The 48504-nt window shown below is 67.4% G+C and carries 43 protein-coding genes; 19 read left to right on the top strand and 24 right to left on the bottom strand.

Annotated elements, in window-relative coordinates; genetic code table 11:
- Both KEG38_RS49160 and KEG38_RS49165 read left to right on the top strand, forming a co-directional pair.
- A partial coding sequence (locus KEG38_RS49160) for a sensor histidine kinase (RefSeq protein ID WP_272419735.1) occupies positions 1-803 on the top strand: 803 nt, incomplete at its 5' end.
- Positions 804-1607: 804 nt separating this feature from the next.
- Positions 1608-2966 carry a DUF1254 domain-containing protein gene (locus tag KEG38_RS49165; RefSeq protein ID WP_272419734.1) on the top strand — a complete coding sequence of 453 codons (1359 nt, stop codon included), beginning with the start codon at positions 1608-1610 and terminating at the stop codon, positions 2964-2966.
- Between the two features lie 333 nt (positions 2967-3299).
- On the opposite strand, the gene KEG38_RS49170 is transcribed toward KEG38_RS49165, so the two are convergent.
- The 3 genes from KEG38_RS49170 to KEG38_RS49180 all read right to left on the bottom strand — a co-directional run bounded on the left by KEG38_RS49170 (position 3300) and on the right by KEG38_RS49180 (position 5360).
- Positions 3300-4661, bottom strand: a complete 1362-nt coding sequence (locus tag KEG38_RS49170) for a hypothetical protein (RefSeq protein ID WP_272419733.1) — start codon at positions 4659-4661, stop codon at positions 3300-3302.
- Positions 4658-4873: a hypothetical protein gene (locus tag KEG38_RS49175; RefSeq protein WP_272419732.1), complete on the bottom strand. Its 216-nt coding sequence runs from the start codon at positions 4871-4873 to the stop codon at positions 4658-4660. Before KEG38_RS49175 ends, KEG38_RS49170 begins: the two co-directional genes overlap by 4 nt.
- A gap of 121 nt (positions 4874-4994) precedes the next feature.
- The gene (locus KEG38_RS49180) at positions 4995-5360 is read right to left on the bottom strand and encodes an NADH-quinone oxidoreductase subunit B (RefSeq protein ID WP_504970457.1); all 366 of its coding nucleotides are present in this window, start codon (positions 5358-5360) and stop codon (positions 4995-4997) included.
- Between the two features lie 116 nt (positions 5361-5476).
- Between KEG38_RS49180 and KEG38_RS49185 the strand changes: the two genes are divergently transcribed.
- The gene (locus KEG38_RS49185) at positions 5477-6505 is read left to right on the top strand and encodes a LysR family transcriptional regulator (protein WP_272419731.1); all 1029 of its coding nucleotides are present in this window, start codon (positions 5477-5479) and stop codon (positions 6503-6505) included.
- A gap of 11 nt (positions 6506-6516) precedes the next feature.
- Here the strand turns inward: KEG38_RS49185 and KEG38_RS49190 are convergent, their stop codons facing one another.
- The 9 genes from KEG38_RS49190 to KEG38_RS49230 form a co-directional block, all read right to left on the bottom strand.
- The gene (locus KEG38_RS49190; RefSeq protein ID WP_272419730.1) at positions 6517-7491 is read right to left on the bottom strand and encodes an alpha/beta fold hydrolase; all 975 of its coding nucleotides are present in this window, start codon (positions 7489-7491) and stop codon (positions 6517-6519) included.
- Positions 7492-7534: 43 nt separating this feature from the next.
- Complete coding sequence (locus KEG38_RS49195; RefSeq protein ID WP_272419729.1) at positions 7535-8188, bottom strand: glutathione S-transferase family protein; 654 nt, start codon at positions 8186-8188, stop codon at positions 7535-7537.
- Positions 8189-8313: 125 nt separating this feature from the next.
- Positions 8314-8994, bottom strand: coding sequence for a GyrI-like domain-containing protein (locus KEG38_RS49200; RefSeq protein ID WP_272427905.1), 681 nt, complete (start codon positions 8992-8994; stop codon positions 8314-8316).
- A 66-nt stretch (positions 8995-9060) separates the two neighbouring features.
- Positions 9061-9672, bottom strand: a complete 612-nt coding sequence (locus tag KEG38_RS49205) for a hypothetical protein (protein ID WP_272419727.1) — start codon at positions 9670-9672, stop codon at positions 9061-9063.
- A 125-nt stretch (positions 9673-9797) separates the two neighbouring features.
- Positions 9798-10913 (bottom strand): hypothetical protein, encoded by a 1116-nt coding sequence (locus KEG38_RS49210; RefSeq protein ID WP_272419726.1) that lies wholly within the window; start codon positions 10911-10913, stop codon positions 9798-9800.
- 192 nt (positions 10914-11105) lie between these two features.
- Positions 11106-11402: a hypothetical protein gene (locus tag KEG38_RS49215; RefSeq protein ID WP_272419725.1), complete on the bottom strand. Its 297-nt coding sequence runs from the start codon at positions 11400-11402 to the stop codon at positions 11106-11108.
- A 177-nt stretch (positions 11403-11579) separates the two neighbouring features.
- The gene (locus KEG38_RS49220; RefSeq protein ID WP_272419724.1) at positions 11580-11957 is read right to left on the bottom strand and encodes a VOC family protein; all 378 of its coding nucleotides are present in this window, start codon (positions 11955-11957) and stop codon (positions 11580-11582) included.
- Between the two features lie 93 nt (positions 11958-12050).
- The gene (locus KEG38_RS49225; RefSeq protein WP_272419723.1) at positions 12051-12656 is read right to left on the bottom strand and encodes a GyrI-like domain-containing protein; all 606 of its coding nucleotides are present in this window, start codon (positions 12654-12656) and stop codon (positions 12051-12053) included.
- Between the two features lie 628 nt (positions 12657-13284).
- The gene (locus KEG38_RS49230) at positions 13285-13890 is read right to left on the bottom strand and encodes a hypothetical protein (RefSeq protein WP_272419722.1); all 606 of its coding nucleotides are present in this window, start codon (positions 13888-13890) and stop codon (positions 13285-13287) included.
- A 591-nt stretch (positions 13891-14481) separates the two neighbouring features.
- On the opposite strand from KEG38_RS49230, the gene KEG38_RS49235 reads away from it, so the two are divergent.
- From KEG38_RS49235 to KEG38_RS49265, 7 genes are all read left to right on the top strand, one after another.
- A complete protein-coding gene (locus tag KEG38_RS49235; protein ID WP_272419721.1) occupies positions 14482-16608 on the top strand; it encodes a protein kinase domain-containing protein in 2127 nt (708 codons plus the stop codon).
- 51 nt (positions 16609-16659) lie between these two features.
- The gene (locus KEG38_RS49240; protein ID WP_272419720.1) at positions 16660-17334 is read left to right on the top strand and encodes a DUF2490 domain-containing protein; all 675 of its coding nucleotides are present in this window, start codon (positions 16660-16662) and stop codon (positions 17332-17334) included.
- Between the two features lie 101 nt (positions 17335-17435).
- Positions 17436-18587: a zinc-dependent alcohol dehydrogenase gene (locus KEG38_RS49245; RefSeq protein ID WP_272419719.1), complete on the top strand. Its 1152-nt coding sequence runs from the start codon at positions 17436-17438 to the stop codon at positions 18585-18587.
- A gap of 21 nt (positions 18588-18608) precedes the next feature.
- Positions 18609-18959: a hypothetical protein gene (locus tag KEG38_RS49250; protein ID WP_272419718.1), complete on the top strand. Its 351-nt coding sequence runs from the start codon at positions 18609-18611 to the stop codon at positions 18957-18959.
- A gap of 63 nt (positions 18960-19022) precedes the next feature.
- Positions 19023-22097, top strand: a complete 3075-nt coding sequence (locus tag KEG38_RS49255) for a serine/threonine-protein kinase (protein ID WP_272419717.1) — start codon at positions 19023-19025, stop codon at positions 22095-22097.
- A gap of 13 nt (positions 22098-22110) precedes the next feature.
- The gene (locus tag KEG38_RS49260; protein ID WP_272419716.1) at positions 22111-22689 is read left to right on the top strand and encodes a hypothetical protein; all 579 of its coding nucleotides are present in this window, start codon (positions 22111-22113) and stop codon (positions 22687-22689) included.
- A 130-nt stretch (positions 22690-22819) separates the two neighbouring features.
- Positions 22820-23407, top strand: a complete 588-nt coding sequence (locus KEG38_RS49265; RefSeq protein ID WP_272419715.1) for a hypothetical protein — start codon at positions 22820-22822, stop codon at positions 23405-23407.
- A 16-nt stretch (positions 23408-23423) separates the two neighbouring features.
- Here the strand turns inward: KEG38_RS49265 and KEG38_RS49270 are convergent, their stop codons facing one another.
- Together KEG38_RS49270 and KEG38_RS49275 are read right to left on the bottom strand one after the other, a co-directional pair.
- Positions 23424-24392 (bottom strand): alpha/beta fold hydrolase, encoded by a 969-nt coding sequence (locus tag KEG38_RS49270; RefSeq protein ID WP_272419738.1) that lies wholly within the window; start codon positions 24390-24392, stop codon positions 23424-23426.
- A 5-nt stretch (positions 24393-24397) separates the two neighbouring features.
- Complete coding sequence (locus tag KEG38_RS49275; protein ID WP_272419714.1) at positions 24398-25519, bottom strand: Type 1 glutamine amidotransferase-like domain-containing protein; 1122 nt, start codon at positions 25517-25519, stop codon at positions 24398-24400.
- Positions 25520-25682: 163 nt separating this feature from the next.
- Here KEG38_RS49275 and KEG38_RS49280 point away from each other — a divergent pair, with 163 nt between their 5' ends.
- Positions 25683-26852 carry a glycoside hydrolase family 88 protein gene (locus tag KEG38_RS49280; protein ID WP_272419713.1) on the top strand — a complete coding sequence of 390 codons (1170 nt, stop codon included), beginning with the start codon at positions 25683-25685 and terminating at the stop codon, positions 26850-26852.
- A 34-nt stretch (positions 26853-26886) separates the two neighbouring features.
- Here the strand turns inward: KEG38_RS49280 and KEG38_RS49285 are convergent, their stop codons facing one another.
- Together KEG38_RS49285 and KEG38_RS49290 are read right to left on the bottom strand one after the other, a co-directional pair.
- The gene (locus KEG38_RS49285) at positions 26887-28209 is read right to left on the bottom strand and encodes an amidohydrolase family protein (protein WP_272419712.1); all 1323 of its coding nucleotides are present in this window, start codon (positions 28207-28209) and stop codon (positions 26887-26889) included.
- A gap of 91 nt (positions 28210-28300) precedes the next feature.
- On the bottom strand, positions 28301-29605 hold the full coding sequence (locus KEG38_RS49290; RefSeq protein ID WP_272419711.1) for a ferritin-like domain-containing protein: 1305 nt from the start codon (positions 29603-29605) through the stop codon (positions 28301-28303).
- A gap of 323 nt (positions 29606-29928) precedes the next feature.
- On the opposite strand from KEG38_RS49290, the gene KEG38_RS49295 reads away from it, so the two are divergent.
- The gene (locus KEG38_RS49295; RefSeq protein WP_272419710.1) at positions 29929-31407 is read left to right on the top strand and encodes an STAS domain-containing protein; all 1479 of its coding nucleotides are present in this window, start codon (positions 29929-29931) and stop codon (positions 31405-31407) included.
- 7 nt (positions 31408-31414) lie between these two features.
- On the opposite strand, the gene KEG38_RS49300 is transcribed toward KEG38_RS49295, so the two are convergent.
- The 7 genes from KEG38_RS49300 to glgC all read right to left on the bottom strand — a co-directional run bounded on the left by KEG38_RS49300 (position 31415) and on the right by glgC (position 38587).
- Positions 31415-32338: a response regulator gene (locus KEG38_RS49300; protein WP_272419737.1), complete on the bottom strand. Its 924-nt coding sequence runs from the start codon at positions 32336-32338 to the stop codon at positions 31415-31417.
- 5 nt (positions 32339-32343) lie between these two features.
- Positions 32344-33891: a sensor histidine kinase gene (locus KEG38_RS55900; protein WP_272419709.1), complete on the bottom strand. Its 1548-nt coding sequence runs from the start codon at positions 33889-33891 to the stop codon at positions 32344-32346.
- A 98-nt stretch (positions 33892-33989) separates the two neighbouring features.
- The gene (locus KEG38_RS49310) at positions 33990-34718 is read right to left on the bottom strand and encodes an RsmE family RNA methyltransferase (RefSeq protein ID WP_272419708.1); all 729 of its coding nucleotides are present in this window, start codon (positions 34716-34718) and stop codon (positions 33990-33992) included.
- A complete protein-coding gene (locus tag KEG38_RS49315; RefSeq protein WP_272419707.1) occupies positions 34715-35611 on the bottom strand; it encodes a 50S ribosomal protein L11 methyltransferase in 897 nt (298 codons plus the stop codon). Before KEG38_RS49315 ends, KEG38_RS49310 begins: the two co-directional genes overlap by 4 nt.
- Before the next feature lie 52 nt (positions 35612-35663).
- Positions 35664-36566 carry a hypothetical protein gene (locus tag KEG38_RS49320; RefSeq protein ID WP_272419706.1) on the bottom strand — a complete coding sequence of 301 codons (903 nt, stop codon included), beginning with the start codon at positions 36564-36566 and terminating at the stop codon, positions 35664-35666.
- Positions 36567-36622: 56 nt separating this feature from the next.
- A complete protein-coding gene (locus tag KEG38_RS49325; protein WP_272419705.1) occupies positions 36623-37312 on the bottom strand; it encodes a metallophosphoesterase in 690 nt (229 codons plus the stop codon).
- A gap of 9 nt (positions 37313-37321) precedes the next feature.
- Positions 37322-38587, bottom strand: coding sequence for a glucose-1-phosphate adenylyltransferase (gene glgC / locus KEG38_RS49330; RefSeq protein ID WP_272419704.1), 1266 nt, complete (start codon positions 38585-38587; stop codon positions 37322-37324).
- 245 nt (positions 38588-38832) lie between these two features.
- Here glgC and KEG38_RS49335 point away from each other — a divergent pair, with 245 nt between their 5' ends.
- The 7 genes from KEG38_RS49335 to KEG38_RS49365 all read left to right on the top strand — a co-directional run bounded on the left by KEG38_RS49335 (position 38833) and on the right by KEG38_RS49365 (position 47485).
- Positions 38833-39540, top strand: coding sequence for a hypothetical protein (locus KEG38_RS49335; protein ID WP_272419703.1), 708 nt, complete (start codon positions 38833-38835; stop codon positions 39538-39540).
- Between the two features lie 113 nt (positions 39541-39653).
- Positions 39654-40292: a hypothetical protein gene (locus KEG38_RS49340; RefSeq protein WP_272419702.1), complete on the top strand. Its 639-nt coding sequence runs from the start codon at positions 39654-39656 to the stop codon at positions 40290-40292.
- Between the two features lie 8 nt (positions 40293-40300).
- Positions 40301-42049, top strand: coding sequence for a serine/threonine protein kinase (locus KEG38_RS55905; RefSeq protein ID WP_272419701.1), 1749 nt, complete (start codon positions 40301-40303; stop codon positions 42047-42049).
- 207 nt (positions 42050-42256) lie between these two features.
- The gene (locus KEG38_RS49350) at positions 42257-43084 is read left to right on the top strand and encodes an SIMPL domain-containing protein (protein ID WP_272419700.1); all 828 of its coding nucleotides are present in this window, start codon (positions 42257-42259) and stop codon (positions 43082-43084) included.
- A gap of 118 nt (positions 43085-43202) precedes the next feature.
- Entirely contained in the window at positions 43203-43967 is a 765-nt protein-coding gene (lpxA, locus tag KEG38_RS49355; protein WP_272419699.1) for an acyl-ACP--UDP-N-acetylglucosamine O-acyltransferase, read from the top strand.
- Positions 43968-44510: 543 nt separating this feature from the next.
- Complete coding sequence (locus tag KEG38_RS49360; protein ID WP_272419698.1) at positions 44511-45701, top strand: M20/M25/M40 family metallo-hydrolase; 1191 nt, start codon at positions 44511-44513, stop codon at positions 45699-45701.
- 131 nt (positions 45702-45832) lie between these two features.
- The gene (locus KEG38_RS49365) at positions 45833-47485 is read left to right on the top strand and encodes a serine/threonine protein kinase (protein ID WP_272419697.1); all 1653 of its coding nucleotides are present in this window, start codon (positions 45833-45835) and stop codon (positions 47483-47485) included.
- A gap of 49 nt (positions 47486-47534) precedes the next feature.
- Here KEG38_RS49365 and KEG38_RS49370 read toward each other — a convergent pair.
- Positions 47535-48504 (bottom strand): class I SAM-dependent rRNA methyltransferase (locus tag KEG38_RS49370; RefSeq protein WP_272427906.1); only part of this gene is annotated, 970 nt, incomplete at its 5' end.

The raw sequence follows: 48504 nt of genomic DNA on the forward strand, positions 1-48504 counted from the left end.
GGAGCTTCCGCGACATCACCGCGCGCGTGCGCGCCGAAGAGCAGCGCGATCAGCTCCTCCTCGACGAGCGGCGCGCGCGCACGGCAGCGGAGGAGGCCGTGCACCTGCGGGACGATTTCCTTTCGATTGCCTCGCACGAGCTCCGCACCCCGCTCACCAGCCTACAGCTCGCCATTCAATCGCTGGGGCAAAGGCTCGCGCGGGGCATGGACGTCGAGCGCGTGCGCTCCGCGGTCGCCCTCTCGGGCCGTCAGGTCAAGCGCCTCGGCGACCTCGTCGATATGCTCCTCGACGTCTCCCGGATCCAGGCGGGGAGGCTCGAGCTGCACACAACGCCCGTCGAGCTGCGCGCGCTCGTCGACGAGGTTGTCGCCCACCTCGGCGATCAGATCGCGCAATCAGGCTGCGCGCTCGCCGTGCGCGCGGAGCAGGCGGTCATCGGCCGGTGGGACCCGCACCGCCTGGAGCAGGTCGTGACCAACCTCCTCACCAACGCGATCAAGTTCGGGGAACGCCAGCCGATCGACATCGCCATCACCCGGGAAGATCGGGTGGCGCGGCTGTCGGTGACGGACCGCGGGATCGGGATCCCGGCCGAAGTGCAGGCGCAGCTCTTCGAACGATTTCGCCGCGGCGTGTCGTCGAAGCATTACGGGGGGCTCGGGCTCGGCCTCTACATCACCCGCACCATCGTCGAGGCGCACGGGGGCCGAATTCGCTTGTCGAGCGAGGTCGGCCGGGGGTCGACCTTCTGCGTCGAGCTGCCGCTCTCGACCGAGTGCCCGGGGGATTTGTCGTCGTAGCGGTTGCCTCGAGCGGTCTCGACATGCTCGCCGCGCTCGTCGGCAACGAGGAGGGGCTTTGTCGACGTGCTTGCCGCGCTCGTCGGCAACGGCTGGGGGCTCCGTCGACATGCTCGCCGCGCTTGTCGGCAACGAGGAGGGGCTTTGTCGACGTGCTCGCCGGGCTCGTCGGCAACGAGGAGGGGCTTTGTCGACGTGCTCGCCGGGCTCGTCGGCAACGAGGAGGGGCTTCGTCGACATGCTCGCTTGCGGTTGTCAGCAACGGCCGGGGGCTTCGTCGACATGCTCGCTGCGCTCGTCGGCAACGGTCGGGGGCTTCGTCGACATGCTCGCCGCGCTCGTCGGCAACGGCCGGGGGCTTCGTCGACATGCTCGCCGCGCTCGTCGGCAACGGTCGGGGGCTTCGTCGACATGCTCGCCGGGCTCGTCGGCAACGGCCGGGGGCTTCGTCGACATGCTCGCTGCGCTTGTCGGCAACGGCCGGGGGCTCCGTCGACACGGAGCCGTGACCATTCGCCTGTACAGAAACGGCAGCGGACTGTCCATGAAACGCAAGATAAGCAGGCGGATGCATTCTTCGCGGTTGCATCCTCGCCTGAAGCGATGGAGGATGACGACGGATTGACGCTCCGTGAGCGATCTCGGCAGAATCGCCGCGATCGCTCACGGGGGTGAGTCGCGCCCTTCGCGATTGAGGCATTCAGCAGCAGCGAAGCGCGGAGCGCGACGGAACCTGGTCCCAGGAGAGCGGTTTCCTACCCGCGAATGGAACGTCGAGCGCTGCGCGCTCGATGAAAGGAGCCTATGGCGACGAACGCTGATTTGGACTTCGAGACGGCATACGAGATCGGCTGCGAGGGATATACATATCTCTATCCCCTCGTGTTGATGGACGTGACGCGCCGGCAGATGACGAACGTCAAGGAGATCGACCTCGCCGCCTGGCGAGCCCCGGCCAACGTGTTCATGAATAACCCGCGCTTCCCGGGGGCGGCAGACCGCACCGTGGTGCGACCCAACTTCGACACGCTCTATTCGAGCGCATGGCTCGATCTCGTGCGCGAGCCCATGGTCATCAAGGTCCCTGCGTCCGGTGGACGCTACTACCTCTTGCCCATGCTCGACATGTGGACGGATGTCTTCGCCTGCCCCGGCCCCCGCACGACGGGGACAGCGGCCCAGCAGCTCGTCATCGTCGGCCCGGGGTGGAAGGGGACGATCAACCCGGCCCTGAACCTGCAACGGATCGACGCGTCGACGCCGTATGTCTGGATCATCGGACGAACGCAGTGCAATGGTGAATCCGACTATGCCAGCGTGCACGAGTTCCAGAATGGCCTCCAGATCATCCCTCTCTCCGCCTACGAAGCCGGGCAGCCGCCGCCGCCGCCCGAGGGGTCAGACGGCGATGACATCAGCCTCGACGAGCCGATGGACATCGTGGAGGAGATGACGCCCGCGGCGTTCTTCGCCTATGGCGCGGACCTGATGCGCCGGATTCCGGCGCACTTCAACGACTACCCCATCCTCGCGCGCTTGGCGCGGGCAGGCTTCGTGGCGGGCCAGCCGTTCGACCTCAACGCAGCCCCGGCGGCGGTGCAAGACGCCTTCAAGAAAGCGGCCCCCGACGCCCTCGCCCAGATGAAGGCGAAGCAGGTCTCCATCACGCCGATGACGGATGGCTGGACCTACGCGAACGAGTTGATGGGGACCTACGGGACGAGCTACCTCCGCCGCGCAATCATTGCCCTGATCGGTCTGGGCGCCAATCTCCCGGAGGACGCGATCTATCCGGTCGGCTACGAGGATTCCACGAGCACCGCGCTGGACAGCGCCATGCATTACACGCTGCGCTTCGAGGCCGACAAACTGCCACCGGTGAACGCCTTCTGGTCCGTGACGATGTACGACGAGCAGGGATACCAGGTCCCGAACGCCATCGACCGCTTCTCGCTGGGCACGCGAAACAACCTGGCCAAGGGCCCCGATGGCTCCGTGACGCTGTACGTCCAGCGCTCCATGGACGAGGCCGATCCGAGGCGGTCGAACTGGCTGCCGGCACCACAGCAAGGCGCGTTCAACCTCACCATGCGGCTGTACTGGCCGAAGCTGCCGGCGGTCAATGCAGATTGGCACCCACCCGCGATCTCGCGAGCGACCTGAATCTCGACAGGCGGGCGCGGGAGTGGAGGCGGAGTCGAATTCCGCTCCGGTAGCTCTGCGTCCGTCAAATCCTCGGAACCACGGCCTTTGTAGACGGAAGGGCGCCTCGGGTCGCGCTCCCCTGGTGCCTTTTCTTCGGCGTAGCCCGCCAACTCGGGGATCACCTCGACCATGGCGGCACCTCGGGGGCCGGCGGATGCGGTGGAGCAGCAGGAGGACCTTAACCGAAGGACCGGCGGGAGCTTGGATTGCGCTTCCTTGGGTCGCCTGCACCGACGGGTGCTACCTCGGCGCGTGGCCACCGTCATCGCGTCGAGGAGCTTCCCTACCGCGCTACCCGCCAACCGCCGTCTGATACGACACGACCACAAGATCCCTCGTTTCCCCAACCTTCGGCGCCACGAACGGCACGAATCGGGTTTTCTCCCAGACAACCCACACGATCGACGGATCGTCCAGCGACCGATCGAAATGGAAATCGACTCGCGAAGGCAACTTGCCATCCTCGGTCACGGACACGATCTCCGCCACCATCGCCCCGACCGGGACGCGGTCTCCCATGCGCAGCGGGGCCTTCTGCATGTCCCGGAACACGGTCGCCATCGGATCACGGAAAAAGCCGTCCGAGAGGGTCACCGACAGTGTGCGATCGTCCGCGCGGCCGACCTTCAGCGTCCCGCCGACCGCCGTCGAGAGCACGCGGAGCGCCGAAGGCAACGGCGCAGTCTCGTTGACCCACGCCGCCATCACCGTATTCACGATCATGCTATCGGGCGCGCTCACCACCACGAGCGTCCGTCCTTCGGCGCCATCGATCCCCGCGAAGAGCAAGAGCCGATCGCTCGGCCAAACCGCGCAAGCTGGCAGCAGAGAGAGCACCATCCCCAGCGCGAAGAACGCGGCATTGCGATCACGGCGCAGCACGGCGAAGATCCCGCCCCCCACGACGAGCAAGACGAGCAGGCAAATCGACACGAGGCTGCGTGTCTCATTCGGCGGCCAGAGTATCCACACGTCGGCGCGCGGCGCCGCCATCTGCCCGGCGAGGAGCACCGGCAGACGCACACCCACCGCGCGGATGAACGCCCCCGTTTGTCGCAGCGGATCGATGTAGAACGCGCCGCCGGCGGCGCCATAGCGGCCAAGCTTGTATGCCGCGAACCAGACCAGAGCAACCCCGACGTGCGGGAGGAGCGCGACCGCGCGGGAGCGCAGGGGTGCGCGATCGAGGAAGAGGGCGTAGGCGAAGAGATACGCGAGGGCGCTGAGCCCGCTCTCTCCAGAGAACACAGCCCCGAGGAGCGCGAGCGGCGCGAGGAAGACGCCCGGCTTCCAGCCGTCCCGGCGGGCACGATCGTGCGCGACGAGCGCGAGCACGCCGAACAGCGTCGAGAGGACCGCGTGCCTGTTCGCAACCCAGCCGATGTCCGTCGAATGGGCGTCGTCGACCGCGAAGATCAGCGCGGCGATCCCTGCGGCGACCGTGGCGCCGAGCAGCCTTCGATAAAGGAGGGCCGCGAAGAAGGCCGTCGCTGCGAAGACAAGAATGCTCTCGGCGTGCATGAACCAGTGCGCGTTCGGCCAGACGCGGTAATCAAGCGCGTGCCACAGCGAATCGAGGGGGCGGAAGAGCGCGAGCTTGAATCCGTCGACGGTCCACCACGGCCATAGCCCCTGATCGCGGAGGGACTTCAACGCGCCAGGATCGTCTCCAAGGAAGCGGAAAAGATCCCAGTCGCCGCGGGGCCCCCGGGCTGCGTGAACGTCGGATGATACGCCATCCGGTGCACGTGATCGTCCATGAACGCCCCCGCCCCGAGCGTAGGCAGAAGCAGGAGAATCGCGAGAAGCGCGACGAGCAGCGGGACACGCCTGTCTGTAAGCCATCCCTTGACACGGGTCAGCATGGCCACCCTGTAAGAATCCCCCGGCAAAGCCGGGGGGCTGTCGCTCCGCCTGTCCTGATTTCGGCGCGAATCACGTCTCATGTGGACTCTTCGCTCTTCTTGCGAAGCTGAACCAAGTCCTTCAGCGGATCCGTGCGCGGCTTGACCACGCCGGGGCGGGGTAGAAGCCGCCCGAGCTGGCGCAAGTGCCAAACGCGAGGACGTACTTCGGCTCCGGCATTTGCTCGTAGATCCGACGGAGCGCCGGCGCCTGACGCTGGCTGATGGTTCCGACAACCCAAAGGAGGTCCGCCTGACGCGGCGAGAAGCGCGGTATTTCCGCGCCGAAGCGTGCATGATCGAAGCGCGGGCTGGAAAGCGCCATGAACTCCATGCCGCAGCACGCAGTCACGAACGGATAGCAGAAGAGCGAGTACTTGCGCGCCCACCCAAGCATCGCTTCGAGGCGCGTGGTGGCGAAGCCACCGTCGCCGTCGTGGAAGGTCACAGTGCGATTCGTGTTTACCATTGGAGGGGTCCCACGTGTCCAGCAAGCGCACGGGCCGAGCATTCCCCGCATTGAAGGGTCGTTCCACGACGGCTGGCGCGCCGTTCGTTGGGCACATGGTCCACCTCGAGCAGGGCCGCTTCGATGTGTCGAAGAACGTACGACCTCGCGTTCGATACGACCATGACATTGATCGCAACGGTTCCAGACCCTATAGGTCTGAATCATGGGAGCTACGTCATCTGCGGTACTTTGTCGCTGTCGCTGAAACGGAGCACTTCGGAAGGGCCGCCGAGCGGCTTCACATTTCGCAGTCGCCGTTGAGCCGGCAGATCGCCCAGCTCGAGGAGGAGATCGGCGCCAAGCTTTTCATCGCCAAAGGACGCGGGGTAAAGCTGTCCCCCGCCGGCCGTAGCTTCCTGGAAGGTGCGCGCGCCACGCTGGCACGCGCCACGCGCGCGGTCGAGGACGCCCTCGAGGCGGCGCAGGGCCGCATCGGAACGGTCGTGGTCGGATTCGAGGGCGGCATGGCCTACAGCGGCCTGCTGCCCAGGGTCGTGCAGATGTTCCGCGCACGTCATCCGCGCGTCGAGGTGCGCCTCGTGCCGCTACCGAGTGAGGAGCAGGTCGCCGCTCTGCGCGATGGCAAAATCTCGCTAGGGTACGGCTATCATCCGCCGGTAGAAAACCCGCTCGTCCACTTCCGCGTGCTGTTTCGCGATCGTCTCAGCGTGGGAATGTCGAAGAGCCATCGACTCGCCACACGACGCACACTGCGGATCGCCGACCTGAAGAACGAGCGCTTCCTATGGATCCCGCGCAAGCGGAGTCCGCGGCTCTATGATGACGTCATCGCCGCGTTCCGAGCGCATGGCCAAACGCTCGAGATCGCCCACGAGGAGGCGGACAACGAAGCCCTCGTCACGCTCGTCGCGAGCGGCGAGGGCCTCAGCTTCTTTACGGAGAGCGCCGCACCCTTCATCCGAGTTGGAGCGGTCCTCAAGCGGGTTCGTGGCCTGGACGTCGTCATCCTTGGTCGCTCCGTATGGCGCGCCGCTGACGAAGAGGATCCGCTCGTACGCTCATTCCTCGAGATCACGAATTCTGAGCACAGTGCCCGGGAGGTCTCGGATGATCGCCAATAAATGCTCCCCAGCTACAGCAAGACATCATCCCCCGTGGATGTCGCGCTGAACGTCGAGTTTTCTTGCACCAGCTCACGCAAGAACGACAGGACTACCTCTCCCAGGCGCTCGGGTTGTTCAAACGGAAGGCCGTGGCCGGCGTCCTGTACCTGTTCGATTCGTACACGTGGGTTGAGACTCCGCAGTTCCGTTGCCATCTCGAGCGTGACGACGGGGCTACAGTCACCCATGACGAGCAGGCTCGGGACGTCAATCGCGCTCACCACGTCGCGATACGCGGGGTTGGGCGGCGTGAGTACGTCGAACGCGCCCATGCAAGTCTTCAATCTCGCCTCGGCTTGAAGCTCGACGATCTCGGGCGAGCGACGCGGGTGTCGGGCTCGGGCCTGCGCAACGAGGTCCGACTTCTGTAAGCCGAGGGCCTGGCGGTGTTGATCGGCGACGTCGCTGTCGCGCACCTCGCGTTGGCGCTCGGGGCTCAAGAACGTCGGGTCGACCAGGATGAGGCCGCGGATGATCCCCGCCCCTCGACTCGCCACCACCGCGGCGGTCATGCCGCCCATCGAGTGGCCAAGCAGAACCGGACGAGAGAGCGAAAGGCCGCGGATGAGGCCTACGACGTCGCTCGCGTGATCGTCGTACCGGTATCCGTGGTGCGGCGCGCTCGAACCGCCGTGCCCTCTGGCGTCGGGCATGACGACGTCGAATTCACCTTCGAGCGCCCGCGCCAGGGGAGTCCAGCAGGCGCCGCTCCCCATCAATCCATGGAGCAGAACGACGGGATCCTTGGCGCCTCCAGTTCGGAGGTAGTGGATGTTGATGCCGTTCGTTTCGCAGACTTCACGGATCCAGGTCGTCATGGAACTGTCCCTGCCTGCCGCAGCTTCGCAAGTGTGATGAAGTGGTTCAGGTCTAAGTACGCGAAAAATACCGGCATCAATGCTCCCCGCAGTCCGCTCGGCGCGTTGAGTGAACAAACTGGCCATCGTAGATGACGGATGACGACTTCGAGCCCAGGCCGGATCTCAATCAGCCGGTCGGTGGCTTGCCGGTGTTGATCGCCGCTTGAGCATCGAAAGCCCGCTTGTAGGCGGGCCGCGCTTCGCCGCGGGCGACATAGGCGGCCAGGTTCGGAAATTCGTTCAGAATGCCCGATGATTTCAGCCTGAGTAGCACCGACACCATCATCAGGTCGCCCGCGCTGAATGCACCGTCGAGCCATTCGGCATCGCCCAGGCGAGCGGAAAGTTGTTTCAGCCGGTTGCGGACGCGATCCTCGACGAGAGGCAGGCGCTCGTTACTCCAGGGCTTATCGCTCTCCAGGATCCTGGCGTTTCCGAGTTCAAGGATCGGCGGCTCCACCGTGTTGAGCGCGGCAAACATCCACGTGATCGCACGCGCCCGGGCATTGGCATCCTCTGGCAGCAGGCCCGCATGGCGCTCGGCGATATGGAACACGATCGCTCCTGTCTCGAACAGGCCGAGATCGCCTTCCTCATAGGTCGGAATCTGGCCAAAAGGATGAAGCGCCAGATGCGCGGGTTCCTTCATCGCACGGAACGAAACAAGCCGAACCTCGTAAGGCTGGCCCACTTCTTCAAGCGCCCAGCGAACGCGCGTATCACGCGCCAGTCCCTTGCCGCCATCGGGCGATCGTTCAAAGGCGGTAATGGTGATGGTCATTTCGAAGCTCCTCTTGGCGAAAATCATTGGCTGCGGGGCTGGCACGCTGTACATGCCAAAGTCTGCCTAACGTCTGAATGAAGCCGCGCCGCGAAGCGGCGTCGGCCTGAATGAATCGTTAGCCGTCATTCCATTGGCTGACGGATGATTGTCTTCCATTTTTCAGGTGCCGCCTTTCGAATGTCGCTCAGATAGATCTCATGGTGCTTGCCCCTAAGGGCAGAACGGCTTGATATGTAGTCATGCACCCGCTGGATTGTCGGACCTTCCGCCGAGAAGGGGCCTACATGCAATGTTTGCGCACACCGACCTTCTCTAAATGTTTCAAAGCGAATGCCTTCAAGGCCGGGCAGTCCCTTCTTGTCTTGAACGCTGGCAATCGCCGACTGGACGATCTGCTTTGCAGCTTCCGGCGGCAGCATGATCATCATTGTCCATTTCCAGCTTTCCTTTTCATCGCGGTTGAAGCTAGTCAAGTCGTCCGCCCACCACAGGCCTTCAAGTGGCATGACCACGTAGTCGAGTCCCTTCTCCTTCTTCAGTGCAAACTTTATGGTGTATGAAACGGAATAGAGAGCCTCTACTGCCTCTTTGTAACTCTTGGATGTGTTGGGATTCCCTTCGCCATCGACCATCAGAAAGTTGAACGCAGGAACGTCAATTTCGACCACCTCCTTTGCGGAAGGCTTGTACAGGTCTTTCAACTCGCTCTTGAGATCAATCTTGCCCACGAGCCCTCCAATGACGGCGAACGGCCTGCGGGTGAGCCGCGAAACCCGCCGAGGTCGAGGTTGCAGCGTGCCCATGACATTCCTGTTATTCGCAAGACTTCAGTCCTCCACGCGGCGGGCGTCGTTGGATCCAGCTGCTCGTTATGCCGGACATCGGTAGTTGAACCCGACATATACGACTGCCTGACGTAGAGGTGACGCAAGCTCATCAAGCCACACGATGCATCCTTCTGGATTTACCTGTACGCCCGCGTCTGCAAGCGGGATGAACGCATCGGGCACCCACGACAGCAGAATCGAGCGAGAAGACGCCTCAGCGTCGTTGTCCTCGAAATAGGCGACCCAGCTTCCATACGGAGGCGCGTTGTTTACATCGAAGAAGCCGTTTGAAGCGACCTCCGCTGCACCGTCTGCGAGGTCCAGATCCGGGAAGTACACGAGCAGTCTTCCTTCGTGCGCTGAAGGAAGCGCAATTCGGCGCCCTTCGAGCGCGCGGCGCCGATTGTAGGCGATATCTCTAACGCAGTCCCAGCGGTCACGGGGTAAAACTCGCGGGCGGACAGTTTCCTGGCGGAAGCAGTCCTTCGGCGACAAGTGGTCGATGCGCATGGCGCACCAAGTTGCAGCTTCCTTGAGCAGGAGTTGCAGATATTCAAGCCATGATGATGTGTGCGAGAGCTTGAACCCGAACTCGGCTCCGGCTTGTGTCGCGCGAAGGAACCGCTCAGCGTCTGCCTGCGAGGTTATTCGCATCACTCATCCTCTCGGCATAACGCACTGTTCAGCCGCGGGATACACTGCCGAGCGGAGCGAGGCGGCGTGCTCCGTCGGTCTGCAACACGTCGTTGGGCGGTTCTGCCTTCCGATGCGGGTGGAGCTCACCGCTCTCGCAGCGATTTGAGCGCGCGCACCACCGCTGGGAAGCGCGCGGCGAGGGTGCGCTCGATCCATCGATTCCCCCAGATGATCGCGAGCATCAGAGGACCCAGGAGGCAAACGGCTTCGATCGACGTGCGTGCGGCTGGGTAGAGAGCGTAGGCGAGGGCGAGGGCGAGCACGCCGGCGAGCAGCACCACGCCGGCGTGCCACAGCGACCAGCGTGGCCTCGTCGACAGATGCGGCACATAGGGCGTGACCTCGAGGAGTCCGCGCTCCACCGCGGACTTGCAGGCCAGAGGCGGCAGCGCCACGAATAGGTGGTCGTCTCCGTGGGTTTCGACGGAGAACAGGCGCAGCTCGCACCCCAGCGCATGGGCGCGGGCGTTGCAGAGGTCGACGAAATCGAACACATCCATGGTCTCTTCGCTCTCCCTCCAGGCTTGGAGCTCGGCGTCGAAGTCCTCGTCCTCTGGCACGCCGATCATCTTCGGCAGCTCTTCCCAGGCGTCCCCGTCCCGGTGGTCGAAGGTGTGAACCCAGCGCTTCCCCTTGTGAGTGGCGAGGTCGTCTTCGCAGCCGATGGCGGAGAGCAGCCACCGCACCTCCGCGGAGCCGCTCTCGTGGAACTGCCATCGGCCCTCTATCTTGTCGTACTCGGCCCAGGGATCCAGGCCCTCGCCGACCGCGTCCACGAAATCGTCAGGGGAGACTTTGCGGAGCCGTCCCGTCACCGCCGCGAAGTCGGTGAGCCAGGTGGAAAGCCGGTACTGCCGCGCCGCCGGGCGCGCCCCGAAGACCTCGAGCAAGGGGCCGAGGTGGGGGGCCCGGGCCACGAGCGCCTGCTCCACGCCGGCCCGTAGCGAAGCGAGCCTTGCAACCTCGACGACGTTGAGCGCCACGCTCGGGTTGCGCCGGGTGAGCGAGGGGATGGCTTCGCCTGCAAGCGACGTCAGCCCGTGGAGGAGCGCGCTCACCTCGCCGTCCGGCAGGACGCGCCCGTCCACCATCCCGGCGATCCGGAGCTGCCGGAAGCGCTCCGATAGCTCGAAGGCGAAGGCCTCGGGCGCACGCGTGTAAAGGGTGAGGCGCAGTTGAAGCAGGATCCGGTGAACCACGGCGGGCAAACCTAGCAGGTCTCTGCACCCTTTTGCGACTGGCGAGACGCGAGCGCGACGCTTCTGCCGATGGCCCTCTCGCGGCCCCTCGGCTCAGCCCGAGCCGGAACGAAGCTGCCGTCTAGAGGGTGGCTGCCCGCCCAACGCTTCGCGAGAACCCGTCGGGGCAGCCGGTCGGTGTTCATCGCGTGGTCACTTGAGATTTCGAGGACGGTATTTGAGTTGGTCTTCTTCGACCAGTGTTGCGAGATGAGTATCCTTGGCGACACGAAAGAAGTCCAGACATCCGGGTTCAAGGTTGCTTGCCGCCACAACGAAGTAGTCATTTTCGTCGGCAACAATGGAAAACGACACGGGTGGATTCATGCGTTCGGGGAATGATTCGCGATAGCAACGGGCCACCGCGACCTGCACGGCAGGCTCGACCTGAGGCAACTCTGCCCGTGAAGAGAAGGCTTTTCGCCAAGCATTTCGCAACCACTCCAACATGTGCCTGATCACTCCGTTTTTCTTGCGAGGTCAACGCCTCTGTTGATTACGTTCCACCGACGAAGCCTGCCTGGCATGGCCTTATGCTCCGGTTGGTCGGTTTCCGCCAAACGTTTGAGTTCACCCGCGGGCAGAAGCAGGCGAAGCCTGCTTTAGCACGTCGGGTGCAACGAAGGGTCAGGCCTCGGGTTCGTGGCAAACCACTTCGATGTTGTGCCCGTCCGGACCAATGACGAAAGCTGCATAGTAGTTCGCGTGGTATTGCGGGCGCAGACCAGGCGCACCGTTGTCTTTGCCACCCGCCTCCAGAGCCGCGCGATAGAAAGCTTCGACTTGCTGGCGATTCTCGGCCGTGAACGCCAAGTGAAGATGCGCCGGCTTCTCCTCGGTTTGGTACAGGCACAATGAAGCCTTACCACCCTTTGGGCTAAGTTCGACACCGTACGTCGGCGGCCCCTCCGAGACAACAGCTACGCCGAGCGGTTCGAGTGCCTTGAGGAAGAACGCTTTGCTCGCTGCATAGTCGCTGACTCCGAATTTGACGTGGTCAAACATGAGTTCTCCTGAAGTGTGTGGGCCTGCGCGAGGCCTACCGTCTGAATTAAGCCACGCCACAAAGTGGCGTCGACTCAATTGAATCATTAGCCGTCATTCCATTGGCTGACGGATGATTGTCTTCCATTTTTCAGGTGCCGCTTTTCGAATGTCGCTCAGATAGATCTCATGGTGCTTGCCCCTAAGGGCAGAACGGCTTGATATGTAGTCATGCACCCGCTGGATTGTCGGACCTTCCGCCGAGAACGGGCCTACATGCAATGTTTGCGCACACCGACCTTCTCTAAATTTTTCAAAACGAATGCCTTGAAGCCCGGGCAGTCCCTTCTTGTCTTGAACGCTTGCAATCGCCGACTCGACTATCTGCTTTGCAGCTTCCGGCGGCTGCATGATCATCATTGTCCATTTCCAACTTTCCTTTTCACCGTGGTTGAAGCTAGTCAAGTCGTCCGCCCACCACAGACCTTCAAGTGGCATTACCACGTAGTCGAGTCCCTTCTCCCTCTTTAGTGCAAACTTTATGGTGTATGAAACGGAATAGAGAGCCTCTACCGCCTCTTTGTAACTCTTGGATGTGTTGGGATTCCCTTCGCCATCGACCATCAGAAAGTTGAACGCAGGAACGTCAATTTCGACCACCTCCTTTGCGGAAGGCTTGTACAGGTCTTTCAACTCGCTCTTGAGATCAATCTTGCCCACGAGCCCTCCAATGACGGCTAACGCGCGGGTGTGCTGCGGTGCGCCGTGCCGAGCAAAGCGAAGCTCGGCGCACCGTCAGCACCAGCCGCTTGTTAGCCGGCCCTTTCGGTCCCTCCGGAAGTGGTTCGGGCATCGTGACTGCACTCCACCGCATCTCGCCGATGGTAGCAGAAGCCGCGCCCGGGGATCTCCCGAACCACGAAGCCACGCCTTTCGAGAATGGGGCGCACTCTTGGATTCGGGCGCGCGCAACTCGTCGCGAAGACGAGCCACTCGATCTCAGCAGCGCCTCGGCGCTGGGCCAGCCGCACGAAAGCCGGAATCAAAGCCGGCAGCACACCCTCACCCCCGCCGTCAACATGGGCGAGCTCCGTCCGAAGGACACTGCCCTCGGTGGCGAGCGAGAGGAGCACGTCGGCTGTCCCGACTCGTACCACGAGCGGGCGACCGCTCACGGCCTCTGCTTCGAGCTCTGGACCAAGCGCTTCAGGAAGCTCACCGGGATGGAACCCCTCGATCAGAAGTTGTCCGGAACCCGTCATCGTGCGTCGTCCTTTGCGCGGCTAACGGCCTGGCGCTGAGCCGCGGGCGCGAAGCGCTCGTCAGATCCAGCGCCTTGTTAGCCGGGTTATGTACGAACGAGCGCAACAAATTCCGCAACCGACAAAATTTTCGCCTCGCGGAGAACCTGATTGGCAGCCCGCGGCTGGAACTGGAGCAACGCCTCGCGCAATGGCTCATCCTCGGAGACGAAGCAGTTGAGCGTTGGATGGAAGTCGAGCGCCGCGGTATCGCATCCAAAAATCCACGAAACCAGGTGCCGCGCGTCTCCTTTGGAGATGCCTTTGATCTGTTCGAGCTCGCCTTCGAGCGTGTTTGCCTCGTTCCACTCGAACCCAGCGCATCGAAAAGAGATGTCGAGCAGGGTGTACTCGTCGTTCGTCTTTGCACACGGATACGCGAGCCAGCGCACGCCCATGTCGGTAGCGATCGTAATTTTGCGTGCGTCGTTCGCTTCCGCGCGCGTGCGCTTCTCCGGCGTCAGCCGCGGGTTCTGCTGCCCGTGGGCCATTTCCACCTGTACGATCTCGGACATCCAGAGCGATATTTCTGCGGCCCGAGCACGACTTCGCAACTCAAGCAGAGCTGCCTGGTGCTTCCCCAAGTAGCGGCCATCGTCGATGCGAAGCAGGTGATCGATGACAGGATAATCTAGAAAGGCTGCAGGCTTCATCGTACGATTTTCCTCCGGCTAACTGTGGAATTAGCCCGCAGCCGCATAACCACCTCTCCGCGCTGATGATCTACACCCACATCATCGATCGCGACCCCCTGGGCATCGTGAGCCCACTTGATTGATGAGAGGCGAAGGGGCGCTGCGCTGCGGATCGACGCTACAGCCCGCCCCCCCGCGGCGCAAACGTGGCTCGTTGACCAGAAGCTCCCGGCAGCACCCAGGCCCACGGAAGTATGGGTCTCACGACACGGTCCCAATCTGCAAGACAAATCCAGAACCCTTCGACACCACACATCATGCCCTTCTGGGCCCTGCCGATGCTTCGCGCCCGTTCGCGCACCGCTCAAGGACGGGCGTGGCGAGCTTCCTCCGGTCCGGCGAGCCGGGGGCAGCTCCTTGGTCTCGGCGTCGATTGCGTTGAGCTTTCCGACGAACCCGAGCGCGGCGAACGCGCGCAGGCACTCTGGAACCCGGGCGCGGCTTCCCCTTTCAAGCCCTGCGACGTGCGCGCCCCCCACCTCCGCCCGCGCCCGTCTGTCGCGCACTTTGACGGCAGGCACCATCCGCGCCTACCATCGCTCCCCGAGCATGCCGCTCCTGCGCTCCCAAGACGTCGATCTCCGCGACCTCGCGCGCGGCGCGCCCCCGCTTGCAGACGCGTGGGGCAGCCCCACCGGCGCACGCCTCGCCAGGCTGCTCGGCGTGGGCGGCATGTCGAGCGTGTTCCTCGCCGAGGTCGATCCGACAAGACGTTCGAGCGCGCTCTCGCCGCTCTGTCCGCCCCGCATCGCCGTGAAGGTCATGAAGCCGGCCATGGTGTCGGACCTCATGCAAGAGGGGATCTTCGCAGGGCAGCTCGCGCAGCGCGAAGCCACGGCCCTCAGCCGCATCATGGACCGCACGCCGCCCACCGAGTTCGTCGTGGGCTTCTACGGGATGGGCGAGGCGCCCGTCGACGTGCGCGGGCGGACCGTAAAACTGCCTTGGCTCGCGCTCGAGTACGTCGACGGCGGGCCCGATGGATCGTCGCTCGCCGATCGCATCACGCGCGCGCCCGACGGATGTGATCCGATCCGCGCGCTGCGCCTCTGCCGCGGCATCGTCGAGGGCGTGCTCGCGCTCCACGACGAGGGCATCATCCACCGCGATCTCAAGCCCGACAACGTGCTCATCGTCGGGCCCGTCGGCGACGAGACGCCGAAGATCGCCGACTGCGGCATCGCCCGTGTCGCCGACGCGACGTACACGATCGCCGCGCTCACGCGCGAGTACGCAGGCTCCGAGCAGTGGCTCTCGCGCCCCGGCGAGAAGAATCCGCTCATCGGCCCGTGGACCGATGTGCACGCGCTCGCCGCCGTCGTGTGGTTCGTCCTCGGAGGCGAGCACTGGTGCCGCGGGCCCTGGGACAACGGCTTTCTCGTGACCGGCGAGCGCCGATCGCTCGTGACCGCGCCGCGCTTGCATCCGGGCTTCGCCGCCGATCGCGCGACGCTCGCCGAGCTCGATCGTGTGCTCGGCAAAGCCGCCTCGCCGGCCTTGCCCGATCCCTTGCGAAACGAGGAGGCCGCGCGCGCGCTCGCCCCGCGTGAGGCGCCTTCGCGGTTCGACTCCGCACGCGCCTTCGCCGATGCGCTCTTGCCCCTGCTCGAAGCGGCCGCCGCGCGCTGGAAGGCCCGCGCCGCGCGCGAGGACCGCGCGACGACCGCGTTCCGCACGACGCAGGCGCTCGCGAGCCCCGCCGTGACGCTCGAGCCGACCGCGGAGATCGTCGAGCTTCTGCCCGTCGAGATCAAAGGCGTGATGCTGCCGCCGCTCAGGCCCGGCAACGTCGCGTTCCAGCCCGACGGCCGCGCGCTCGTGCGCTTCGGTGGGCGGCTGATGTACCTCTGGGGCCCACGCGCGTTGCCCATCCCCATCGGGCCCAAGGACGCGTCGGTCGTCGCGGCGACGACGTTCGTGGTGCGCGGCCCGCACGCGGGCTTTGCGCTCGTCGGCCCGTCGCATGTGCGGCTCGTGCGGCCGGGTCAGATCGTCCCGCTCGTGCTCCCTCCGCGCGAGACGCCGATCGAAGCGGCACTCGGGGATGGGCAGACGTTCGCCGTCGTCACGGCAGCCGTGGAGGGCGACGAGGACAGCTTGCCCGAGCTCTGGCTCTGGAACGACGAGGGCTGGTCCGCGCCCGTCGCGCTCCCGCTGTCGGGTCACGTGCTCGCTCTGTCCTCGGGTCCTTACGGCATGCTCGTCGTGGGCGCGAACGCGAGGGGCACGCGCGGGCGCGCGCTGTTCGCGAGTTACGACGGACAGACGACGGTGTACGCGACGGGCGTGCAGGACAAACCCGCGCTGTACACGGCGCTCTGCAGCGGCGAGCGGCTCTCGTGGGCCGCGGGCGAGGGCTTCGTGCTCGGCCTGGATCGAGGCGCGGTGATCCCCGAGGAGGTCGAGGCCAAGGATCGGCCCGTGGCGATGGCGCTCGATCCGGTGGGCCTGCCGTGGATCGTGACGATGTCCTCGGTGATGCGTCGGCAAGCAGGCTCGACGTCGCCGGTGTGGCGGACGTACTACGAAAAGGACCCGGGGGCGCCGCCCCTCGTCGGCATCACGTTCACGCACGAAGGGGCGCGTGTCATGGACGCGCGTGGTGGCGGGGCGAACCTCGTGCCGCGGGACATCGGCAGCTGGCAAAGCACGTCCGCGGTGCTCGATCAGAGCTAGGCGCGCCCGATCGCTTGACCACCAACGAAACCTGTGGCTCGACTGCAGGGCATGAAGCGCGCCCTCGCCGTCCCTGCCGCCCTCCTCGCGCTCTGCCTCGCGTCCGAGGCGCACGCTGATTACGAAGTCTGGCTCTGGTCCGAGAACCGCGTGCCGATCGTCCGCGCGGACAAGCCGACGTTCCCCCGCATCGACCTCCGCGTGTACGCCGAGTCGCGCCTGAACGGTCGAAGCGGCGGCCTGCACCAGTCGTTCCTGCGGACGGGCCCCCTGTTTTTCCTGACCGACTTCCTGTTCATCGGCGTCCAGGGGACGATCTACGCCGATCGCCTGGCCACGGGCGCATTCGCGCAGGAGGCGCGTTTCGAGTTCGAGCCGAACTTTTTTGGTCGTATCGGCGATTTCACGTGGAACGACCGGAACCGGTTCGAGGCGAGGTTCCGCGATACGGAGACGAGGTACCGGTATCGCAATCAGCTCCGGATCAACTACGCGCCGAAGGGCGCGAAATGGCTGCCGTTCGTCTGGGACGAGGTGCTCGTGGATCTCTCGGGGCTCGGTCTGAACCAAAACCGCGCGCTGATCGGCCTCGCGCGAATGCTCTCGCCCCAAACGCGCCTCGACGCAGGCTTCATGCTCCGGAGCCGGGAGGATGCTTCGGGGTGGACCCACGACCGGGTCTTTTTCATGTCGCTTTTCTTCGACGTGCCGCCGCCGGCGAAGTGACGCCCGCAATTCCAGCTTTGACGCGATTCTCTCGGAATCGTTCGGCCCGCTAACCGCCGGTCTGCCTCTTGCATTCGTGTACCTCGGGAGAGGTATCACGTATGCTGGCACTCACGTACCATGGTCCAAAGCGGGTTCGCGTCGAGGAAAATCCCGAGCCGCGGATCGAGCATCCGAACGACATCGTTCTTCGGGTGACACGCGCGACGATCTGCGGCTCCGATTTGCACCTGTACAACGGCTACATCCCCGACACGCGCGTCGGCACGATCTTCGGCCATGAGTTCACCGGCGTCGTCGAGGAGGTCGGCCCCTCGGTCGCGAGCCTCTCGCGCGGCGATCGTGTGGTCGTGCCCTTCAACATCGCCTGCGGCACGTGTTTCTTCTGCCAGCGCGAGCGGACCTCGCTTTGCGACAACACGAATCCGCTGACGAAGGTCGTGGGCGGCGTGTTCGGGTATTCCCACACGACCGGCGGCTACCAGGGCGGACAGGCCGAACTCGTGCGGGTCCCGTTCGCCGACGTCGGGCCGATGAAGATCCCGAACGACCTCTCCGACGAGGATGTGCTGTTTCTTTCGGATATCCTCCCCACCGGATACCAGGCTGCGGAAATGGGCGACATCACGCCCGAGGACACCGTGGCCGTCTTCGGCTGCGGGCCCGTTGGGCTCTTCACGCAAAGGAGCGCGTGGATCCTTGGCGCGCGCAGGGTCATCGCCATCGACTCCATCGATGACCGCCTCGCGTTCGCCCGGACGTACAATGCGGTGGAGACCATCAATTTCAAGGAGCACCCCGACGTCGTTTCGCGGCTGCTCGAAATGACGGAGGGTCGTGGCCCGGACGTGTGCATCGAAGCCGTCGGCCTCGAAGCCAAAGGGTCCCTTTTGCACGGCGTCCTGGGCAAAGCGCTCCGCGTCCAGGCCGGATCGCCCGTGGCCCTGAACTGGGCGATCCAGGCGGTGCGGCGCGGCGGCAGGGTCTCCATCATCGGCGTCTACGGGCCGCCGTGGAACCTCGTGGACGTGGGCAGCGCGATGAACAAAGGCCTGACGATCAAAGCAGGTCAATGCGACGTCAAGCGCTACATGCCCCGCCTCGTCGAGCACATCCGGCAGGGCCGCATCGACCCGAAGGCGCTCATCAGCCATCGCGTGCCGCTCGAGGAGGCCGCCGAGATGTATCGCCTCTTCAATGCCCGCAAGGACGGGGTCCTCAAGGTGGCGCTCATTCCGCCAGGGACCAAGTGACTTTCCAGAAGGGAGGCGAAGATGCAAAGGAAGGAACATCGACCGAATGACCTGCCCTTTTGGGGCGCCGACCGCGACCTGATGGACAGGCCGGGCGTACCGCGCGAGACGTCACCGCGCCCGATGGGCAACGCGCACTGGATCCAGCCCGAACAGCAGCCTCTCGACGAGGCGGCGCGGACGCGGCCGGAGATGGAGACGACCCGCACGACGCCCGTCTTCAGCACGGCGCTGCCGCCGCGTGGTCTCTCGGGCAGGCTGCGCCTCATTGCGTATGCGATTCCCGACCATCGCGTGAGCCACTGGATGCTCCGCATCGCCGCCGATCGGGTGGACGTGGTGCAGGACCTCTTCCGGCGCACGCGCACCTAGCTCGATCCCGCGTCAGCTCCATTTGACACGCCGCCCTGGCCTCGTGACAATGTCCGCCCTGGCATGTCGAGCGCCCTGCCCGAAGCCGTCCGTCGGCTGACCGATCTCCCCGATGCCGAGCGGCGCATCGGGGCGTTCTGGCTCGTACGGCAACTCGGTCGCGGCGGCTTCGCGCCGGTTTGGCTGGCCGAAGAGACCGCGGGCACGACGAAGCTAAGGCTCTCGGCGGTCAAGCTCTTTTCGCTCGACGCGGGCGGCGAGGCGGGCCGGCAAGCGATCATCGACGAGGCCGCCCGGCTCTGCCGCGTCGAGCACCCGAACGTCGTGCGCTTCTACCAGCTCCCCGTCGACGAGACGCGCGGCGTGATCGGCCTCGCGATGGAGTACGTCGCGGGCGAGTCGCTCGGCGAGCGGCTGCGCGACAAGCAGACGCTGTCCGTGCGCGAGACGATCGACGCCGGCATCGCGATCGCCTCGGCGCTCGTCGCGGTCCACGGCGCCGGGCTCGTGCACCGCGACATCTCGCCCGCGAACGTGGTCGTCGACGCCGCCCTGCTCGGCACGCCCGCGGCGTACAAGCTGATCGATTTCGGCATCTCGGCCGCGTCGACCGCCACGCCAGGACAAACCATTCCCTCGATGCGATCGAAGATCCCGAGCGCGCCGAGTACGCCGCGAGATCGCCCGAGTGATCGAGGCTTTCGCTCGCCGCTCGAAGCGATCGGGGGAAAACGCGGGTTCGTCGATCCAGTCTGCTGGCGTGCTCTCTCGCCCGCGACGAGCGCGAGTGATCTCTATGCGCTCGGCGCGGTGCTCTTCGTTTGCCTCGTCGGTCGGACGCCCGCGGCGGGCCGGGGCTCGCTCGACGAGGACGTCCTCCACGGGCGAAAAGAGCCGCCGCGCCTCGCCGAGCTCGTGTCGGAACTCCCGGCCTCGCTCGGCGATCTCGTCGACGCGCTGCTCGCCCCCGAGCCGGAGGGGCGGCCTCGATCCGCCGAGATCGTGGCCATCGAGCTCGAACGCATTCGCAGCGCGCTCGTCGGGCGAAGGCGCGCGCTGCCGCCGGAAGAGGACGGCCCATTCCGTGGCCTCGAGCGGTTCGAGAAGGAGCACCGCGACGTGTTCTTCGGCCGCAGGGTCGAGGTCGCGGCGGCGCTCGAAGTCTTGCGCACGCGTGGCCTCGCGGCGCTGCTCGGCCCGAGCGGGAGCGGCAAATCGAGCCTCGCGCGCGCCGGCATCCTGCCCGCGATCGCCGACGGCGCGCTCGGCGGTCCGCGGCAATGGGAGACCGTTTTGATCTCGCCCGGCACCGATCCGCGGCAGGTCCTCACGACGGCGCTCTTTCACATGGGCCTCGATCCGAAGCGCTCGCCCGAAGAGGCGGCCGCGCGCGTCGAGGCGTGGCTCTCGCAGAGCAAGCGCGGGCTCGTGCTGCTCGTCGATCAGCTCGAAGAGATCGCCACGCTCGCGCAGGGCCCCGGCGGAAAGAGCCAGACGTGGACGCTCGATCTGCTCGCGCGGCTCGGCGAGCGTCCCTGGCCGGGGCTTCGCGTCGTGGTGACTGCGCGGCGCGATTTGCTCGATCCGATCCTCGCGCACGAGCAGGTGGGCCGCGTGATCACGCGCGGCGCGGTGCTCGTCTCGCCGCTCGGATCGGCCGCGTGGGGCGAGGTCATCGACGCGGCGTTCGAGAGCTACGGCTACACGTTCGAGGATCCGCGGCTGCGCAAGGAGCTGCTCGAAGCGCTGGAGACGACGGCCGGATCGATGCCGCTCGTCGAGTTCGCGCTGCGCGAGCTCTGGCACAGCCGCGATCGCGCGAGGAAGCTCATCACGCGATCGTCGCTCCGCGCGATCGAGTTCTCCGGGGCGCTCTCGCGGCACGCGAACGAGACCATGGATCGCGCGGTGAAGGAGGCGGGCACCGAGCGCATGGTGCAGCGCATCCTGCTCTCGCTGACGACGCCCGCAGGAGCGCGCATGACGCGGCGGATCGGAGAGCTCGTGCGCGAGCTCGGCCCCGCAGCGCGCGCGGTCGTGCAGGTCTTCGCGGAGGCGCGGCTCGTCCTGCGCGAGACCGAGCGGCGCAAGGACGGCGAGGTCGAGCTCGTGACGCTCGCCCACGAGGCGCTGCTCGTGCACTGGGGGAAGCTCCGGGACTGGGTCGCGAGCGAGCGAGAGGAGCGCCTCGTCATCGAGGATTTCGAGGAGGCCGCGAAGGTTTGGGAGGAAAAACCCGACCCCGAGCTCCTCTGGCGAAGGCGCCGCCTGCTTCTGCTCGAAGAGATCCTGCGGGCGCGGCAGATGCGCCTCGAAGGCGCGGCAAAACGGTTTTACGCGGCCAGCGTCGCGGCGGCGCAGCGGAGCCGGATCATCGGGGGCGTGGTGGGGATCCTGGCCGGCGCCATCGCGCTCGGGGCGGGGACGGTGTACGTCGACCTCGAGGCCCAGCGCGCGCAGGCCGAGGCGGACACGGCCATGGCGAAGGCCGAGGCGGCGCTCGCGCTCGCGCGCGAGGCGAAGGCGCAGGCCGACCGGGAGCGCGCCGTCTCGGGGCAAAAGGAGGCCGAGAAGCGCGAGGCCGAGGCGAAGGCGGCGCTGACGGCGCTGAAGCTCGTGCAGGGCTCGCTCACGCCCCAGACGAAGGCGTCGCCCTCCGAGCCGAAGGAGCCCACGGCGCTCGATTCGAGCGTCGTCCGCCAGCTCGACGAGTACCTCGTCAAGCAGGAGCGCGACAACGCGAAGCTGCCCGAGCCGCTCGAAGACCTCCTGCGCGAGACCGAGCACATCCCGCCGCCCGTCGTCGAACCCGGGCTCACGGGGCCGGTGACGGCATTGCCGCAGCCGCGCGGCGGGCCCGTGGCGCGGTCCGTGGTGCTCGGCGAGGCGTACTCCAAGCTCTCGCAGGCGAAGGTGGTCGCGGCCTCCTGCAAGCGCGAGGACGAGGAGCAGCCGAAGGGCAACGGCAAGGTCGCGCTCGTCCTCGATCCGAAGGGGACGGTCTCGGCCGTCTCGCTCGACGAGCGTTTCGTGGGGACGAAGGTCGGGGCGTGCGTGGATCGCGCGTTCCGGCAGGTAATCGTACAGCCATTCGAGGGAAAGCCGCTCACGGTCATATGGTCGTTCGCCATTCCGTGATACGATCGATGGCATGAATCATCGACTTGCTTTTGTTTCGATCGCGACCGTTTCCCTGGTGTTCACCGCGTGTGGTCTCGGGAGTTATCAGCCGCCCACGGGGAACGGGGGCGAAGGGGGAGAGGGCACGAGCGTGGGGGGCGCCGGCGGCACCGGCGGCGAGGGAGGCGGGGCGGTCACCTCGAGCAGCGTCGGCGGTGGTGCGGGGAGCGGCGGCCACGGCGGCGGCGGCACGGGCGGCAATGGGGGGTCGGGGGGGAATTGCAACGATCAGACGCCGCCCGTCTGCTTGAAAGACTGCATGCCTAACATGCTGACGAACGCCGAATGCATCGGCGGCGCGTGGGTGTGCCCCCCGGGCTCGGCCGAGGCGAGCACATGCCCGATGCAGTCCGGTTGCTGCACGACGCCGTCGGAATGCCCGGCGATGTTCACCTGCGTCAACAAGGTGTGCAAGGAGCCGGTGCTCCCCGGGCAATGCTGGACCAACGGGGAATGCACGGAAGCAGAGGTTTGCGAAGGCGCCATCGTCTGCGCCTGCGGGGACACGTGCTTCACGCCGGATACGCCGGGCAAGTGTGTGCCGGCTTGACAACCATGGCCCCGACGCTCACGTGACCGCGCGGTCCCGGAGCCACGCGGCGATCAGATCTTCGAGCCCGCTCGGCCGGCGCATATCGCGGGTCGGTCCCGCAACGCAATTTCATGGTATCATCGGGGGCATGAACCATCGACTTGGCTTCGTTTCGATCGCGTTCGTTTCCTTGATGTTCACGGCTTGCGGGCTCGGGGGTTATCGGCCGCCCTCGGGGAACGGGGGTGAAGGGGGTGACGGGGAAGGCGGCAGTGCGGGGAGCGGCGGGAGCGGCGGGGGTGGCGGTCACGGCGGCGTGGGTGGCGTCGGCGGCGGCCACGCCAGCGGCGGCATGGGCGGTTTCGGGGGCGGGAGCGGCGGAGACGGCGGCACGGGCGGCGTGTCCGTCCCGTGTGGCGCCATTGGGCCGACGTGCAGACCAACCTGCCAATCCGCGGAGACCGTGCCCGCCGTCTGCATGAGCGGGACGTGGGAGTGCCCCGAGGGCTCGGTTGATGCTGCGACATGCCCGGGCTTGGACGAATGCTGCGAGTCGTTTTCGGATTGCCCGCTCACGACCACGTGCGTCATGAACCGCTGCAAGGAGAAGCTGGTGCTGCCGAAGTGCTGGTCCGACGCGGATTGCCTGGGGGGCACATGCGACGGCGCGAGTGTCTGCCCGTGCAACCAGATGTGCTTCAACCCGGACACGCCGGGAACGTGCGTCCCCAAATGAACCGAAGGGCCCCGCGTCAAGCCCCCGCGCGATCACGGAGCCACGCGACGACCTGATCTTCGAGCCCGCCCGACCCGGGAAAACCGAGGTCGACGCGGGCCGGAAAACCGACGTGCCCGCCGCGATCGATCCACCGCACCTCGAGCGGCGGGCGGGCGCCGGAGAGAATGGGCAGGAGCGTGTGGGCCGGGACCATGGGGTCGTGCGCGGCGGCCACGACGAGCGAGGGGACGGCGAGCGTCGCGAGGCGCGGCGCGACGCTCGACTCCCCGTAATAATGGTCCGCGCCGCGGAAGCCGAAGCGCGGGGCCACGATGTGCTCGTCCCAGTCACGGATCGTGGCAATGCGGCGCGCCTCCGCGAGCGGCAAAGGCACGGGGCGGCGGCCGGCGACCTCGGCGTAAATCTCCTTGATGGCCGAGAGGACGTGGCGTCGATACACGAGCCGCGCGGGCTCGTCGATGGCGCGCGCGCCGACGAAGAGGTCGAGCGGAGGGCATACCGCGGCGACGGCGCGGACGCGGGGGTCGAGTGATTCGGTGGCGGCGCGGAGGACGATGTGCCCGCCGAGCGAGTATCCGAGGAGGAGAATGCGCGAATAGCGGCCGAGCTCCGGGCTCGCGAGGGTCGCGTGGAGGTCCTGGGTGATGGCCGCGTGATAGATGTCCTCGCCCGTGCGGTCGGAGCCACGCAGGTTGACGCGCAGGCTCGCGATTCCGGCGGCCTCGGCGGCGGCGGCGGCCGAGAGTACGTAATGGCTGCGGACGTCCCCCCCGAGGCCGTGGACGACGACGAGCAGCGTATCCGACGCCGCGTGGTGCAATCGGCCCGAGAGGCGGACCTCGCCGTATTTCGTGTCCGGGACCGTCAGCCGAAAGGGAACGGAAGCCGAAATGCGGCGCGGCGCGACCGTGTGCCGCGCGACCGGCGCGACGGTGAACCAGTGGCCGAGGAACGAAAATACCCGGTTTTTCCCGTCAACCATACCATTCACGAGATCGCGACCTCCTCGCCGGCGCGATGGCAGCGCTTCCTCCCGTCGGGGCCGAAGACGTAGACGCCGTCCCCCGCGCCGACGCTCACGGCCCGGCGTGGCGAGAGGTCGAGCAGGAGGAGCGAGCGCTGGTTCAGGCCGACGCACGCGTGGTGGCGGAACCTTCGCGCGAGGTAGGCGAGGTTGTCGCGGTCGTCCGTTTGAATGCGCTCCATGCAATGGGGGAAGATCTGGATGTCCTGCACGATGCCGAGGCCGCGGTCGTAGAGCTGGAAATCGCGTGGGGTCTCGGCGAAATCGTCGTACACGATGACGCGCTCGCAGAGGACCATGGCGCCCGCGGAGACGGCGACGATCTGCGCGCCGCGGCGCAGAGCCTCGACGAAGACGTCGCGCAGGCGGAAGAAGCGGAGCGCGCCGAGCAAAAGATCGAGGCGGCCGCCGAAGAGGAAGATGTTGCTCGAGGAGAGGATGCGCGCTTCGAGCCGCTCTTTCGCGGCGCGGAACGCCGGGTGGTAGAGGGCGCCGGCGGCGTCGAAGGCGCGGCGCTCGATATCACCGAAGAGCTCGAAGAGGTGGTCGTCGTTCGATTCGAGCGTGTGGAAGGCGCGCCGGAGCTCGCGCGCGAGGGCGTGGCGGGCGAGCGCGCGCGGGCCCGTGGGATGCGTCATGTCGGCGAGCAGGCTCTGGAGATCGGTATCGGGCGCCTCGGATTTCGCCTCGCGCAGGGTGCGGCGGAAGAGGTCGATCGTGTGCGCGTTGTGCTCGAGGTAAAACCTGCGCGCGGTGGCCTCGGCGCGGCGCAGCTCGCGGAACGCCTCGGCGAGCTCGGGCGCCTCGGCGAGGACTCCGTCGAGCTCGGTCAGCAAGGAGAGGTTCTCGTGGGCGCGATCGAAGCCGTCCTCGAAGACGGAGGGAAAGCCCGCGGCGTTGAGGGCCCGCTTGACGTGCGCCTCGTCGTACTCGTGCTCGGCCCAGCCGGCCGTGACGAGCAGGGTGCGGCGCGCGGCGGCGACCGCCGGATCCTTGTGCCGCGACGTCGCGAGGAATGGAGCCGCGGCCCGGACGAGCCATTCGTCGGACTCGGCATTGCCGTTGAAGAGGATGGCGCCGCGCATGCGGGGCGGAGTGTACACGAAGGCGGCGGCAAGGCGAAGGAGGTCGCGACCGCGCGCGGAGCGGGATGGATGGGCGGCGCCCGGCCCGGTCGCCCGCGTGTTCGAGCGCGGCCGGGTCACGCTCCTTGCAGGCCGTCTGGGTGCCGGAAAGAAGGGAATGACCATGCGAACTCTGCTCACGTTGTTGCTCGTCGTCCTGCTCGTTCCTCCCCCATTCCAAACGGCCGCCTGCCCAGCTCCACCACCCGCGCGCGCCGAGGCTGTCGCGGGCGAGGTGCTGTCCGCGGTCCGCTCGAAATACCCGGCTTCGAGCGCCCTCTGCTACTGGCGCGACGCGACGCTCCTGTGGGGCGTGGAGAAGGTGTATGCGACGAATCCGGCGGCCCGGGGGGCGTGGCTCGAATATCTGCAGTCGAGCCTGGATACGGCCATCGGCGAGGATGGGTCGTTCGAGCCGCTCTTGCCAGACGTCGATTTCATCGCCTGCGGGCTCAACTTGCTCTTCCTGTACGAGGAGACCGGCGAAGCCCGGTATCTCGCGGCGGCGAAGAGCATCCACGACTACATGCAGCGGACCTTTCGGCGGGCCGAGGACGGGAGCATTTCACATATTTCTTCCTTACTGGAAGGGTACCAGGGCTCGGTGGAGCTCTGGGTCGACTCGGATTTCCTGCTCCTCACGTTCCTCGCGCGGCTCGGGGAGGCCACGGGTGACGAAGCCATCATCAACGAGGCCGCGCGACAAACGGTCCTGCATATCCAGCACCTCATGGATCCTCGGACCGGCCTGCACGCACACGGCTGGGCGGAGCGGAGCGCCGAGGGAACACTGCCCGCGTGGGCCGATCCGAGCACCGGGCGGAGCCCTGTCTTCTGGGGACGCGGCCATGGCTGGGTCATGGCCGGGCTCTCCGAGGTGCTCCTTCACCTGCCAGAGAGCCACCCTTCCTATTCCTTCATTCTGGAGAGCTACCGGCGAACGGCCGCGGCGCTGCTCGCCGAACGAAGACCCTCCGGCCTCTGGATGACGGTCCTCGGGGCGGAGGGGCTCGAAGGGAATGTCGAAGAGACGTCGGCCTCCTCGCTCATCGCCTATGGAATGGGCGTGGGCGCTCGCATGGGTTGGCTTCCCGAATCACAATATGCGTGCGTCGCGACGGAGACGCTCTCCGCGCTCCTGCCGCGCTGGCAAAACCCCGATCTCTCGCTCGTGAGCACTGGCACCGTCGTGGCCGCGGACCCGGCGAGGTACGTGGTGCGGTTCGATCCGAGGACGAAATACGGCGAGGGAGCATTCCTCGCGTTGCTCTCGTTGTCCCTCGGCCCGCGCTGACGTAATCATCGTATCGACCTACGCGCCGGGGCGCTCAAGGCCCGACCCATACGCCGTTCAGCATGACGCGGCGGACGTCGCGCATGGCGGCGAGGTCCTCGCCGGGATTGCCGCCGACGAGGATCAAATCGGCGATTTTGCCGGGTTCGAGGCTCCCCAGCCGGTCCTGGACACGAAAGAATCTCGCGTTCTCCAGGGTGGCGGCCGAGAGGACCTCGCCCCGCGAGAGGCCGGCCTCGTGCAGGAGCTCCAATTCGCGGACGTACGCGTCTCCGCGCTCGGCGTGAGGCACGTCGGAATGGGAGCCGACCACGATCCGGACGCCGGCGCCGTGCGCGCGGCGGACGAAGCCGAGCATGTTGGTGAAGGCGCGGACCTCGGCGTCATTGCTGCCCCGATCGCCCGGTCGGCGCTCGAAAATGGCGAGCGTAGGCGTGAAGAACGTGCCCTCGGAGACGAGCAGGTCGAGGATCGCCCGGACGCTCGGGGAATCCAGGTCGACGTTGCTCCAGAGCGCATAACGAGCCGGGCCGCGGGCGGCGTTGTCCGCGAGGACAGCCTGCCGGAAAGCCTCGGCCTCGCGGAGCGGCACGATCGCGGTGCCGAACGAAGTGACGTGCTCGACGCCGTCGAGCCCGGCGCGCACGGCGTCCCCCGCGTCCACGATTTCGAGGTGCGCCGTCGTGATGAGGCCCCGCTCGTGGGCAGCCTCGTTGACGGCACGGATGCTGCCGAGGGGCAATCGATAATAGATTTTGATGGCCGACGCGCCCTGATCCGCGAGGCGATGGACGGCCGCGCGCGCCTCGGCCGGATCGAGGACGAGGAGCGCGTCCTTCGGGTGCGCGGGCGGCGGCGCGTCGAGGTGGGGTCCGGTCAAAAAGAGACGCGGAATCGGGGCGGAGGAAGAGCGCACCGGATCATACGCCTCGATCCATGCGCCTGGGTCGCGCAGGGACGTCACGCCGCGCTGGAGGAAGAGGGACGGCAGGGGGATGTCGCCGTCGAGGTGGAAATGGGCGTCGATGAGGCCGGGCAAAACGGATTGTCCCGTCGCATCGACGATCTCCGCGCCCGCAGGGATTTCCACGGCGCCGCGCGGACCGACGGCGAGGATTCGTCCTTCGCGGACGACGACCACCGCGTCGGGCACGGGCGGCGCGCCGCGTCCATCGAAGAGCGTCGCGCCCGTGATGGCCAGGGTTCGGCCACGAGGGGCCTCGGTGAAGCGATTCACTTCCCGCGCGGGCGGCAGGAAATCCATCCGTCCACCGATATCGTGTTGCGCGATCGCCGGGGTTCCGACGCAACCGCCCGCGACGGCGGTGATGCACAACATCCTGGCAATCCGGGGCATCGTGGACCTCCTGGGCAAACGCGCCACGATAGCGCGCCCGCCCAGGAAATCTAAGCCCGCACGGCGGCCCCGCGAGCCCACCGTCCGCGCTTTACGCTGCGAGCGCGAGCACGGCTTCCTTGAAATGCCGAGCGAGCCGCTCGCCGGCAGGAGCATCGGGGAGGCCCAGGGTCGAGACGAGCTCGGGGTCATTTCCAGCCCGCGCCTCGGCCGCCACGATTTCGAGCGTATTCCGCCGCGCGGCTTCCACCCTCTCCCGCGCGGCGGCGTCGAGCCGCGGGCGAATCCATTCGTCGATGGCCCACGCGAGCGAGGCGTGCCGGGCCTCGTCGAGCGCGATGCGGTGCATGGCGCGACGGACGGCAGGATCCTTGGCGGCGCGCGCTTGCCACATGCCGACGAGCACGCCGAAGGTCTCGCGCACGCAGCCCTCGACGGCATTGTCGAGCGCGATGGCCTCGAGCGAGCGCGGGGCTTGCTTTGCGACACTCGGGGCACGGAATTGCCCGCCGTGACGCGACGCGAGCCTGCGCATCACCCGCGCGTGCCGGACCTCGTCGCGTCGCGCGATATCGGCGCGCTCGATGAGCGCGCGCGGCGCGCCGTGATGGACGAGCTCCGCGGCGAGGGCCTCGAACGCGTCGACGCTCGCGGCTTCGAGACGCGCCACGCTCGCGAGATACGCGCCCACGCGCGTCGAGCCGCGGGCCTTGCGGCGCGCGAGCCCCGCGGGACGCCGGCCAATGCAGGCGCCGGACTCCGATTCGATGACCTCGGAGTCGATTTCCTGGACGTTCCCGTCGGCATTGATGTCGAGGAGGTACAGCTCGCGCTCGATCGGATCGCAGATCTCGGTGTATCGCGTGCCGAGCACGTCGAAGCCGGAGCCCGAGGCCCGGACGCCGCCCTCGTCCGTGTTGTTGCAGATGATTTGATACTCCGCGAGCTCAGCGGCGAGCACGGCCTCGCCGGCCGTATCGATGGGTCGGATCAAGGCGAGGACGGCCTCCTTCGTATCGAGGACCTTCACCTCGTCGCCCTTGTTCGTGACCAGGATGTGGCGCGGGCAAAAATCGACGCACTGGCCGATGCGAAAACCTTGGGCCGACGTGGCGGCGGCGATCGCGGCCTCGCACATGGCGACGTTGCTCGCGGAGCCGCACTTGTCCCCGAAGGTCGTGACCACGCGCGGCTCATCCGACCCTCCCTCGCCGATGTTGATGAGCTCCATGTAATCGAGCTCCTCGGCGGTCCGCAAATCGGAGAGGTGACGATCGTTGCCGCACGTGATCGCGGTGAAGCCGTCGGTGTCGATCCCGCAAGCGACGGCGGCGGGCGCGATCGAAAGAGAAAGGACGTGACGCAGAATTCTGCCGACTCGATTGGACCTGGCCATGAGCACCTCGACCCCCGGCACGGCAAGGGCCGTTCCAGCCGGAGAAACGCGGCTTTTCGCGAGGGCGGCCGAAAACTCCCTGGCACCCTTGCCGCTCCATGGCGCGCATCCCTGGCACAGAATGGCAACAGGGACAAAATCGTGCTCACGGGACGAAAATTCGCCGCAAGCACGGGGCGATATCGGTTCGAGCGCGAGGACTCGACGGCCCGATCGTCGGGACGAAAGGCCGGACACGTGCAAAAATTACCAATGTTCGTGTGAGGACGCCATGATGACGCCTCGGGTTGTGCCTTTCTCCTGTCTCTGTTAAAGCCGATCCCATGATCGGGGACATACACCGTCATCTCGGTGGGGTGTTCGAGGGGTGCCCGGATCCACTGTTGCTCGTCGAGGGCGACGTGGTGGTGGCGCAAAATGAAGCGGCCCGCGCAGAGCTTGGCGAGGCATCGTCGCTGCTCGCGCTCTTCGACGCGGCGGATCGGAGCGTCGTGTCGTCGGCCTGCGCGGCCGTGGCGGGCGGGCAATCGACAAAATCGACGTTTTCGGCGCGCTCCGCGGCGGGCACGGCGAAACGCTGGACCGCATGGTCGGTCGGGAACGGTGGGGTATGCGTCCGGATGGACGGCCCCGCGGAGCCCCGCACGGACATTCCAGCGCCGCTCGCTCCCCTCCTCACGAAAGACGAGCCTGTCCCGCTTCGGAGCGTGCTCCTCGGCAAGATCTTCGATCGATTCGAGGGGATCCTCTGGGCGATCGCCAAGGATGGGACGATCCTGGTCTCGGAAGGCAAGGGGCTGGCCCACTTCGGAATCGCGCCGGGCGCGCTCGTCGGTATGAATGCGCTCCAGATCTATCCACCCGGATCGACTGCCCGGGAGGAGACCGAGCGCGCCCTCGCAGGGGAGGAGCTCTACTCGGACAGCATCGAGGGCATGTCCTACTGGATACGTCGTCTCACGCCCGTGCGAGACGCAGCCGGCGACATCACCTCGATCGTTGGATTCTCGCTTCGCGCCAACGAGAACACGGAAGAGACCTTCCAGGCCAAGGCCTTGATCCGCGCGCTCTCGGAGCTGCCCCTCGCGATCTGGGCCATGGACGCGGACGGGACGTGCAAGATGTCCCTGGGAAATGGCCTCAAGGATCTCGGCCTCAAGCCCGGCGAGCTCGTCGGGAAAAACCTCTATGAGCTCTACAGCGGCCGCGAGGATTTCCAGGCGGACATGAAGCGGGCGTTCTCCGGGGAGCAGTTCGTCTCCGAGATATCGCATGTCACGTCGCACTGGCGCAACACGATCATCCCGGTGCGTGACACGTTCGGCGACCGCGTGGTGCGTATCTACTCGGTGGCCGAGAACGTGACCGACCGCGTGGAGTACCAGCGGCGGCTCGAAGAGCATCTCGCGCTGATCCAATCGCAAAAGCAGGCCATCGTCGGTTTGTCGAGCCCGATCATCGAGGTCTGGCAGGGCGTGCTCGTGGTGCCGCTCATCGGCTCGATCGATCAGGCCCGCGCGAGCATCCTGCTCGAACGGCTGCTCACGGAGGTCGTCAGCCGGCAATCGAGCGCGGTGATTCTGGACCTGACGGGCGTGGACACGGTCGACGCGGAGGCGGCGCAGCACCTCTCGAACGTGATGCGCAGCGTGGAGCTCGTCGGCGCGACCGGGCTGCTCTCGGGGATCCGGCCGAGCGTGGCGAAGACGATGGTGGACCTCGGCGTCGACATGCAATCACGCCGCACCTACCCGACGCTGGCTGAGGCCCTGCGAAAGTTGATCGGCGCGCGCAAGCGCTGACGGTTTCTCAGCGGCCCTCGCCATGCATCTCCAGCACGGCTCTCTCATGTAATTTCTTCATGAATGCATTTCGGTCCGGCGCGAGGACGAGCTCCCGGAGGTCGGCCTTTCCGACGAGCAGAACGAGGTAATCGTCCCGGCGCTCGCCGTGCAGATCGCTGCGCAGGGGCGCGGAAAAACCGCCCGGCGCAATGAAAAGGCCGAGGCGCGAGCGATTGAACTTGCGCGAGAGCTTCCACAAGAAGCTCCGGATCTCCGTGGCGCCGGCGGGCCGCGTCCAGTTCTTGCATTCGGCGAGGATGTACGAGGTGCGTTCGTTCACCCAGAAGGGATCGGTGGATTCGTTGCGAATGACGAGGTCGATCTCCTCCTCCTCGTTGCGGCGCCGAGCCGAGGCGTGGCGAAAGCCAGGGATCGTCTTGAAGACGAGGACCATCAGGTCTTCGAGCAGCTTGCCCTTGCGGTTCGGATCCGTCTCGCTCTCGGCCGCGGCCCAGGTGTCGCGAATCGCCGCCTCGGCCTCGTCCGAGGAAAGCTCGCCGAAATGGTGCGCCCGCACGGCCTCGAGCGCATTGCGAAGTTTTGCGAGCAAGAGGACGCGAAAGATCGGGCCTTTTTCGAGGTAATCGTAGGCGCCGTCCTGAAAGGCCCGCGTGACCGCGGCCTCCGTGGCATACCCCGTGACGAGGATGGTCTTCGCGAGCGGCGCGCGTCGGGAAACCTCGGAGACGAGGTCGAGGCCGGTGTCCGGGCCCGTCTTGCCGTCGAGCTTCTGATCGACGAGCACGACGTCCCAGCCGCCCTGATCGAGCCGCACGAGCGCTTTTTCGATCTCGTCCGCAGTCTCGACGAGATATCCCTCGGCGCCGAGCCGCGCGCGATAGAGCTGCAAAAAGCTCGGATCGTCGTCGATGATCAAGATGCGGCCCATCGGTCTCACGCGGCGCTCCTTCCGGCATCCACGGGCAGGCGGAGGACGAATCGAGCGCCGCCGAGCGGGCTCTCCTCGCAATGCGCCTCGCCGCCGAGCTCCGCGCGCGCGACCTCGCGCACGAGCGCAAGCCCCTGCCCCGTCCCCCCGGGACGCAAGGAAAACCCGGGCGCAAAAATCGCCTTGCGATACTCGGGCGGGACGCCCGGGCCGTCGTCGTCGACGGTGACGACGATGGCGCCGCCTCCGTCGAGCGCGGCGGCCACACGAATCTCGGCCGGACGGTCGTCGCGGGCGCGCGCCGCATTGCGGAGCAAATCGACGATGGCCAGGACGAACCGATCGCGGCGGCCACGAACATGCGGGAGGAAGCGGGGCCGGTCGAAAAAAGCCACGCGGCCGAGCTCCTCGGCGAGGGCGGCGAGCGCGTCCTCGATGGCCGCCGCGATGTCGAAAGGTTCGGGCGGAGGGCCGGCGCGCTCGACGACCTGCGCCATTTCGGTCATGAACCGGAAGATGCGATCGACGCCGCCCGTGATGGTGGCGCCGTGCCGATCGACGAGCGTGCCGCGGCCGTCGCGCTGGAGCGAGGCGAAGAGGTCATCGATGGCCTCGCGCACGGGGACCAGGGCATTGCGAATCTCGTGCGCGACCATGCGCGCGTGTCGGGTCATGGCGAATGCAGCGCTCTCGCGCTGGATCAATGCGGTGGCGGCGCGAATGCGGCCGAGGACGGCGGCCGTCTCATCTTGAATGAGCGCGCCCGCGAGGAGGACCATCGGCGTATCGCCCGAGGCGACCTCTGCAAGCAGCTCGGCGCCATTTTCGGTGAGCTCGTAGGTGGTGAGCGCCTCCTCGGCCTCGTCCTCGAACGAAAGGAGGCCGAGCGCGGCGAGGCGATCGAGCGATTGCGGATGCGCGGCCACTTCGCTGCCATACCAGAAGACGCGGAGCCTGCGGGCCGCGACGAGGCGCGCCGCGGCCCCGCGCGACAATCGCCAAGGATCCGAAGGCCCGCGCGATTGCGCGACCTCGACGGCGAGCAGCCAGCGGACGGCATCACGCTCGGGCAAGCCGAGGACGAGCCGGCCAATGGGCGTGAGGAGCGTCTCGCTCTCGGCGCGCCGCAATGCGCGCACTTCGAGCGCATACCGCTCGGGCCAGAGGTTCGGGGTGCGCTCGGGGCGCTGGATGGAAAAAAGGACCTCGCTGGAGAGGCGATCGAGCTCGCGATCGCGGATGCGCGAGCCGGCCGAGTCGGACAAACCGAGCCGGCGGCGGAGGGCGACATCGACGAGCGCATGCAGCTCCGTAGCATTCGCGCCGAACGCGAGGCCGCCTTCCAGCAATCGCTGCATTTCCTGGACGAACGCCCCGAGCTTGTCGGACCAGACGTCGTGCAAACGCTCGATTTTCTCCTCGGGCTCGCCGCGCGCTTCCAGGGCTTCGAGCGCGTCGAGCAGCGTCTTTCGATGCGCGCCGAGGCCCGAGAGCGCCCACGAGGAGCCCTCCGGGCGGTCGAGACAGCGGCGCACGTCGTCGAGGAAAGACACGCCGGAAGGTGATGCCGGGCGCCCGGGTTTGTCAAGTCCGATGCGGGGTTTGTCCGCGGCCCGCGTTTGTCCCCGGCGTTTGTCCCCGGCGCGAGGCGTTATCGCGAGAGAAGCACCACGCCGCCGAGCACCGCCGCGCATACCGTCTCGGCGCGGAGCGTGAGCGGGCCGAACGAGACGCGCGAGAGGCCGGCCGAGGTGCACGCCTCGATCTCGGCCGGCGACAAACCCCCCTCGGGGCCCACGACGAACGCGAGCTCGACCTCCTGGCCGAGGCGCCGAATCGCCGGACCGAGCGGCGCGTCGGCCACGGGATCCAGGCAAAAGCCATGGACGCCCTCGCCCGAGGCGAAGAGCTGCACGGCCTCGATGAGCTCCATCGGCGACGAGATCGCCGGCGCGTCGCCACGGCCACATTGCCGCGCGGCCTCGACCGCGATGCGGCGCCACCGCGCCGCGCGACCGTCTGCGGGGCGGCCCACGGATCGCTCGGCGACGATCGGAACCACGCGGCTCGCGCCGAGCTCGGTCGCATCACGGACGATCGCGTCGAACTTGTCGCTCTTGCACGTGGCCTGGAGGAGCGTCACGCGGCGCGCGGGCAGGAACGTGGCCGCGCGGGGCTCCTCGACGACGACGGAGACGCTTGCACGATCGATCGCGGTGATCTCGGCGTCGGCCTCGATCGCGCGATCGGGATCGAAGAGCACCACGCGATCGCCGAGGCGCTTGCGATGGACGCGCGCGACGTAGCGGGAGGCGTCCTCGTCGAGGATCGAAGACCCCGCCTCGACGCGGGCGACGGGGACACGCAGCGGGCCCCTCATGACGCAGCGAACGCGATCGCGACCCAGTCGTCGCCCGTGCCGTCACCGCGGCGTCGCGTCTCGAGGTAGCGCAGCGGGCGCGCGAGCGAGGTGTACCGCGCGACGATCTCGTCGTGCTCGGCCGCGAGGATGCCCGAGAGGATCAGAAGCCCCGAAGGAGCAACCGCGCGCGTCAAATCCTCCGCGATCGGACGCAGCACGCGCGTCTCGATGTTCGCGAGCACCACGGGGAACGTTTCCGTCACGTGCTCGATCGTCTGCTCGCGAACGACGACGCGATCGGCGAGGCCGTTGCGCTCGGCGTTCTCGCGCACGACGTCGATGACCTCGGGGTCGTTGTCGATCGCGAGCGCGCTCGCGGCGCCGTAGATCAGCGCGACGAGCGCGAGAATCCCGCTGCCCGTGCCGACGTCGAGCACACGCACGCCGGGCAACGAGCTCTTACGATCGTGAAGCATCTCGGCGACGAGCGCGGTCGTCGCATGCAGGCCCGTGCCGAAGGCGCGGCCCGGTTCGAGCTCGAGCACGTGCTCGTCCGCGCGCTTCTTCTCGTAGGCGACCCACGGCGGCACGACGACGATGTCGGACGTGAACTGGAACGGCTCGAAGTGCTGCTTCCAGGCGTCGCGCCAGGCGTCGCCCACGATCTCCTCGATGCGCGGCGCGAGCGAGGGGTCCTCCTCGACGAGCGCCGCGATCGCCTGGTCGGCTTCTTCGCGCGTGGAGAAACTCGCGACGAGGGTCACCTTCCCGGAGCCCGCGCCTTTCGCGAGCGTCTGCTCGTCGCGCTCCTCGACGCCCATGGCGCCGAGATCGAAGAGGTGTGCGCCGAGCTCTTCGGCTCGATCGCGAGGGACGTCGACGGCGACGAACGGATAAACGGGCTCGGTCATTTTGAAGACGAGGTTTTGGCGCGGATCGGGCCTTCGGGCCACCCGAGATCGGCTACTCCGTCACGCGAATCGTCACGGTCGAGGTCCGCTGGTTGAGGAGGAAGTACGTCGCGGCCACGCCGCCGCCCACGACCGCGAGGCCGACGGGCACCCAGAACCACGGGCTCGACAAGACGCCGCCCTTCTGCGCCGCAGGCACGGCGATGCGCAGCGGCGTCGCGGCATCACCACGCGAGGTGAGCGGCAACCCGCCCTTGTCGATCGCTTGCAGGTAGTACTCGACGAGCGGGGGTTTGACCGCGTCGCTCGGGATCTGCGCGCGGAACTCGCCGAGCGTGTAGCTCGCGGGCACGAGGACGAACTTGCCATCGGCGCCCGTGCGATACGCGAGCTGCATCGCACGCACGCGGCCGTCCGGATCCTCGACGCGACCCGTGAGCTTGATCAAGGTCCCCGGCGGCACCTGCGCGGGCGAGGTGTGCATGATGCGGATCGGCTTTTCGGCCGCGGGCGAGTCGATCGTCTCGCGGCCCGGCTTGCCCTCGGCTTCCCACTTCTCGCGCGTCGTCTTGAAGAAGTCCTTGAAGCGCGGCGATTCGGTCGGCGGCAAGGTGTACGTCTCGTCGAGCACGAGCAGCCCGCGCACGGCGGCGTCCGCCTCGTCGACGCGCTTGAGCACGATGTAGTTGTAGGCGAGCAGGCGGTAGATCTCGATCTTCTCCTGCTTGCTCGTGCCGGGGCGGAGGAGCGCGGCGGAGAGCGTCTGGATCGACTCTTCGTACTCGGCGTCGTCGAAGAGCGCGCTGCCGCGCTGGATGAGCGAGGTGACGCTGGCCTTGTCGCCCTTGGGAGCAGCTTGCGCGAACGCAAGGGAGGGCGTCGCGACGACGAACGCAGAATGGCAAGCAGCCGTGAGGGCGAGCGTCGCGGCGAGGCGAGGCCAGACGGAGCGCATGGGCCTGAGGGTAGCCGGAAACGCGCGTCGTTGGCGAGAGCCGTGCGATCACTCGTTCAGCGCGGGTAGTAGGTCCTTCGCGCCTTCACGCTCACGAGGACGCTCATCCGATCCTCGGGCGGAGGCGGGTGTTCACCCGCGCGCAGCACCATCGCGGTGAGGCGGCCGCCGTACACGCAGCCCGTGTCGATGCCCGTCGCGTCACGGTGGATCTGCGGGAGCTCGAGAGCGTTGTGCCCGAAGACGAGATGCGGCGGTCCCACGTACCGCTCGCCCCACAGGGTCGAGCCGCGCCGCTCCTCGGGCACGCCGCTCACGTTGAGCGAACGCACGTACATGAGCGTACGCGGGCTCTGGCGCTCGATCGGCAGCGCGGGATCGACGCCCGCGTGCACGACGCGCAGGCCGTGCTCCGGCAGGTCGAGCCAGAGCGGCAGCGAGGCGAGGAACTCCCAGTGCTTGCGGCGCAGGGCGCGCACGACCTCGCGCTGCAGGCTTCCGAGTTGCGGCACGATGCTCGGAGGCATCTGCCGGTAGCGCAGGAGCCGATCCTCGTGGTTGCCACGCACGACGCGCGCCTGGAGCTTGCGCAGCAGATCGATCGTGCCCGCGGGATCGGGACCACGCACGACGAGGTCCCCCACGGAGACCAGCTGATCGCCCGCGCCGAACCCGATGTGGCCTAGCAGATCCTCGAGCTCGTACCTGCATCCGTGCAGGTCGCCGACCACGACCGTTCGACCCATCACTCCCGCTCAGCCGATCTTGGCGCGCTTGGGGATGACGACGATGCCGCCCTCGCTCACGTACCAGCGCTTCCTGTCTTCCTCGAGGTTGTAGCCGATCTCGGCCCCCGAGGGGACCTCGACGTCCTTGTCGATGATCGCGCGGCGGATCTTGGCATGCCTCCCGATCACGACATTCTCGAAAAGCACGCTCTCCTCGACATGGCTGAAGGAGTTCACGCGGCAGCGGTTCGAAAGGACGCTCCGATGGATGCGGCCGCCGGAGATGATGCAGCCGAGCGAGACGAGGCTCTCGGTCGCGATGCCGACGCGCGCGTTCCACTCGTCGCGGAAGACGAACTTGGCCGGCGGATCGTGGCTCATCGCGGTGCGGATCGGCCAGCGCTGGTTGTAGAGGTTGAAGGCGGGCTGCACGCTGATGAGATCCATCTGCGCGGCCCAGTAGGCGTCGATCGTGCCGATGTCGCGCCAGTAGGCGTTCGAGCCCTCGTCCTCGCCGGGAACGCGGTTCGTCTGGAAATCGTAGACGAACGCGCGCCTGCCGTTCTTGACCATGTACGGGATGATGTCGCGGCCGAAGTCGTGCGCGCTCTGCTCGTTCTTCGCGTCCTGTTCGAGCGCGTCGAGCAGGTGGCCCGTGTTGAAGATGTAGTTGCCCATCGAGGCGAGGGCGAGATCGGGGTGGCCGGGCATCGGCGGCGGATCGGGGACCTTCTCGTGGAAGGCGATGATGCGGCCGCTCGCGTCGGCCTCGATCACGCCGAACTGCGTGGCCTCCTTGCGCGGGACGGGGATGGCCGCGACCGTGACCTCGGCAGAGCGCTCGAGGTGCTCGTCGAGCATCTGGCGCATGTCCATCTTGTAGACGTGGTCGCCGCCGAAGATGCAGACGTGCGTGGGCGACTCGTCCGTGATGACGTGCTGGGTCTGGTAGACGGCGTCGGCCGAGCCCTTGAACCAGCTCTTGCCGGTGCGCTGCTGCGCCGGGATCGTCTCGATGAAGTTGTCGAGCATCGGCGACAAGCGCCACGCACGCGCGATGTGTTCGTCGAGCGACGCGCTCTTGTACTGCGTCAGGATCTTGATCTTGTGCAGCCCCGAGTTGACGAAGTTCGAGAGGACGATGTCGATGATCCGGTAGCGCCCGCCGAACGGAACCGCCGGCTTGGCACGATCCGAGGTGAGAGGACCGAGCCTCCGGCCCTCTCCACCCGCCAGGATCATGACGAGGACACGTGAAGTCTCGAACGGGGCGCGCAGCTTCGTCTCGCGCATGGTTCGTGGAGACTACCCTACCTTCGTGGCCCAGGCGACGCTCGACGACGGGGACGAGTTTGGACGGGCCTGTCGGCCTGCTCGAGCGCCTCATTATGAGGGACCGAGGCGCGTCGGTTCCCCTCCTTCGGCGAATCTCTTTACGCGCCGTGCGCCATCGTGTTAGCCCTTTCCAGCCCAATCCCCCTGCCCCAGGGCGGCAGCCTGTCCCCGAGGGCGTACCCTCGAGCGGCCCGGAGAGACTCATGAACGTCCGACATGCACTCGTTTTCGCCCTCGCCTCCGTGACAGGCTCGGCCGTGCTCGGCTGCGGACCGTCGGAGGAGCCGTACAAGGCCAAGCCCGCCGTGAGCGGCAAAAAGGCCGCGCTCCCCGCCGTGCCGACGCTCCCGCAGAAGCAGAAGAAGACGCCGGACGGCGCGTACACGATCTGGGGCATCACGCACGATCTCCGCAGCCGCGTGCACTTCGAGGACGTCAACGCGAAGCAGGTCTCGATCGTCGGCTACATCGTCAAGACGAACTACGCCGACGCGCCGGCGTGCTCGATCCACAAGACGGGCAAAGGCGATCCGCCGGACTGCAAGGCGCCGATCCCGACCTTCGCGATCGCCGACGAGAAGGGCGAGACGAAGGACATGATCGACGTCATGGGCTGGGCCTCGAACTTCGCCCAGGTCTTCACGCTGATCGAAGCGATCGACAAACAGCCGAAGGGCAAGGAAGGCGAGGCGAAGCTCGCCGACGAGTTCTGGGGCGCGGACCTGCCGAACCCGATCCCCAATGTCGGGGCGAAGGTCAAGGTGACGGGCACCTACGCGGTGACGTTCACGAAGGCGAGCTCCGGCGCCGCCGCGAACCCGAAGTACGGGATCATGACGGCCGAGAAGATCGAGTTCCTCGAGCAGGCGCCGGAGAAGGCCTACCTGCCCGGCATGAAGAAGAAGCCCTGAGCTTCGTCTCCCGTGCGCTCCCCGCGCCCCAGGATCCGGCGGCGAAGGTGGGGGGGGCGAGACCCGAAATACTTGCGGACGCCGGTCGGCATCTGACACGCTCGGATTTGCGCATGGTCTACCGCACCTTCAAAGCAATCGCTCCCCTCGCTCTGCTTCTCGTGGCCGCGGCCTGCGGCGGGAAGACACCCGAACCCGAGACGCCGGTCGACGAGGGCGCCTCGAAAACCGTCGAGACGCCGCCCCCGCCGCCGAAGTGCGAGTCGCTCGACGAGAAGTGCGCCGCGACGAAGGAAACGAGCGCCAAGGTCAAGAGCGCCAAAATCGCCTTCCAACCCGCAGAGAAGTGGACGTACGCGCAGGGCGAGGCGCAGACGATCGCGCAGGCCTCGGAGGAGGGTGCGATCGTCGTGTTCGGCTCGTACACGCCGGACAAGGACGCGAAGAAGGACGCTGCGGCGCGTGAAGCGGCGCTCGCGGAGCTCATCAAGACGACCGCCGTCACCCTGCCGAAGGGCTACAAGGTCAACTGGAAGAAGCCGGACAACACGCAAGAGGTCAACGGCGTCAAGCTCAACGTCTGGACCGCGGCAGGCTCGGAGCGCGCGAAGAAGAAGGGCACACTGCTCGTCTTGCAGGCGCCGCTCAAGGACGGCGAACCCGCGCTGCTCGGCCTGGGCTTCGCGGCCGACGATGACGAGGCCGGCATGGGCGCGGTGAGCAAGGCGATCGAGTCCATCAAGGCCGAATAAGGAACGTCGTGACCGCGCCCCAGCTCTCCCCCGGCTACGTCATCGCGGGAAAATACTCGGTCCAGGCCCTCCTGGGCCACGGCGGCTCCTCGGCCACCTACCGCGTCATCGACGCGACAGGGCGCGCGATGGCGGTGCGTATCTACTCGCCGAACATCGCGCAACGCCCCGAAGTGATGACGATGATCGAGCAGATCTACACGGCGACGAACGGGCTGCCGCCCGACGCCGTGCTGCCGGTCCTCGACGCGGGCTACGATCCGCAGACCGCCGCGCCCTTCACGGTGACGGAGTTGTCACCAACGCCGTCGATCGCGCAGCTCGTCTCGCAGCGCCCGCTCTCGCCGCAGGAGGTCGCGCAGATCGCGCAGAACATGGCGCGCACGCTGGACAACGCCCACGTGCGGCAGCTCATGCACCACGCGCTCAAGCCGACGAACGTGTTCGTCGCGCCGCAAGGCTTCGCCGTGCGCGTCATGGACTTCGGCGCGGGCCTCGCGCGGAGCTACGTCCAGACGAACGAGGGCTACGCGATCGCCGCGCCCTGGGTCGCGCCCGAGCAGATGCAAGGCGGCGCGCCCGCGGGCCCCGCAGCCGACGTGTTCGCGATGGGCCTCGTGCTCTTCTACGCGCTCACGGGCCGGCCGTACTGGCGCTCCTGCCAGGGCGCGCAGCCCGACCTCGCCTCGTGGCAACACGAGCTCGTCGGCCCTCGCCAGCCCGCGTCGCAGCGCGCGCAGGAGCTCGGCGCGATGGTCTCGCCCGTGCTCGATGCGGTCTTCAACCGCGCGCTCGCGCTCGATCCGAACGAGCGCTTCCGCCAGGCCAGCGAGCTCGCCGTGGCCTTCTCCGCCGCGGCGAACATGCCCGAGATGGCCACGAGCGCGACCATCGCGTTCCCCGCGATCGGCGGCGCCGATCCGATGGGCCCGACGGCCGCGGTGCCGGTGTACCAGCCCGTCGGCTCGAATGATGGCTCGGGCTACCCGCCGCCGCCTCCGCCCGGAGGGGGCATGGGCGGCCCCGGCATGGGTGGTCCCGGCATGGGTCCGGGCGGGCCGGCGAACGCGGATATGGGCATGGGCATGGGCATGGGCATGGGCCCGGGCCCCGGCCCGGCGGCGCCGACGACGGCGGCGCCGCGCCTGCCGATGGATGCCGGCGGCGGCTCGAAGAAGCTGCCAATCATCATCGGCGTCGCGGCGGTCCTCTTGATCGGCGGCGCGGTGGGCGCGTTCATCATCGCGGGTGGCAAGGACAAGAAAGAGGGCGAGGACCCGAACGCGCCGATCGCCATCACGCCGACGGGCGCGCCGACCACGACCGGTGACAGCACGGCGGCGCCCCCGAGCACAGGCGAGACGCCGCCGCCCACGCCGCCGCCCGCGGCCGAGGAGGTCGAGGTCGCGATCAAGTGCAGCCCGGGCTGCGACACGATCAAGGTCGACGACAAGGCGATCGAGGATCCGTCGACGCTCAAGCTCGCGCCGGGCGCGCACAAGGTCGAGCTCTCGAAGGCCGGGTACGTCACGCAGAACGACGACATCACGATCGAGGCCGGCAAGAAGTTCGAGAAGGAATACAAGCTCGCCGAGGCCCCGAAAGAGACGGCGCAGGCCGCGAACACCGCGAAGTCGAGCGGCAGCGGCGGCGGCAGCACGACGAAGACGAACCCCACGCCGACGACGAAGCCGACGAGCACGGCGAAGACCGGCACGAAATGCACGGGGGTCGGTCTCTTCAAGAAGTGCAAGTAATCGTTCGACGCTGCATTTCCCCCGAGGCGGCCCGCTACGTTTTCCCTTCGTAGCGGGCCGTTTCGATTTCGGAGCGACGTCCGTCCGTCCCATCTGGTCAAAGCCCGGCTCGGGCCCCACGCTCGCCCTGGATGCACGCGGCGGCTCGTCCGCCGTCGGGGGAATTGCGCGCGGAGAGGCCTCTCCGCGCCGTGAAAGGGGGACATCATGGCAATGGCGAAACGACTTCGGATCGGCTCGCGGCGGCTCGCGGGCCTGGCGCTCGGACTCCTGTCGTTCGTTTTCCCGGCCGCTTCCTCGCAGGCCAAGACCGCGGAGAAGAGCAGCGGCGCCGGGGCGCAGGAGGGCGACAAGGCGCAGGCGAACATCGTCCTGCAAGAGCAGCTCACGGAGTTCATCACGACGAGCGGCGAGGGCAAGATCGTGGCGAAGCCGGACGCGATGCGCGCCGAGCTCGGGGTCGAGGTCCAGGCGAAGACGCTGGATCAGGCGCAGAGCGAGCTCGCGCGCAAGATGGCGCTCGTGACGAGCGCGATCGAGAAGCTCGGCCTCGAGGGCCTCACGTTGCAGACCGAGACGCTGGAGATCCATCCGGTCCAGAGCAAGCCCGAGGCCGGCCGCGCGCCGAAGATCGTCGGCTATCGCGCGCAGAACACGCTGTCGGTCACGCTGCGGCTCGCGGAGGCGCAGGCGCTCGGGACGCAGGCCGCGAAGGTCATCGACGCGGCCGTCGGCGCGGGCGCGAACGTGGTGGAGGGGATCTCGTTCTTCCTCGCGCGCCCGGAGGAGGCGCAGGCCAAGGCGTTGCACCTCGCGGTCGTGGACGCGGAGCGGAACGCGAAGATCCTCGCGGCTTCGTCGGGCGTTCGGTTGCTCGGGCTGCACAGCCTGGATGGCTCGCAGGGCCGGCTGACGCCGATCTGGCGCGACGCGGGCATCGCGAAGGCGTCGCGCGAGCTGAGGACGACGATCGAGCCGGGTGAGCTCACGATCACGGCGACCGTGGCGGCGCGGTACCACTTCGCGAACCAGTAACCGATCGTGCAGCCGCGCGAGGCGCCGTGCAGGCTTCGGCCGGTCGGCCCTCGCGCGGCGCTTCTTTGATGGCGTTCGCCTTGCCAAGCGCGGCGCGGGTCACGAGAATGCGCCGCCCGTGGCCGTCTCGATCCATCCGCTCGCGCACGTCGATCCCGGGGCGAAGCTCGGCGCGGACGTCGTCGTGGGCCCGTTCGCCGTGATCGAGGGCGACTGCGAGATCGGCGACGGCTGCCGCATCGACGCGCACGCGGTGATCGCGGCGGGCAGCAGGATCGGGCGTCGCAACGTGGTCCATTCGTTCGCGGTGCTCGGCGGCGCGCCGCAGGATCGAAGGTACGCGGGCGAGCCGACCACGCTCGTCGTGGGCGACGACAACGTCTTTCGCGAGCACGTGACAGCGCACCGCGGCACCGGGCATGGCGGCGGCGTGACACGCATCGGAAGCGCGGGTCTCTTCATGGTGGGCGTGCACGTCGCGCACGATGCGATCGTGGGGGATCGCGTGACGCTTGCGAACGGGACATTGCTCGCGGGGCACGTCGTGCTCGAGGACTACGTGGTGACCGGTGGTCACGTAGCCGTCGCGCCGTTCGTCCGCGTGGGCGCGCGCTCGTTCCTCGCGGGTGGATCGATGGTCGAGCGCGACGTGCCGCCGTTCGTCATCGCCGAGGGAAACCGGGCGCGTGTGCGCGCTTTGAACCGCGTCGGGCTCGAACGAACGGGCGTGCCGCTCGAATCACGTGTCGCGCTGAAGCGGGCCTTTCGTGCGCTCTTCGTGGGGGATCTTCCGCGCGCCGAGGCCCTCGCGCGGATCGAATCCGATCCGGATCCGTTCGTCCGCGAGCTCGTCGCGTTCCTTCGCGCGCCGCCCCGTCGTTAGGGTGAACGGCGGTTTGTCGAAACGAGCGCGCAGCCGGTTGCACGCACGAAAGACCGCTGGCACCGCGATGATCCGCCGCTCGATCGCGCGTTTGCCCGGAACATCCATGAGCACGAGCCCGATGAAGAGCGTGAGCAGCCCTTGTCCTGGCACGCCGGGCAGGGAGAGCACGATCCCCAGAATGACCAGGAAAAACCCGAGCAAGTTCTTTCCGGCGATCCCGAGGGCGCGCTGCCAGGCCGGACGATCGGCGAGGAACCGACCCGGGCCGCGCGTCTCCTCGAAATGATCCGGCTCCAGCCGGACGATCACGAGCGCCACCACGGCCAGGCTGAGCGCGAGGCTCACGCCGAAGACCCCCACGCCCACGAAGATCTGCGATGCGTGGATTTCTAGCGTATGGAGCAAATTCATCCGGCCCGCGCACCCCACCCGACCAACAACCGCGCCTCGCCTAGATTCCCTGTCATGTAGCGCACGCCGTCACGCGGGCAAGGTGCGGGAGGGCTCGTCAATCCGGGCGTTTTGGACGAAGCTCCACGTATGATCGAGGCAGCGAAAGCGCGCCTCCGCGCGCGAGAAGAAGCAGCACTCGCGTTGCTCGAAGCGCTGGTCGAGGTGAACTCGTTCACGGACAACGTGCCGGGCGGGACGCGTGTGGGCGAGATGCTCGCGGCGGAGCTCCGCGGGCTCGAAGGCGTGAGCTCGGTGCGGTCCCACGCGAGCGCAAGGTACGCGCCGCACTGGGTCGCGAGGACGGAGGCAGCGGAGGAATCGGCCGCGGGGTGCGTGGCGATCGTGGGGCACCTCGATACGGTGTTTCCGCCCGGGACCTTCGAGGGATTCCGGCGCGAGGGACCGATCGCGCGGGGCCCTGGAGTGCTCGACATGAAGGGCGGGCTCGTGGTGGTGCTCGAAGCGCTGCGCGCGCTCGCGCACGTGGGCCTACTCGCGCGCGTGCCGATCCGCGTGGTGATCGTGTCGGACGAAGAGGTCGGTTCGCCCGAGGGGCAACGTGTGATCGCCGAGGAGGTCGCGGGCGCGCGCGCGGCGCTCGTGTTCGAAGCGGGGCGCGCGAAGGATCTCGTGATCACGTCGCGCAAGGGAACGGGCAGCGCGCACATCGTCGCGACGGGCAAAGCGGCGCACGCGGGCAACGCGCATGCGGACGGCGCGAATGCGATCTGGGCGCTCGCGCGGTTCATCGATCACGCGCAAAAGCTCACCAACTACACGCGCGGCGTGACCGTGAACGTGGGGACGATCCGCGGCGGACACTCGAAGAACACGGTGCCCGATCGTGCCGAGGCCGAGCTCGATTTCCGCTACGAGCGGCGCGCCGATGGAGACGCGCTCCTCGTCGCGCTCGCCGAGGCCGCGAAGGAAGTGGCGGTTCCTGGGACGACGATCACGGTGACGGGCGGCATCGCTCGATCGTCGCTCGAGCGCACCGCGGCTTCTGTTGCGCTCTACGAGGCATACGCTGCGTGCGCGCGGGCCGCGGGGCTCGGAGACGGCGAAGCACCGCTCGTGGGTGGAGGCTCGGATGCGGCGACGACGGCGGCGTTCGGCATCCCTTCGATCGACGGACTCGGGCCGCGCGGCACGGGATTTCACACGCTCGACGAGCGCATCGAGGTGGCTACGCTCGTGCCGAAGGCGGAAGCGATCGTGCGGTTTTTGCTGGGCTGCATGCAGAAGTTCGACACGGACGGCTTGTTGCGATCTTCTTGAGGCGCGACCGTCCTTCTGCGATCCTGACGGACGACAACCGTGCAGGGTCCGGCGAGGTATGAGCTGCGAGACCGGGCGAGGTGCTCGGGCGGCCTCGTTTTGTGCACGTGCGGGGCTTTGAGGGGGGACGCATGAGCTCGCTCGGGGACGTAGGGGCGGGACACACGCTAGGGCGGTACGAATTGCTCGTGCCGATCGCACAGGGCGGCATGGCCGTCGTGTGGGCCGCGCGCATGAAGGGCACGCGCGGCTTCCAGAAAATCGTCGCGGTCAAGACGATGTTGCCCGAGCTGTCGCAGGATCCGCAGTTCGAGGACATGTTCCTCGCGGAAGCGGGCCTCGCGTCGCGCATCCGGCATCCGCACGTCTGCGAGATCCTCGATCTCGGCGAGCAGGATGGACTGATCTACATCGTGATGGAGTGGATCGACGGCGAGCCGCTCAGTCAGCTCGCGCGCGCGGCGCGGCAAAAGGGCGGGGTCCCGATGCTCATCGCGATGCGCCTCTGCCTCAACGCCGCGCTCGGGCTGCACGCCGCGCACGAGCTGCAGGATGAGCTCGGCACGCTCGTGGGGCTCGTGCACCGCGATGTCTCGCCGCAGAACATCCTCGTCACGTACGACGGCGTCGTGAAGATCGTGGACTTCGGCGTCGCCAAGGCCACGGCCGTCTCGGACACGGGCGCGACGAAGGACGGGCAGCTCAAGGGCAAGGTGCCGTTCATGTCGCCCGAGCAGGCGCTCGGAAAGGCCGTGGATCGCCGCACGGATGTCTTCGCGCTCGGCATCGTGCTCTACCAGCTCCTCGCCTCGAAGCACCCGTTCCGTGGAGACAACGACATGATCACGCTGCGCCGGATCTGCGACAAAGATCCGGCGCCCTCACTCGCCTCGGCGATGCAGGACTGCCCCGAGCTTTTGAACGGCATCGTCATGAAGGCGCTCGAGAAGGACGCCGACAAGCGCTACCCGTCGATGGCGGAGTTCGCGCGCGCGATCGATCGCGGGATCGCGGAGCTCAAGCTCGCGGGGCAGCCCGACGAGGACGTGGTCGCGTTCGTGAAGGCCATGCTCGGCGAGCGCGCCGAGAAGCGACGCACCGCGATCAAAGAAGGCCTCAAGGTCGCCGACGAACGCGCCGAGCAACGCGAGCAGCTCAAGGCGCAGCGCGCCGCGCTGCTCGCGCAGGCGCGGGCAAACGGAGGGACGATCCCGCCGGGCCTGCTCGGCAATCGCATGCCCACGATCCCGCCGGGGCTGCAGTCGATCCCGCCGCCGCCCGGAACGATGACCGACGTCGCCACGATCGCGCACGGCCGCGCGAGCCTGATGCCGGGCGCGCTCACCGCGACGCAAGGCGCGCCCTCGTCGCCGACGGCCGCCGCGATCGTCGCCGATGTCGACGCCGCAGCCTTCACAGGAGGCGGCAAGAAGAAGCTCGCCGTGGTGTTCGCCGCGATCGGCGCGCTCGCGATCGGCGGCGCGGTCATCGCGTTCTCCCAAGGATCGACGCAGCAGGAAGCCGCGACGCAGCCCGCAGCCACGCAGGTGTCCGCGGCGCCCACGCCCGCGCCCACGCCGACCCCCCTCCCCCCGCCCGTCGCGAGCGCCGCGCCTGCGACGAGCGCGACGACGCAGCCCACGACGCACAACCCCGGCGCGGGGACGACGAAGACCACGACGACACCCACCGGCGCCACGAAGACGCCGAGCACGAAGAGCACCGGCACCACGAAGTCGGGCAGCCAGGACAACCTGCCCAAGGTGCGTGATCCGGGGTTCTGAGCAGCGCGCCTGATCGTTTCACGTCCAACGGGTTCGCCAGGACGAACCGTCAGGCGAGGACCGCGAACTTCAGGTACCGGCCTTCGAACCACGCGGGCAGCGTGGGGTGATCGGGCGGCTGACCGTGCATGGCCACGAGCGAGAGGTCGTCCCGGCCGAGCGCGGCGTCGTCGAGCGTGCCGAGAAAATCCTCGGCCGAGACGTGGCTCGAACAAGAGGCCGCGCAGAGCAGCCCGCCGGGCGCCAAGACCTTGGCGAGCGCGCCGTGGAGCTTGCGGTACGCGGCGAGCGCGCGTGGCTTCGTTCGCTCGTTTGGCGCGAAGCTCGGCGGATCCGAGACGATGAGGTCGAACTTCTCCCCACGACGCGCCGCGGCTTCGAGGAAGGCGAAGGCATCGGCCGTGACGAACGCGTGTTTCGCCGGGTCGAGCCCGTTCGCGCGGAACGAGCGTTGCGCGGTCGCGTGCGCGGCGGCGGCGACGTCGACCGAGGTCACGTGCGCGGCGCCGCCGAGCGCGGCCGCGACGGAGAAGCCGCCTGCGTAGCTGTAGAGGTTGAGCGCGCGGGCGCGACGGGCGCCGAACGAGCGCACGCGGGCGCGGTTGTCGCGCTGATCGAGGAACGCGCCCGTCTTCTGCCCGTGCGCGAGGTCGACCTCCATCGCCATGCCGTTCTCGCGGACGATCACACGGTCCTCGGGCTCGTCGCCGGCGAGCGGGCGAATGCGACGATCGCCGGCCTCGTCGCGGGCGCGGCGGAGCGCGACGCTGCGCACGCCGCGCCGCGCGAGCGAGCGCTCGAGCTTCGGCGCGAGCTTCTCGATCCACGGATCGAGGTGATCGCCGTCGAGGCGAACGATCGCAACGTGCGCGTACCTGTCGATCACGAGCCCGGGCACGTGGTCGCCTTCGCCGTTGCAGAGCCGGTAGGCGTCGGTGTCGGGCCCGACGAACGCCTCACGACGCGCGAAGGCGCGCTCGATCCGCTCGACGAGCGCGCGCTCGTCGAGGCGCCCGCTC

Source organism: Polyangium jinanense, assembly GCF_028435265.1.
GTDB lineage: Bacteria > Myxococcota_A > Polyangia > Polyangiales > Polyangiaceae > Polyangium > Polyangium jinanense.

What these genes read in the sequence shown, in the direction of transcription:
- KEG38_RS49280 (WP_272419713.1), top strand. Translation starts at nt 25,683, where the DNA reads ATGCGAACTCTGCTCACGTTGTTGCTCGTCGTCCTGCTCGTTCCTCCC.
- KEG38_RS49275 (WP_272419714.1), bottom strand. Translation starts at nt 25,519, where the DNA reads ATGCGCGGCGCCATCCTCTTCAACGGCAATGCCGAGTCCGACGAATGG.
- KEG38_RS49265 (WP_272419715.1), top strand. Translation starts at nt 22,820, where the DNA reads ATGAACCATCGACTTGGCTTCGTTTCGATCGCGTTCGTTTCCTTGATG.
- KEG38_RS49270 (WP_272419738.1), bottom strand. Translation starts at nt 24,392, where the DNA reads ATGGTTGACGGGAAAAACCGGGTATTTTCGTTCCTCGGCCACTGGTTC.
- KEG38_RS49185 (WP_272419731.1), top strand. Translation starts at nt 5,477, where the DNA reads ATGGTCCACCTCGAGCAGGGCCGCTTCGATGTGTCGAAGAACGTACGA.
- KEG38_RS49175 (WP_272419732.1), bottom strand. Translation starts at nt 4,873, where the DNA reads ATGCTGACCCGTGTCAAGGGATGGCTTACAGACAGGCGTGTCCCGCTG.
- KEG38_RS49255 (WP_272419717.1), top strand. Translation starts at nt 19,023, where the DNA reads ATGTCGAGCGCCCTGCCCGAAGCCGTCCGTCGGCTGACCGATCTCCCC.
- KEG38_RS49350 (WP_272419700.1), top strand. Translation starts at nt 42,257, where the DNA reads ATGGCAATGGCGAAACGACTTCGGATCGGCTCGCGGCGGCTCGCGGGC.
- KEG38_RS49250 (WP_272419718.1), top strand. Translation starts at nt 18,609, where the DNA reads ATGCAAAGGAAGGAACATCGACCGAATGACCTGCCCTTTTGGGGCGCC.
- KEG38_RS49245 (WP_272419719.1), top strand. Translation starts at nt 17,436, where the DNA reads ATGCTGGCACTCACGTACCATGGTCCAAAGCGGGTTCGCGTCGAGGAA.
- KEG38_RS49310 (WP_272419708.1), bottom strand. Translation starts at nt 34,718, where the DNA reads ATGAGGGGCCCGCTGCGTGTCCCCGTCGCCCGCGTCGAGGCGGGGTCT.
- KEG38_RS49285 (WP_272419712.1), bottom strand. Translation starts at nt 28,209, where the DNA reads ATGCCCCGGATTGCCAGGATGTTGTGCATCACCGCCGTCGCGGGCGGT.
- KEG38_RS49360 (WP_272419698.1), top strand. Translation starts at nt 44,511, where the DNA reads ATGATCGAGGCAGCGAAAGCGCGCCTCCGCGCGCGAGAAGAAGCAGCA.
- KEG38_RS49195 (WP_272419729.1), bottom strand. Translation starts at nt 8,188, where the DNA reads ATGACCATCACCATTACCGCCTTTGAACGATCGCCCGATGGCGGCAAG.
- KEG38_RS49295 (WP_272419710.1), top strand. Translation starts at nt 29,929, where the DNA reads ATGATCGGGGACATACACCGTCATCTCGGTGGGGTGTTCGAGGGGTGC.
- KEG38_RS49315 (WP_272419707.1), bottom strand. Translation starts at nt 35,611, where the DNA reads ATGACCGAGCCCGTTTATCCGTTCGTCGCCGTCGACGTCCCTCGCGAT.
- KEG38_RS49325 (WP_272419705.1), bottom strand. Translation starts at nt 37,312, where the DNA reads ATGGGTCGAACGGTCGTGGTCGGCGACCTGCACGGATGCAGGTACGAG.
- KEG38_RS49240 (WP_272419720.1), top strand. Translation starts at nt 16,660, where the DNA reads ATGAAGCGCGCCCTCGCCGTCCCTGCCGCCCTCCTCGCGCTCTGCCTC.
- KEG38_RS49300 (WP_272419737.1), bottom strand. Translation starts at nt 32,338, where the DNA reads ATGGGCCGCATCTTGATCATCGACGACGATCCGAGCTTTTTGCAGCTC.
- KEG38_RS49290 (WP_272419711.1), bottom strand. Translation starts at nt 29,605, where the DNA reads ATGGCCAGGTCCAATCGAGTCGGCAGAATTCTGCGTCACGTCCTTTCT.
- KEG38_RS49215 (WP_272419725.1), bottom strand. Translation starts at nt 11,402, where the DNA reads ATGTTGGAGTGGTTGCGAAATGCTTGGCGAAAAGCCTTCTCTTCACGG.
- KEG38_RS49190 (WP_272419730.1), bottom strand. Translation starts at nt 7,491, where the DNA reads ATGGCCAGTTTGTTCACTCAACGCGCCGAGCGGACTGCGGGGAGCATT.
- KEG38_RS49230 (WP_272419722.1), bottom strand. Translation starts at nt 13,890, where the DNA reads ATGAAGCCTGCAGCCTTTCTAGATTATCCTGTCATCGATCACCTGCTT.
- KEG38_RS49165 (WP_272419734.1), top strand. Translation starts at nt 1,608, where the DNA reads ATGGCGACGAACGCTGATTTGGACTTCGAGACGGCATACGAGATCGGC.
- KEG38_RS49340 (WP_272419702.1), top strand. Translation starts at nt 39,654, where the DNA reads ATGGTCTACCGCACCTTCAAAGCAATCGCTCCCCTCGCTCTGCTTCTC.
- KEG38_RS49260 (WP_272419716.1), top strand. Translation starts at nt 22,111, where the DNA reads ATGAATCATCGACTTGCTTTTGTTTCGATCGCGACCGTTTCCCTGGTG.
- glgC (WP_272419704.1), bottom strand. Translation starts at nt 38,587, where the DNA reads ATGCGCGAGACGAAGCTGCGCGCCCCGTTCGAGACTTCACGTGTCCTC.
- KEG38_RS49205 (WP_272419727.1), bottom strand. Translation starts at nt 9,672, where the DNA reads ATGCGAATAACCTCGCAGGCAGACGCTGAGCGGTTCCTTCGCGCGACA.
- KEG38_RS49235 (WP_272419721.1), top strand. Translation starts at nt 14,482, where the DNA reads ATGCCGCTCCTGCGCTCCCAAGACGTCGATCTCCGCGACCTCGCGCGC.
- KEG38_RS49220 (WP_272419724.1), bottom strand. Translation starts at nt 11,957, where the DNA reads ATGTTTGACCACGTCAAATTCGGAGTCAGCGACTATGCAGCGAGCAAA.
- KEG38_RS49320 (WP_272419706.1), bottom strand. Translation starts at nt 36,566, where the DNA reads ATGCGCTCCGTCTGGCCTCGCCTCGCCGCGACGCTCGCCCTCACGGCT.
- KEG38_RS49365 (WP_272419697.1), top strand. Translation starts at nt 45,833, where the DNA reads ATGAGCTCGCTCGGGGACGTAGGGGCGGGACACACGCTAGGGCGGTAC.
- KEG38_RS49335 (WP_272419703.1), top strand. Translation starts at nt 38,833, where the DNA reads ATGAACGTCCGACATGCACTCGTTTTCGCCCTCGCCTCCGTGACAGGC.
- KEG38_RS49200 (WP_272427905.1), bottom strand. Translation starts at nt 8,994, where the DNA reads ATGGGCACGCTGCAACCTCGACCTCGGCGGGTTTCGCGGCTCACCCGC.